Source organism: Atlantibacter subterraneus, assembly GCF_007570865.1.
Taxonomy (GTDB): Bacteria; Pseudomonadota; Gammaproteobacteria; order Enterobacterales; family Enterobacteriaceae; genus Atlantibacter; species Atlantibacter subterraneus.
In genome coordinates, this window is record NZ_VLPS01000012.1 from 1 (window position 1) to 57250 (window position 57250).

Sequence of the window (57250 nt, forward strand, 5' to 3'; positions counted from 1 at the left end):
ACCGGGGCAATAAACCGGTGGTTGTGGAAAAATTCGGTGGAGCGGTAGTTCAGTCGGTTAGAATACCTGCCTGTCACGCAGGGGGTCGCGGGTTCGAGTCCCGTCCGTTCCGCCACTTATTAAAAAAATTAAGCCTGCTAACTTAGCAGGCTTAGTGATAACAAAATATAGGGGCGTAGCTCAGTTGGTAGAGCACCGGTCTCCAAAACCGGGTGTCGCGAGTTCGAGTCTCTCCGCCCCTGCCAGTAATAATCCTTAGCTTCGGCTAAGGATTTTTTTTTGCTTGTTTTCCTTCCTTTAAGACCTTCAAGTTAACCTTTCGTCTAATCAGATAATGATTGGCGCTTTCAGCAATTCTTTAATCCATTGTTGTTTATCGCTATTCTGCAACCAGATGGCATACAGCGGGCGAGAAAGCATGGTGGAATCTGCTACCGTAAAAAGATCTTTTTTATCCGCAGCCCAGGCCGTAGGCAACCAGGTGCAACCATTGAGTTGCGGCAGCATTTTGCGAGTAATTTCAGCAGAACTGGTTGTCAAAAAAGGAATATCATCCTGAGTAATCAGCCCTGCCTCATGCTGCTGAAAATCAGGTCCCCACTCCAGCCGCAGATAGCTTAATTCAGCACGCTTTTTATCGGGCACAGAAGCAAAAAGGGCCAGCGAGAAATGTCCAAGCAGCTGGCTGGAAAACTCATCCATTTTCGGTGCTTCTGTGGTGATGAGCAGATCCAACTGACGTTCATGCAGCTGCTTAACCAGCGACTGGCGCTGTGCGATTCGAGCCTCAAACTGTAGATTACTGTAAGTGCCATATAAGCGCGTCAGCCAGTCTGTCAGCATACATTCCCATAATGACGCGCTGGCACCAATCGATAACTCGTTATGCCGTGTCGTGTGCGCTACCTCTTTCTTTGCCGCCTGCCAGGTACTCATCAAGTTCTCGGCATAGGGCAGTAATTTTTCCCCCGCAGTGGTCAGCCGAATGTTGTTGCGATGGCGGGTAAAAAGATTCACGCCCAGCTGATTCTCTAACTGACGGATACGAAAGCTAACTGCTGATTGCGTCAGGTAAAGCGCTTCTGCAGCGCGGCCAAAATGGCGAGTTCTGCTGACTTCAAGGAAGGTTTTAAGCAAGTCAGTATCCACATCTCTCTCCGCAAAATTTTTTGTCGTTATGATTTAAATGTTTTGTTTGACGCTCTGTCAAGCGTAACTAATACTCCGCGCCATAAATAGCTCGGCCAAGAGAATTAGGAGCGTGTAGGATGGCGGAAAGCTTTACGACGACTAATCGATTTTTCGACAATAAATATTATCCGCGCGGGTTCTCTCGCCATGGTGATTTCACGATCAAAGAAGCGCAGTTGCTGGAGCGTTGTGGTTATGCGTTCAATGAACTGGATTTAGGTAAACGCGAACCCGCGACTGACGAAGAGAAGCAATTCGTCGCCGTTTGCCGTGGTGAGCGCGAGCCTGCAACAGAAGCTGAGCGTGTGTGGAGTAAGTACATGACGCGTATCAAGCGCCCAAAACGTTTCCATACCCTGTCAGGCGGCAAGCCGCAGATGGAAGGCGTGGAAGACTACACTGAGAGCGATGATTAAAAAACAGGGGCGATAAGCCCCTTTTTTACGCCAGCATCTTTTGCAGATGCACCAGCATTCTGTCGATAGCGCGGTAGGATAACGCTTCAAGGATATGTTCGCGCAGGATATCCTGCGATTCAGACATATCGGCGATTGTCCTGGCAACCCGTAGCAGCCTGAACCAGGCGCGTGTCGAAAGACCCAGCGTATGTAAGATATTCTCCATCCAAACGGCATCTTCCGTGCATAGTTCGCAATGGGCATTGATGTCATGGTTATCCAGCTGCGCATTCAGCTTGCCCTGGCGTTGATATTGTCGCTCCTGAACGCGTCGTACCCGGGCTCGTACCACGGAACTGCTTTCTGATGACAAGTTTCGTTGGCTCAACATACCCGCCGGTGGCAGCGGGATCTCCAGCGAAATATCGAACCGGTCAAGAAAGGGTCCGGAGAGCCTTCCCAGATAGCGTAAGGTTTGTTCTGGCGTACAGCGATTATGGTTGCCCTGGTAATGCCCCGTTGGGCTGGGGTTCATGGCGGCGATAAGCTGAAAACGAGCCGGATAGCTGACTTTAGCGCGTGTCCGTGAAATATGAATCATACCGGACTCAATCGGCTCTCTCAGCGCGTCCAGCACGCGCCGTTCAAATTCGGGCAACTCGTCAAGAAACAGCACGCCGTTATGGGCCAGTGAAATTTCACCAGGCAAGGGGATCGCGCCGCCACCCACCATGGCCGTTAACGATGCACTGTGATGAGGAGCCCGGAAAGGGCGCTGACGCCACTGTTGGTGGATCGTCAACGGGTTGACCAGGCTATGGATAGCTGCGCTTTCCAGCGCCTCCCGATCGCTTAATATCGGCAGTAAGCCATTAAGCCGGCTAGCCAGCATGGTTTTACCTGTACCGGGAGGGCCGATAAACAGTAAGTTATGCCCGCCAGCAGCAGTGATCTCTAATGCGCGTTTACCCTGCTGCTGGCCGACGACTTCACTTAGATCGTCTGTTATCAATGGCGCAGCGGCTGCAGATAAATGAGGAGGTTCCAGTTCAGTCTTGCCCTCCAGAAAAGCACATACCTGTTGTAAATGTTGAGCAAGCAAGCAGCCTTCTTCCTGAATCAGCCCGACTTCCTCAGCGTTATCCTGCGAGACAATAATCTTTCTGCCAGTGCTTAACGCTTCCATTGCCGCACAGATCGCGCCGGGAACGCCCCTCAGCGCGCCTGTAAGCGCGAGTTCACCAACAAACTCGTAACAGGCCAGGTTTTGGGCATTAAGCTGCTCAGACGCCGCCAGTAGCGCAATAGCGATAGGTAAGTCATATCGTCCTCCTTGCTTGGGCAGATCCGCCGGGGCGAGGTTAATCGTGATTTTACGTGCCGGAAAGGTGTAACCACTATTGATTAAGGCGCTACGGACGCGATCTCTGGCTTCTTTCACGGTAGTTTCCGGAAGCCCAACAATGGTGAGCCCGGGTAAACCCTGGCTGATATGCACTTCAACCGTCACCAGCGGGGCGGTGACGCCTAATGCTGCGCGTGTATAGATGACCGACAATGACATAATTCCTCCAGTGAAGAGATTTTGTCAGCCAGTACGCGACAGCCAAAATGAGGATTGTTGAATTTACGACCATCATTCCAGGCTTTATATGTGGTTTTCATATTTGACACAGCAACTGGAATCAATATCGCAAACTCAAAAATGGATCAAAAGCTGTGAGATTCGCTTCATTCCTGAAAAAAATTCATTTGGAATTTTAATCAGAAAAAACAGTAGCTTCTTAACGATTTCATCCGAAAGCAAAAAATCAATCTGTAAAAATTTGTTGTATGTTGAACCCGCTCTATGGTAACTCTTTAGGTATTCCTTCGATTACGATGTAAGAAATATCCAAAATGACAGCCCTTCTACGAGTGATTAGCCTAGTCGTGATTAGCGTGGTGGTGATTATTATCCCACCGTGCGGGGCTGCACTTGGAGAAAGAAAGGCTTAAAAATCAAGCCTGAATCAACGAGAACCCCCGCACCGAAAGGTCCGGGGGTTTTTTATTAGCTAACGAATGGTGATGAGGGGTCAATGATGTGTTCTAGCATAAAATCCTGTTTGCCTCATTCTGAGACGGAAGAATAACTATGAATGGTGCTCAGTGGGTGGTACATGCTTTGCGGGCTCAGGGAGTGGATACGGTTTTCGGCTACCCCGGTGGCGCGATAATGCCCGTGTACGATGCGTTATATGACGGAGGCGTCGAGCATTTACTGTGCCGCCACGAGCAGGGTGCCGCCATGGCCGCTATCGGTTATGCGCGTTCAACCGGTAAAACAGGCGTTTGTATCGCCACCTCTGGCCCTGGTGCCACCAACTTAATCACCGGTTTAGCGGATGCGTTACTGGATTCTGTACCCGTTGTGGCCATCACCGGGCAGGTCGCTTCCCCGCTGATTGGCACCGACGCGTTTCAGGAGGTGGATGTGCTGGGTCTTTCACTGGCATGCACCAAGCACAGCTTCCTTGTTGAATCTTTAGAAGAGTTACCTCACGTCATCGCCGAAGCCTTTGAAATCGCCAGGTCAGGCCGTCCGGGCCCGGTTCTGGTTGATATTCCTAAAGACATCCAAATTGCCAGCGGCGATCTTGAACCCTGCCTGGCCGCGGTTGAAGACACTTTCGAATTGCCTCATGCCGAGCTGGAACAGGCGCGCACCATGTTGAACCAGGCGAAAAAGCCGATGGTCTACGTGGGCGGCGGGGTAGGGATGGCGCAGGCTGTTCCCGCATTACGCGAATTTTTAGCCGTTACCGCGATGCCCGCCACCGTCACGCTGAAAGGCCTTGGCGCGGTGCCTGCCGATTATCCGGGCTATGTAGGGATGTTGGGTATGCACGGCACCAAAGCAGCCAATCTGGCAGTGCAGGCGTGTGACCTGCTGATCGCCGTGGGTGCCCGTTTTGATGACCGCGTGACCGGCAAACTGAACACCTTTGCGCCGCACGCTAAGGTCATCCATATGGATATCGACCCGGCGGAGATGAACAAACTGCGTCAGGCGCACGTCGCTTTACAGGGCTCGCTGAACCACTTACTGCCTGCTTTGCAAAAGCCGTTAGCCATTGATGCCTGGCGTGAAGAAGTCAGCGTACTGTGTGCGGAACATGCCTGGCGTTATGACCATCCCGGCGAGGCCATCTACGCGCCGCTGCTGTTAAAACAGCTCTCCGAGCGTAAACCACACGACAGCGTGGTCACCACCGACGTCGGCCAGCACCAGATGTGGGCCGCGCAGCATATGTCCTTTAGCCGCCCGGAAAACTTCATCACTTCAAGCGGTTTGGGTACGATGGGATTTGGCTTGCCAGCCGCGGTCGGCGCGCAGGTGGCGCGTCCTGACGATATGGTGATCTGCGTATCCGGTGACGGATCGTTCATGATGAACGTCCAGGAATTGGGCACGGTGAAGCGAAAGCAGCTGCCGTTGAAAATCGTGTTACTGGATAACCAGCGCTTAGGCATGGTTCGCCAGTGGCAGCAGTTATTCTTCGCCGAGCGTTACAGTGAAACCACCCTGACCGATAACCCCGATTTTTTAATGTTGGCCCGCGCCTTCGGCATCCCTGGCCAGCACATCACCCGCAAAGATCAGGTAGAGGCCGCGCTCAACGAAATGTTGACCAGCGAAGGGCCGTATCTGCTTCACGTCTCAATCGATGAACTGGAAAACGTCTGGCCGCTGGTACCGCCGGGTGCCAGTAACTCACAAATGCTGGAGAAATTATCATGATGCAACATCAACTGGCGGTACAGGCGCGTTTTCGTCCAGAGACGCTGGAGCGTGTGATCCGCGTGGTTCGCCATCGCGGTTTTGAAATCTGCTCAATGAACATGGCGACGGCAAGCAACGCCGAAAATATAAATATTGAATTGACCGTTGCCAGCCTTCGCCCTGTCGAATTACTGTTTAGTCAGCTTAGTAAGCTGGTCGATGTCGCTTATGTCGAGATCCAGCAAGAAACACATCACTCATTATCACAACAAATTCGCGCATAAGCGCAAAGGAAGAAAAATGACGACGAAGAAAGCTGATTATATCTGGTTCAACGGTGAGATGGTTCCGTGGGGCGAGGCGAAGGTTCACGTGATGTCTCATGCGTTGCACTACGGTACGTCAGTCTTTGAAGGCATCCGTTGCTACGACTCCCATAAAGGCCCGGTGGTTTTTCGTCATCGCGAGCACATGCAGCGTCTGCGTGACTCGGCAAAAATCTATCGCTTTCCGGTCACGCAGAGCGTGGACGAGCTGATGGAAGCGTGCCGCCAGGTGATCCGCAAAAACAATCTGGTGAGCGCTTACATTCGTCCGCTGGTGTTTGTTGGCGATGTCGGTATGGGTGTAAACCCGCCCCCGGGCTACACCACCGACGTGATTATCGCCGCGTTCCCGTGGGGCGCGTATCTGGGCGCTGAAGCCCTGGAGCAGGGTATCGACGCGATGGTCTCTTCCTGGAACCGCGTTGCGCCGAACACCATCCCGACCGCCGCGAAAGCGGGCGGCAACTATCTTTCCTCACTGCTGGTTGGCAGCGAAGCGCGCCGCCACGGTTATCAGGAAGGTATCGCGCTGGATGTGAATGGTTATATCTCCGAAGGCGCAGGCGAAAACCTGTTTGAAGTGAAAGACGGCATTCTGTTTACTCCGCCGTTCACTTCTTCTGCACTGCCGGGCATCACCCGTGATGCGATCATCAAGCTGGCGCAAGATCTGGGTATCGAAGTGCGCGAGCAGGTGCTATCCCGCGAATCGCTATACCTGGCCGACGAAGTCTTCATGTCCGGCACCGCCGCTGAAATCACGCCGGTACGCAGCGTGGACGGCATCCAGGTCGGCGAAGGCCGCTGCGGCCCGGTGACCAAACGTATTCAGCAAGCATTCTTTGGCCTCTTCACCGGTGAAACCGAGGATAAATGGGGCTGGTTGGATCAGGTAAATTCATAATTAAAAATGGGACGGCTCGCACCGTCCCATTTAACAGATACAGATGGGAGTAACTAAAGCATGCCTAAGTACCGTTCCGCCACCACCACCCATGGCCGCAATATGGCAGGTGCCCGCGCATTATGGCGCGCCACCGGCATGACCGACGCTGACTTCGGTAAGCCGATTATCGCGGTGGTGAACTCTTTTACCCAGTTTGTGCCGGGCCACGTACACCTGCGCGATTTGGGCAAACTGGTTGCCGAGCAAATCGAAGCCGCAGGCGGCGTAGCAAAAGAGTTTAATACCATTGCCGTGGATGATGGCATCGCCATGGGCCACGGCGGCATGCTTTATTCACTGCCGTCCCGCGAACTCATTGCCGACTCGGTGGAGTACATGGTGAATGCCCACTGCGCCGATGCGATGGTGTGCATTTCCAACTGCGATAAAATCACCCCAGGGATGCTGATGGCCTCGCTGCGCCTGAATATCCCGGTGATCTTCGTCTCCGGCGGGCCGATGGAAGCGGGCAAAACCAAGCTCTCCGACAAAATCATCAAGCTGGACCTGGTCGACGCCATGATCCAGGGCGCAGACCCGAAAGTCAGCAACGAACAGAGCGAGCAGGTTGAACGCTCGGCGTGCCCGACCTGCGGCTCCTGTTCCGGGATGTTCACCGCTAACTCCATGAACTGCCTGACCGAGGCGCTGGGCCTGTCGCAACCGGGCAACGGCTCGCTGCTGGCGACCCACTCCGATCGCAAAGCGCTGTTCCTGAGCGCCGGTACACGCATCGTTGAATTAACCAAACGCTATTACGAGCAGGACGATGCCCGCGCGCTGCCGCGCAACATCGCCAACAAAGCCGCGTTTGAAAACGCCATGACGCTGGATATCGCCATGGGCGGCTCCACCAACACGGTACTGCACCTGCTGGCGGCGGCGCAGGAAGCCGAAATAGATTTCACCATGAGCGATATCGATAAGCTGTCGCGCAAAGTGCCGCAGCTGTGTAAGGTCGCGCCGAGCACCCAGAAATACCATATGGAAGACGTGCACCGTGCGGGTGGCGTACTGGGGATCCTGGGCGAGCTCGACCGCGCTGGCCTGTTGAATCGCGACGTATTTAACGTGCTGGGGCTGACCCTGCCGGAAACCCTCGAGCGCTACGACATCATGCTGACTAAAGACGATGCGGTGAAAAGCATGTTCTCCGCTGGTCCGGCAGGCATCCGCACTACTCAGGCGTTTTCTCAGTCCTGCCGTTGGGATTCACTGGATACTGACCGTCAGGACGGCTGTATCCGATCGCTGGAGCATGCCTACAGCCAGGACGGCGGTCTGGCGGTGCTGTACGGTAACTTTGCTGAAAACGGCTGCATCGTGAAAACCGCAGGCGTGGACGACAGCATCCTCAAATTCACCGGCCCGGCAAAAGTCTACGAAAGCCAGGACGACGCGGTAGAAGCCATTCTCGGCGGCAAAGTGGTGGCGGGCGACGTGGTGGTTATCCGCTATGAAGGGCCGAAAGGCGGGCCGGGTATGCAGGAGATGCTCTATCCGACCACCTTCCTGAAATCCATGGGCCTCGGCAAAGCTTGTGCGCTGATCACCGATGGGCGTTTCTCTGGCGGGACGTCCGGCCTGTCTATCGGCCACGTTTCCCCGGAAGCGGCCAGCGGCGGCGCGATCGGCCTGATTGAAGACGGCGATTTGATTGCCATCGACATCCCGAACCGCGATATCCAACTGCAGGTCAGCGACCGCGATCTGGCTGCCCGCCGTGAAGCTCAGGAAGCGCGTGGCGAGCAGGCCTGGACGCCGCGTAACCGCGAGCGTCAGGTTTCCTTCGCCCTGCGTGCCTACGCAAGCCTGGCCACCAGCGCGGATAAAGGCGCGGTGCGCGATAAATCAAAACTCGGGGGTTAATCATGGCCGACGTCCAACCCCTACCAGCCGCCCCCTGCGGGGCGGAGTATCTACGCGCGGTGCTGCGTTCGCCGGTTTATGAAGTGGCGCAGGTTACCCCGCTGCAAAAGATGGAAAAACTGTCATCCCGGCTGGGCAACGTGATTCTGGTGAAGCGGGAAGACCGCCAGCCGGTTCACAGCTTTAAGCTGCGCGGCGCGTACGCCATGATGGCGAATCTTACCGATGAGCAAAAATCTCGCGGTGTGGTGACGGCATCTGCCGGCAACCATGCCCAGGGCGTCGCGCTCTCCTCGTCACGGCTTGGTCTGAAATCGCTGATTGTGATGCCGGTGAGCACGGCAGATATCAAAGTGGACGCGGTGCGCGGTTTCGGCGGCGAAGTGCTGCTGCACGGCGCGAATTTCGACGAAGCCAAAGCCAAAGCGATTGAGCTGTCTACCCAGCAGGGCTTCACCTATGTGCCGCCGTTCGACCATCCGGCAGTGATTGCCGGGCAGGGCACGCTGGCGCTGGAGCTACTTCAGCAGGACGCGCATATTGACCGGGTATTTGTTCCGGTGGGCGGCGGCGGCCTGGCGGCGGGCGTGGCGGTATTGATCAAACAGCTGATGCCGCAGATCAAAGTGATCGCCGTAGAAGCGGAAGATTCTGCCTGCCTGAAAGCAGCGCTGGATGCCGGGAAGCCGGTCGATTTGCCGCGCGTTGGGCTGTTCGCCGAAGGCGTGGCGGTTAAACGCATCGGCGACGAAACCTTTCGGGTCTGCCAGGAGTATCTGGATGACATCGTGACGGTAGACAGCGACGCGATCTGCGCGGCGATGAAAGACCTGTTTGAGGACGTGCGCGCCGTGGCGGAGCCGTCTGGCGCGCTGGCGCTGGCGGGCATGAAAAAGTATATCCAACAGCACAATATCCACGGCGAGCGTCTGGCGCATGTGCTGTCTGGCGCAAACGTCAATTTCCACGGGCTGCGCTATGTTTCCGAACGCTGTGAACTGGGCGAACAGCGCGAAGCGCTGCTGGCGGTCACTATCCCGGAGGAGAAAGGCAGCTTCCTGAAATTCTGCCAGCTGCTGGGTGGCCGTTCGGTGACGGAATTTAACTACCGTTTCGCGGATGCCAGAGACGCCTGTATCTTCGTGGGCGTGCGGCTGAGCCGTGGAATGGAAGAGCGCAAAGAGATCCTCACTATGCTGGCCGACGGCGGCTACGCCGTCGTGGATCTGTCTGACGATGAAATGGCGAAACTGCACGTGCGCTACATGGTCGGCGGGCGGCCATCGCGCGCGCTCCACGAGCGGCTGTACAGTTTCGAATTTCCGGAATCGCCGGGCGCGCTGCTGAAGTTTTTACAAACCCTCGGCACCCACTGGAATATTTCTTTGTTCCACTACCGCAGCCACGGCACCGACTATGGCCGCGTGTTGGCCGCGTTTGAGCTGGGCGATCATGAGCCGGATTTCGAAACCCGGCTCAATGAACTGGGCTATGACTGCCACGATGAGTCAAACAACCCGGCGTTCCGCTTCTTCCTGGCGGGTTAGTGGTTCGGGAGTAACGTCCAGAACGCATCAATAAGCGGCTCATGAAGCCGCTTTTTTTGTGCGCATACGCCAAGCTCAAACGGCGTTTTCTCATCGCTGCGCTCTAAAATCATCACGCGGTTACGCACCGGTTCCGGGCTGTTTTCCAGCACCACTTCCGGCAGCAGCGCCACGCCGCAGCCGAGCGCCACCATCGACACCATCGCTTCATGCCCGCCGACGGTGGCGTATATCGACGGATTGCTGATTTTCTGGCGGCGGAACCAGAGTTCGATACGGCGACGCACCGGCCCCTGATCGGCCATGATAAACGGCACCGTTGACCAGTCAGGGTCATCTACCGACACCTGGTTGCGCACCGGGCAGGGCAGCGCCGGGGCGATCAGCACTACCGCCAGGTTTTCCAGCATCGAGAACGCCACCGCGCCGGGCAGGGTTTCCGGTTTGCCGGCAATCGCCAAATCCGCTTCGCCAGTGACCACTTTTTCCATCGCGTCGGCGGCATCGCCGGTGGTGAGCTTAATTTCTACCGACGGATGTTCGGCGCGAAAGCGGTCAAGGATCGGCGGCAGATGGCTATACGCGGCGGTGACCGAACAGAAAATATGCAGCTCGCCGGAGAGCGACGGCCCCTGCTGATCGATAGTGTGGCGCAGTTGTTGGTACTGTAGCAGCGTTTGCTGGGCGAAGACGCGCAGCGATTCTCCGGCTTCGGTTAACGTCACCGTGCGGTTATCACGCACAAACAGCGCCTGGCCGAGATCCTCTTCCAGCCGCTGGATCTGCCGGGATAGCGTGGAGGGGCTGACGTGCATCGCCCGCGCGCTGCGGCCAAAATGGCGGCTTTCCGCCAGATGCAGAAAGGTTTTCAAATCGCGTAAATCCACAGGCGGCGCTCCCGGTTTGACGTTGCAGAAATTGCAATGTGACGTTGTGAATATATCAATTTCCGCAATAAATTTCCTGTCATATAGTAAGTTCATTCTCGCAAAAGCGAACCGAACAATAAGCACCACAACATCACGAGGTTTCATCATGGCTAACTATTTCAACACACTGAACCTGCGCCAGCAGCTGGCGCAACTGGGTAAATGTCGCTTTATGGGCCGCGACGAATTTGCCGATGGCGCAAGCTATCTTCAGGGTAAAAAAGTGGTCATCGTCGGTTGTGGCGCACAGGGTCTCAACCAGGGCCTGAACATGCGTGACTCCGGTCTGAATATCTCCTACGCCCTGCGTAAAGAAGCTATCGCGGAAAAACGTGCGTCCTGGCGTAAGGCCACCGAAAACGGTTTTGCGGTAGGCACTTATGAAGAGCTGATCCCGCAGGCGGACCTGGTGGTTAACCTGACGCCGGACAAACAGCACTCCGACGTAGTGCGTTCCGTTCAGCCGCTGATGAAAGACGGCGCGGCGCTGGGCTACTCTCACGGTTTCAACATCGTTGAAGTGGGCGAGCAGATCCGTAAAGACATCACCGTAGTGATGGTTGCGCCGAAGTGCCCTGGCACCGAAGTGCGTGAAGAGTACAAACGTGGTTTCGGCGTACCGACTCTGATCGCCGTTCACCCGGAAAACGATCCGAAAGGCGAAGGCATGGCGATTGCTAAAGCCTGGGCTGCGGCCACTGGCGGTCACCGTGCGGGCGTGCTGGAATCCTCCTTCGTAGCGGAAGTGAAATCTGACCTGATGGGCGAGCAGACTATTCTGTGCGGTATGCTGCAGGCCGGCTCTCTGCTGTGCTTTGACAAGCTGGTGGAAGAGGGTACCGATCCGGCATACGCAGAAAAACTGATCCAGTTCGGCTGGGAAACCATCACCGAAGCACTGAAGCAGGGCGGTATCACCCTGATGATGGATCGCCTGTCTAACCCGGCGAAACTGCGCGCTTATGCCCTGTCTGAACAGCTGAAAGAAATTATGGCACCGCTGTTCCAGAAACACATGGACGACATTATCTCTGGCGAGTTCTCCTCCGGCATGATGGCGGACTGGGCCAACGACGATAAGAATCTGCTGACCTGGCGTGAAGAGACCGGCAAAACCGCCTTCGAAACCGCGCCGCAGTATGAAGGCAAAATCAGCGAGCAGGAGTACTTCGATAAAGGCGTACTGATGATTGCAATGGTGAAAGCGGGCGTTGAGCTGGCATTCGAAACCATGGTGGATTCCGGCATCATTGAAGAATCTGCATACTATGAATCACTGCACGAGCTGCCGCTGATCGCCAACACCATCGCCCGTAAGCGTCTGTATGAAATGAACGTGGTAATCTCCGATACCGCCGAGTACGGTAACTACCTGTTCTCTTACGCCTGCGTGCCGTTGCTGAAAGAATTTATGACCACGCTGCAGCCGGGTGACCTGGGCAAAGCGGTGGAAGGCAGCGCGGTAGATAACGCGCAGCTGCGTGACGTGAACGACGCGATCCGCAGCCATGCGATTGAAGCGGTAGGCCAGAAACTGCGCGGGTATATGACGGATATGAAACGCATCGCCGTTGCCGGCTAATTTCCAAAGCAACAAAAAAGCCCGGTGAAATTTTCACCGGGCTTTTTTGTTAGTTACGGTACAGCACTTTAATGATGTGGTAACCGAACTGAGTGTGCAGCGGGCCGGTCGGCTCCAGCACCGGGCAGGAGAACACCACTTTATCGAACGCCGGTACCATCTGGCCCTGGCGGAATTCGCCTAAATGGCCGCCTTTTTTGCCTGACGGGCAAATGGAGTGCTTCTTCGCCAGCTTTTCAAAATCGCCGCCGTTTTTAATCTGCTCCAGCAGATCCAGAGCCAGTTTTTCTTCTTTAACCAGAATGTGCAGTGCTGCCGCTGTTTTAGCCATGTGGGTGCCTTAAGTCATAGGGATTACGGCGGCTATAGTAGCGATCCTTAATGGCGATACAACACCTTAATGATGTGATAGCCGAATTTTGTTTTCACCGGCCCGAACGGTTTTAACAGCGGGCAGCTGAACACCGCCTGGTCAAAGGGAGCGACCATCGCACCTTTGCTGAACTCACCCAGATTGCCGCCGTTGCGCCCGGAAGGACAGCTGGAGTAGCGTTTCGCCAGGGTATCGAAGCTGACGCCGCGCTCGAGTTTTTGCATAATCTCCAGCGCCAGTTTTTCCGTCCTGACGAGGATATGCAGGGCCGCTGCGGTTCTTGCCATAATTAATCTCCGGGAAGTCATTCGCTTGTCTTCACTTTACCATTCCCTGACCGGATTGCCGTTAATTCCTCGTTCCGCTTTTGCTACAATCCCTCCCCCGTTCGAAGATTGAGCAACCATCATGCGTTTAAACCCCGGTCAACAACACGCTGTCGAATTCGTCACCGGCCCCTGCCTGGTGCTGGCGGGCGCTGGCTCCGGAAAGACACGCGTGATCACCAATAAGATCGCCCACCTGATCCGCGGCTGCGGTTATCAGGCCAAACATATCGCGGCAGTGACCTTTACCAATAAAGCGGCGCGCGAAATGAAAGAGCGCGTGGCGCAAACCCTGGGGCGCAAAGAGGCGCGCGGCCTGATGATCTCCACTTTCCATACCCTGGGCCTGGAGATCATTAAACGCGAATACAAAGCCCTGGGCATGAAGGCCAACTTCTCGCTGTTCGACGATACCGACCAGCTGGCGCTGATCAAGGAACTGACCGACGGGCTGGTGGAGAACGATAAAGCGCTGTACCAGCAGTTGCTGTCCACCATTTCGAACTGGAAAAATGACCTGCTTAACCCGGCCCAGGCGGCGGCGCAGGCCAAAGGCGAACGCGACCGCATTTTTGCCCATTGCTATAGCCTGTATGACGCCCATCTCAAAGCCTGTAACGTGCTCGACTTTGACGATCTGATCCTGCTGCCGACGTTACTTTTACAGCGTAATGAAGAGGTGCGCGAACGCTGGCAGAACCGCATCCGCTATTTGCTGGTGGATGAGTATCAGGATACCAACACCAGCCAGTATGAAATGGTGAAGCTGCTGGTGGGCGCGCGAGCGCGGTTTACCGTGGTAGGCGATGACGATCAGTCCATCTACTCCTGGCGCGGCGCGCGTCCGCAGAACCTGGTGCTGCTCAGCAAAGATTTCCCGGCATTGCAGGTAATCAAACTTGAGCAAAACTACCGCTCATCCGGGCGCATCCTGAAAGCGGCGAATATCCTGATCGCCAATAACCCGCACGTGTTTGAGAAAAAGCTGTTTTCTGAACTGGGTTATGGCACCGAATTAAAAGTGCTGTCGGCCAATCATGAAGAGCATGAAGCGGAGCGGGTGGCGGGGGAGCTTATCGCTCATCACTTTATCAATAAAACCCAGTACAAGGATTATGCGATTCTTTACCGCGGCAACCACCAGTCGCGGGTGTTTGAAAAACTGTTGATGCAAAACCGCATTCCGTACCGCATCTCTGGCGGCACCTCGTTCTTCTCACGCCCGGAAATTAAAGATTTGCTGGCTTATTTGCGGGTGCTCACTAACCCGGACGACGACAGCGCGTTTATGCGTATTGTGAATACGCCGCGCCGGGAAATCGGCCCTGCCACGCTGCAAAAACTGGGCGAATGGGCCAATCAGCGCAATAAGAGTCTGTTCACCGCCAGTTTCGATATGGGGTTGAGCCAGACGCTGACCGGGCGCGGTTATGAATCCTTAACTCGCTTCACCCACTGGCTGGGCGAGGTGGCTCGCCTGGCGGAGCGCGAGCCGGTAGCGGCGGTGCGCGATCTGATCCACGGGATTGATTACGAATCCTGGCTATACGAAACCTCGCCCAGCCAGAAAGCCGCCGAAATGCGCATGAAGAACGTTAACCAGCTGTTTAGCTGGATGACGGAAATGCTGGAGGGCTCGGAGCTTGAGGAGCCGATGACGCTGACTCAGGTGGTTACCCGTTTCACCCTGCGCGACATGATGGAACGTGGCGAAAGCGAAGAGGATCTCGATCAGGTCCAGCTGATGACTCTGCACGCCTCCAAAGGTCTGGAATTCCCGTATGTCTTTTTAGTGGGCATGGAAGAGGGACTGTTGCCGCATCAGAGCAGTATTGATGAAGACAACGTCGATGAGGAGCGCCGTCTTGCTTATGTCGGCATCACCCGCGCCCAGAAAGAGCTGACGTTTACCCTGTGCAAAGAGCGCCGCCAGTACGGGGAGCTAGTGCGCCCGGAACCGAGCCGTTTTCTGCTGGAGCTACCGCAGGACGACGTGCTGTGGGAGCAGGAGCGCAAAGTGGTTTCCCCTCAGGAGCGGATGCAGAAAGGGCAAGGTCATCTGGCGAATCTGAAAGCGATGATGGCGAAAGCGCGCGGAGAGAAAAACGCGTAAGCGCCCGGGAAAGGGCGCTGACGATTAATTGATTTCTAACGGCCAGTGCACGTAACTCTGCCAGAGCTGTTCCTGCTCCAGCGATTCGGCGGCAAGCGGATGGCTGGCTAACCAGTTTTCCGGCAGGGTCAGGGTGAGCGTATCGCCCTGGGCGGCCAGATCCACTGTGGGTAATGTATCGTCGCGGCGACGGCTGGCGAACATAATCGACAGCCGCAGCAGACGGCACAGCTGCTCGGCCACGCGCGGCGGCACGGCGTTTTGCTGGTGCAACGACGACAGATCCACCGGGCTGGTTTGATTTAACAGTAGCGTGGACAGCAGCTTTTTCTGCGCCGGCGTGAAGCCGGGCAAATCAAGGTTGCTTACCAGCCACGCGGCGTGCAGCGGTGCCTGTTTAAAATCAACGCTCAGGCCAATTTCATGCAGCTGCGCGGCGGCATGCAGCATCGCTTTACTGAGATCGTCCAGTTGCCAGGCATCCGACGTCTGGGCGATAAACTTTTCAGCCAGATGAGATACGCGCTGTGCCTGTTCGGTATCCACCAGAAACCGACGCTGAATATTACGCAGCGTGCGGCTGCGAATATCCTGATCCACCGACAGATGCAGCATGCCGTAGACCAGCCCTTCGCGCAGCGCACCGCCTGCCAGCGTCATGCACTCAATATTCAGCTCTTTAAAGATGGCGATCAGAATGGCGAGGCCGCTGGGAAATACCAGCGCGCGCTCAAGCGTCAACCCTTCGATTTCCAGTTCTTCCAGACGCCCACAGTGGATGGCGCGCTGTTTCAGCTGTTCGAGCTTGGCAAGCGTAATGCGCTCATCCATGCCCTGCGCCATCATGATTTCCTGTAATGCCTGAACGGTGCCGGATGCCCCGACGCAGGTTTGCCAGCCGTGTTTGCGCAACTCGCCGATAACCGGCTGTAACACTGCTCTCGCAGCCTGCTGGGCGGCCTCGAAATTTTCTTTAGTCAGGCTGCGGTCGGTGAAAAAACGCTCAAGCCAGGTGACGCAACCCATCGACAGGCTGAACAGCGATGTCGCCTGCGCGCCGGTACCGGTGACCAGTTCGGTGCTGGCACCGCCAATATCTACCACCAGCCGACGATCCGCGCCGCCCGTGGTGTGCGCCACGCCCTGATAAATCAGCCGCGCTTCTTCTTCGCCGCTGATCACCTGGACCGGGCAGCCTAAAATTTGCTGCGCTTTCTCGATGAATTCGGCGGAGTTAATCGCAAGACGCAGCGTGGCGGTGGCAACGGCGCGGACCTGAATAGAGGGAATATCCTGTAAACGTTCGGCGAACAGCCGCAGGCATTGCCAGCCGCGTTCCATGGCATCATGCGAAAGGGTGTTGTCACTGCTTAAGCCCGCCGCGAGGCGGACTTTGCGTTTGATGCGCGTGAGGGTCTGGATACTGCCCGCCACCTCACGCACTACCAGCATATGAAAACTATTCGAACCGAGATCTATAGCTGCATACAGCGAGGCGGCGGAGGGCATCTGACTTAACCTGTGCGGCGACGGTTTCGGGGTGCGCCACCGGTGCGACGCGGGCCATTGCCGGAGCGAACACGGGTCAGGCGTTTCGGCGGCGGCAGCTGGTTCAACAGCGCATCAGGATTATATTTACTCACCGGAATCGAATGGCTGATGTAGCTTTCGATGGCCGGAAGGTTCAACGCATACTCTTCACAGGCCAGGCTGATGGAGTGCCCGCTGGCGCCTGCGCGTCCGGTGCGGCCAATACGGTGAACGTAATCTTCACAGTCGTCCGGCAGATCGTAGTTGAACACATGGGTTACCGCAGGAATGTGTAAGCCACGCGCCGCAACGTCGGTCGCTACCAGAATATCCAGGTCGCCACGGGTGAATTCTTCAAGAATACGCAGGCGTTTTTTCTGCGCCACGTCGCCGGTTAATAACCCGACGCGATGACCGTCAGCGGCCAGATGACCCCAAATATCTTCACAGCGATGTTTGGTATTGGCGAAAATAATCGCGCGATCTGGCCACTCTTCTTCAATAAGGGTCTGCAGCAGACGCATCTTTTCTTCGTTGGACGGATAGAAAAGTTCTTCTTTTATGCGGTGGCCGGTTTTCTGTTCCGGTTCGACTTCCACATATTCCGCGTTGTTCATCTGCTCGAAAGCCAGTTCACGCACGCGATAAGACAGGGTGGCAGAAAACAGCATATTCAGACGCTGGGTCACCGGCGGCATGCGACGGAACAACCAACGAATGTCCTTAATAAAGCCGAGATCGTACATGCGATCCGCTTCATCAAGCACCACAACCTGGATTGCGCCCAGATTAATGTGGTTTTGCTTGGCGTAGTCGATTAAACGACCGGTAGTGCCGATCAGAATATCAACGCCGCTTTCCAGCACTTTAAGTTGTTTATCGTAACCGTCGCCGCCGTAGGCCAGACCGATTTTCAGGCCAGTGGATTGCGCAAGCGGTTCTGCATCAGAGTGAATCTGGACGGCGAGTTCACGCGTCGGCGCCATAATAATCGCGCGCGGCTGATTCACCTGGCGGTTTTCGATCGCCGGGTTAGAAAGGAGGTAATGAAACGTTGACGTTAAAAACGCCATCGTTTTGCCGGTACCGGTTTGCGCCTGTCCTGCAACATCACGTCCCGCCAGCGTCAGGGGAAGTGCGAGTGCCTGAATCGGAGTGCAATTATGAAACCCTTTCTTTTCAAGGGCTTCAATCACCGCAGGGTGCAGGGCGAAGTCGGCAAACTTCTGTTCTGTTAAATGTGTTTTGCTCATAGTGTGGTAGAATATCAGCTAACTATTGCTTTACGAAAGCGTATCCGGTGAAATAAAGTCAACCTAATGTTGGTTAATGCTACACCAACACGCCAGGCCTAATCTTGTGGAGTAAAACATGAGCGATAAAATTATTCACCTGACCGATGACAGTTTTGACACGGATGTACTTAAAGCGGACGGGTTGATTCTTGTTGATTTCTGGGCAGAGTGGTGCGGCCCTTGTAAAATGATTGCGCCGATTCTGGATGAAATCGCTGATGAATATCAGGGCAAATTGACTATTGCCAAGCTGAACATTGACCAAAACCCGGGCACCGCGCCGAAATACGGTATTCGCGGCATCCCTACGCTGCTGCTGTTCAAAAATGGCGAAGTGGCGGCGACCAAAGTGGGTGCGTTGTCTAAAGGTCAGCTGAAAGAGTTTCTGGACGCTAACCTGGCGTAATCGCCTCTTAGCCGGCGCGTGCAGGGTCCGAAAAACTTCGGACCGCTGGACGCCCGGCGATAGTCGTGCTAAGTTGTTTATCAACTGCTGTTTGAACTTGCCTTATAGTTTAAATCTTGTAATACCCAATACTTCCCGGTGCTAAAAGACAGACTGCCTTTAAGCCCGCGTGAAGTAATTATTATCCGGGCTCATCATTCATTCCGTCTCGTCGTTTCAGTTCTGCGTTCTTTCCTGCAACCAGGCCACGAACAGACATGAGATGAAGGCCGTTAACAGGCATGGATGTTCCTGCCATACCATTCACAACATTAAGTTCGAGATTTACCCCGAGTTTAAGAACCCACCATTATGAATCTTACCGAATTAAAGAATACGCCGGTTTCTGAGCTGATTACTCTCGGCGAAAATATGGGGCTGGAAAACCTGGCCCGTATGCGCAAACAGGACATTATTTTTGCCATCCTGAAGCAACACGCGAAGAGTGGCGAAGATATCTTTGGCGACGGTGTGCTGGAGATATTGCAGGACGGATTTGGTTTCCTCCGTTCCGCAGACAGCTCCTACCTTGCCGGTCCCGATGACATCTACGTTTCTCCCAGCCAAATCCGCCGTTTCAACCTCCGCACAGGGGATACCATCTCCGGTAAGATTCGTCCGCCGAAAGAAGGCGAGCGTTACTTTGCGCTGCTGAAAGTTAACGAAGTCAACTACGACAAACCAGAAAACGCCCGTAACAAAATCCTGTTCGAAAACCTTACCCCGCTGCACGCGAACTCCCGTTTGCGTATGGAGCGCGGCAACGGCTCAACTGAGGATTTAACCGCGCGCGTACTGGATCTGGCATCGCCGATTGGCCGCGGCCAGCGTGGTCTGATTGTGGCACCGCCGAAAGCCGGTAAAACCATGCTGCTGCAGAACATTGCCCAGAGCATCGCTTACAACCATCCTGACTGTGTGCTGATGGTGTTGCTGATCGACGAACGTCCGGAAGAAGTAACCGAGATGCAGCGTCTGGTGAAAGGTGAAGTGGTTGCGTCAACCTTCGACGAACCGGCTTCCCGTCACGTTCAGGTTGCCGAAATGGTGATCGAGAAGGCCAAGCGCCTGGTTGAGCATAAGAAAGACGTGATCATTCTGCTCGACTCCATTACCCGTCTGGCGCGCGCCTACAACACCGTGGTACCGGCTTCCGGTAAAGTATTGACCGGTGGTGTGGACGCCAACGCCTTGCATCGTCCGAAGCGTTTCTTCGGTGCTGCACGTAACGTGGAAGAGGGCGGTAGCCTGACCATCATCGCGACTGCGCTGATTGATACCGGCTCCAAAATGGACGAAGTTATCTACGAAGAGTTTAAAGGTACAGGCAACATGGAACTGCACCTGTCTCGTAAGATTGCGGAAAAACGCGTGTTCCCGGCGATTGATTACAACCGCTCCGGTACCCGTAAAGAAGAGCTGCTCACCACGCAAGAAGAGCTGCAGAAAATGTGGATCCTGCGTAAGATTATTCACCCGATGGGCGAAATCGACGCGATGGAATTCCTCATTAACAAGCTGGCCATGACGAAAACTAACGATGATTTCTTCGACATGATGAAGCGCTCGTAAGTTGTAAAAACTCGGGGAACGCCACGCTTTGTCGTGGCGTTTTTCATTATAGTTTCTGGGATACGGAATTTTCCTCTTGATGCAGGGTTTTTTACCTGCCAAGGTCGCGTGACTTCTGTGAGTTGGCTATCTTTATCTTGCTGAATAATAAATAGTCCCTTTCAAGGATGACGCATAACCGCCCTTCTGAAGCAATGACTTCGCGGTTATACTTCCAACGGACTTATCTTTTGCAGAGAGCGCACACTGTGAATTTAATTACCTCGGGTGCCGAGCTAATCGGTATCTTTTTATTCACAACCATTTTTCTTTTTTTCGCCCGCAAGGCGGCTAAAAAAATTGGATTGGTGGATAAGCCCAATTTCCGCAAGCGTCACCAGGGACTCATCCCCTTAGTGGGCGGGATCTCCGTCTTTGCAGGCATCTGCTTTACTTTTGCAATCGCTGACTACTATATCCCCCACGCTGCGCTGTATCTGTCGTGCGCCGGCGTTCTGGTGCTGGTGGGCGCGCTGGACGATCGTTTCGATATCAGCGTAAAAATTCGTGCGTTGATTCAGGCTATTATCGCTGTTGTCATGATGTGGTTCGGCGGGCTGTATATGAGCAGCCTGGGCTATATCTTTGGCTCCTGGGAAATGGTGCTCGGTCCGTTCGGCTATTTCCTGACGCTTTTTGCGGTCTGGGCCGCCATAAACGCCTTCAATATGGTTGATGGCATCGATGGCCTGCTCGGCGGGCTTTCCTGCGTGTCGTTTGCCGCGATGGGACTGATTTTATGGTTCGATGGGCAACTTAGCCTTGCGATGTGGTGTTTCGCCATGATCGCCGCCATTCTCCCTTATATTCTGTTAAATCTGGGCGTGTTGGGTCGCCGTTATAAAGTTTTCATGGGCGATGCAGGCAGTACGCTCATTGGCTTCACCGTCATCTGGATCCTGCTGGAAACCACCCAGGGCGTGACCCATCCGATTAGCCCGGTCACTGCTCTATGGATTATCGCCATCCCGTTAATGGATATGGTCGCGATCATGTATCGCCGTTTACGCCGCGGCATGAGCCCTTTCTCGCCCGACCGCCAGCACATTCATCATTTGATCATGCGCGCTGGTTTTACTTCCCGACAGGCTTTTGTGCTGATTACGCTTGCTGCTGCACTGCTGGCGGGCATTGGCGTCGCTTCTGAATATGCGCATTTTATTCCTGAGTGGGTAATGTTGGCACTGTTTTTGCTGGCATTTTTCCTCTACGGGTACTGCATTAAACGAGCGTGGAAAGTCGCGCGTCTGATTAAGCGCATCAAGCGTCGCATGCGTAGAAATAATGACAATAACCCGACATTAACCAAATGAAGCTGGGGAAGTGATGAAAGAGCAATTGCCAGGCACGCAACAGGGGATGGTTGAAAATGAACTGGACGTGCGCGGCCTGTTCCGCACGTTCTGGGCGGGAAAAATCTGGATCGTTGGGTTTGCCGCGCTGTTTATCATTGGCGCGCTGGTGTACACCATATTCGCTCGCCAGGAGTGGAGCGCGACGGCAATCACCGATCGGCCCACTGTGAACATGTTGGGGAGCTATTACTCCCAGCAACAGTTTCTGCGTAACCTGGATGCGAAAGTGAATCCCAACGGGGTCGAGCAGCCTTCGGTGATGGATGATGCGTATAAAGAATTCATCATGCAGCTCGCTGCCTGGGATACCCGCCGTGATTTCTGGCTGCAGACTGATTATTACCAGCAGCGTAAAGCCGGAAACAGCAAAGTCGATGCGGCGTTGTTGGATGAACTGATCGGCAATATTCAATTCACACCAGGCGATTTCACCCGCAATCTGAATGACAGCGTTAAGCTGATCGCCGAAACCGCGCCGGATGCCAATAACCTGCTGCGTCAATACGTGGCGTTTGCCAGCGAACGTGCCGCCAGCCATTTAAATGACGAACTGAAAGGTGCCTGGGCTGCGCGTACCATCCAGATGAAGGCACAGGTTAAGCGTCAGGAAGCCGTAGCCAAAGCGATCTATAACCGCAAAGTGCAAAGCGTGCAGGAAGCGTTAAAAATCGCTCAGCAGCACAATATTTCTACCAGCGAAACCCAGGTGCCTGCAGAGGAACTACCGGATTCTGAGTTGTTTATGCTGGGCCGTCCAAAACTGCAGGCACGCCTTGAAAATCTCCAGGCGGTCGGGCCTTCCTTTGATATCAGCTACGATCAAAACAGGGCGATGCTCACGACGCTTAATGTCGGCCCCTCGCTCGATCCCCGTTTTCAAACCTATCGGTATCTGAGAACGCCTGAAGAACCGGTGAAGCGCGACAGTCCGCGCAGAGCATTCCTGATGATTATGTGGGGCGCAGTAGGTGCGCTCATTGGCGCAGGCGTTGCCCTGGCCCGTCGTCGTCCGGCATAAGCATTTTGTAATGCGCGCAGAGTGCTGCGCGCGGATTTAATGGAAGAGAAGCGTTGTGAAAGTATTAACCGTTTTTGGCACGCGTCCGGAAGCCATCAAGATGGCGCCTCTGGTACATGCGCTGGCAAAAGACCCGTATTTCGATGCCAGGGTCTGTGTAACCGCACAGCACCGGGAGATGCTGGATCAGGTACTGCATTTGTTTTCAATTGTACCGGATTACGATCTCAACATTATGAAACCGGGGCAGGGATTAACGGAGATAACCTGTCGGATACTGGAGGGATTGAAGCCGGTTCTCGAAGATTTTGAACCCGATGTGATGCTAGTCCATGGGGATACCACCACCACCGTGGCGACCAGCCTGGCGGCGTTTTACCAGCGTATTCCTGTTGGGCACGTAGAAGCGGGATTACGTACCGGGGATCTCTGGTCACCCTGGCCTGAAGAGGCGAATCGCACGTTAACGGGCCATCTGGCGTCGTATCACTTCGCGCCAACTGAAAACTCGCGTGCCAATCTGCTGCGCGAAAATGTGGCGGATAAACGTATTTTCGTCACCGGCAACACGGTGATCGATGCCCTGATTTCGGTGCGAGACTCTATTCTTGCGGATGAGCCGCGCCAGCGCGAACTGGCATCCCGCTATCCCTTTTTGCGTGACGATAAGAAATTGATCCTGGTGACGGGCCATCGCCGTGAAAGTTTCGGCCAGGGATTTGAGCACATCTGCGAGGCGTTAGTGGAGATCGCCCGTCAGAATCAGGATGTACAGATTGTTTACCCGGTGCATCTGAATCCCAATGTTAGCGAGCCGGTGAACCGTATTCTTGGACAGGTAGATAACGTGACGCTGATCGAACCGCAGGATTATTTGCCGTTTGTCTGGTTAATGGATCGTGCCTGGCTAATCCTGACGGATTCAGGCGGCATTCAGGAAGAAGCCCCCTCGCTGGGTAAACCCGTCTTAGTGATGCGAGAAACCACTGAACGTCCGGAAGCCATTAAAGCAGGCACGGTACGTCTGGTTGGTACGGACAGCACGCGTATCGTTGCGGAAGTGTCTCGCCTTCTGCATGACGAGAGGGAGTACCAAATTATGAGCAAGGCCCATAATCCCTATGGCGATGGAAAAGCCTGCGCTCGCATTTTGCATGCATTAAAAAATAATCGGATAACACTATGAGTTTTTCAACTATTTCAGTAATTGGGCTGGGATACATTGGTTTGCCAACCGCCGCTGCCTTTGCATCGCGTCAGAAGCACGTTGTGGGGGTCGACATTAACTCCCGTGCGGTTGATACCATCAACCGGGGTGAAATTCATATTGTTGAACCGGAATTAGGCAGCGTGGTGAAAGCGGCGGTTGAGGGCGGCTTTTTACGCGCCACCACTCAGCCCGAGGAAGCAGATGCATTTCTGATTGCCGTGCCGACGCCGTTTAAAGGCGAGCACGAGCCAGACATGAAATATGTGCAGGCTGCGGCGGAATCTATCGCCCCCGTGCTGCGTAAAGGCAACCTGGTGATCCTGGAGTCAACCTCGCCCGTTGGCGCGACCGAGCAAATGGCGCAGTGGCTGGCGGCATTACGCCCGGATCTCAGCTTTCCTCAACAAGCTGGCGATGACGCGGATATCAACATCGCTTATTGCCCGGAACGCGTCCTGCCCGGCCAGGTTATGGTGGAATTGATTAAGAACGACCGCGTGGTCGGCGGGATGACGGCAGTATGCTCCGCGCGCGCCAGCGAACTGTATTACATCTTCCTGGAAGGGGAGTGTGTGGTGACGAACGCCCGCACCGCTGAAATGTGCAAACTGACCGAAAACAGCTTCCGCGATGTGAATATCGCCTTCGCCAACGAGCTGTCGCTGATTTGCGCCGATCAGGAGATTAACGTCTGGGAACTGATCCTCCTGGCGAACCGCCATCCGCGCGTCAATATTTTGCAGCCCGGCCCTGGCGTTGGCGGGCACTGCATTGCGGTCGATCCGTGGTTTATTGTGGCGCAGAACCCGCAGCAGGCACGCCTTATCCGCACTGCCCGCGAAGTCAATGATTACAAACCCCTTTGGGTGCTTGAGCGTGTTAAAGCGACCGTGGCCGATTGCCTGACTGCCAGCGGCAAGCGCGCCAGTGAGCTAAAAATCGCCTGCTTTGGACTGGCGTTTAAACCCAATATTGATGATTTGCGCGAAAGCCCGGCCATGGAGATTGCCCATCAAATCGCCCAGTGGAACAGTGGCGAAACGCTGGTGGTCGAACCCAATATCCACCAGTTGCCGGAAAGCCTTGCGCCGCACTGTAAGCTGGTCGCCATCGACGAGGCGCTGGCGCAGGCCGACGTGTTGGTGATGCTGGTCGATCATGCGCCGTTTAAAGCAATTGAAGCCGGTCACGTTCAGCAAACGTGGATCGTCGATACCAAAGGGGTATGGCGATGAAACGCATTCTGGTTACCGGCGGCGCGGGATTTATTGGCTCCGCCGTCGTCAGGCATATCATTAATGAAACCGCCGATAGCGTGGTTGTCGTGGATAAACTGACCTATGCCGGCAACCTTGCTTCCCTTGCGCCGGTTGCCGATAACCCGCGTTTTGCGTTTGAAAAAGTCGATATCGTCGACAGAGCTGAACTTGATCGGGTATTCACCACCTGGCGGCCAGATATCGTTATGCATCTGGCGGCGGAAAGCCACGTCGATCGCTCTATCGATGGGCCAGCAGCCTTTATCGAAACGAATATTATAGGAACGTATACGCTGCTTGAGGCCGCTCGCGCATGGTGGAGTTCACTGGATGCATCAGGCAAAGCGCGCTTTCGTTTCCATCATATTTCGACAGATGAGGTGTATGGCGACCTTCACAGCAGCGAAGACTTTTTTACCGAGACGACGGCCTATGCGCCCAGTAGTCCTTATTCAGCGTCGAAGGCGGGTAGCGATCATCTGGTCCGTGCCTGGCATCGAACTTATGGCTTGCCCACTCTGGTGACGAATTGCTCAAATAATTATGGCCCCTATCATTTCCCGGAAAAACTCATCCCGCTGATGATACTGAATGGGTTGGCAGGTAAGCCGTTGCCGGTTTATGGCGACGGGCAGCAAATCCGTGATTGGTTATATGTAGAAGACCATGCTCGTGCGCTCTACCAGGTAGCAACCCAGGGGGCGATTGGCGAAACATGGAATATCGGCGGCCATAACGAACGTAAAAATATCGATGTTGTCACCACGATTTGCGATCTGCTTGAAGAACTGGTTCCTCAAAAGCCGCAAGGTGTCGTGCAATATCAGGATCTCATTACCTGGGTGGCAGACCGCCCAGGCCACGATCTGCGTTATGCCATTGATGCCAGTAAAATCGAGCGTGAACTGGGCTGGCGTCCGCAGGAATCGTTTGAAAGCGGTATTCGTAAAACGGTGCTCTGGTATTTGCAAAATCGATCCTGGTGGCAACAAGTACTGGACGGAAGTTATCAGGGCGAGCGTCTGGGTCTTCAGAGCTAACTATCAGGAGAGACGATATGAAGGGGATCATTCTGGCGGGTGGTTCAGGGACACGTCTGCATCCCATCACGCGTGGCGTGTCGAAGCAGCTTCTGCCCATCTATGACAAGCCAATGATTTACTATCCGCTCTCCGTGCTGATGCTGGCGGGGATTCGTGAGATTTTATTGATCACAACGCCAGAGGATTTAAGCAGTTACCAGCGACTGCTGGGGGACGGTTCTGATTTTGGCATCAGCCTTCACTATGCTGAGCAGCCCAGTCCCGACGGGCTCGCTCAGGCGTTTATTATTGGTGAGAAATTTCTCGACGGACAGCCTTCCTGCCTGGTATTAGGCGACAATATTTTTTTCGGGCAGGGGTTCAGCCCTAAACTACGGCAGGTCTCGGCCCGTAATGGCGGAGCAACGGTGTTTGGTTATCAGGTTATGGATCCTGAGCGCTTCGGCGTAGTCGAGTTTGATGACAACTTCCGGGCGCTCTCCATTGAAGAAAAGCCAAAAAACCCGAAATCTAACTGGGCAGTTACCGGTCTCTATTTTTATGATGAAAAAGTGGTCGAGTACGCGAAAAAGGTTAAACCTTCTGAGCGTGGGGAACTGGAAATAACCTCTATTAACCAGATGTATCTTGAGCAAGGCTCGCTCTCTGTCGAGCTGTTAGGCCGTGGGTTTGCCTGGCTGGATACGGGAACTCATGACAGCCTGATCGAGGCCAGTACCTTCGTGCAAACCGTCGAAAAGCGTCAGGGGTTTAAGATTGCCTGCCTGGAAGAGATCGCCTGGCGCAATGGCTGGCTGGATGATGATGGTGTTAAGCGCGCCGCAGAACGTCTGACAAAAACGGGCTATGGCCGTTATTTACTGGAGTTGCTTCGTGCCCGTCCGCGCCAGTATTAATCCCCTGGAATGGGAAAGCCGGTTCTTTGGTATCAATACCGCAATCCTGCGCCTGGGCGATGACGCGTCGGTGCTGGATGCTACGCAGTTAACCGCCTGGTCTCGTTTGCAGGCGAAAGTGCCCGCGCAGCGCACAGACTGGCTGGACGCTCTGCAGCAGTTGCAGTTTCAGCTGGTAGAAGGTGAAGCCGATTTTGTGCTGGATGTTGGCGTCGGCAATACCGATCCCGGCCTGCTGCCTGCGGGGGTAGACGATATTCCTGCTCTGCGCACTATGGCAGCCACGCTGTTTGCCAGGAGCCGTTTTCGCGCCCCCTGGTACGCGCCTGACGCCAGCGGGCGTTTTTACGCTCAGTGGGTGGAGAATGCCGTCAATGGCAGTTTCGATCATACCTGCCTGATATTGCGCGAGGATGACGGCGCTATCCGTGGGTTTGTCACGCTGCGTCAGCTTAACGCCAGCGAGACGCGTATCGGCTTGCTGGGCGGTTATGGCGCAGGGCGCATCCTGATGGACGCCGCGCGCCACTGGTGTGAAATTCGTCAATCAAACGTGTTGCGTGTGGCGACCCAAATGGGCAATCGCGCCGCCATTCGTCGTTATATTCAAAGCGGTGCTACCCTGGAAAGCGCCGCGTACTGGCTATACAGGTGAACAGATGATCCCATTTAATGCTCCGCCCGTGGTTGGAACGGAAATTGACTACATGCAGTCTGCGATGGGCAGTGGCAAATTGTGTGGTGATGGCGGCTTTACCCGTCGTTGCCAGCAGTGGTTTGAGCAACGCTTCGGCAGCGCCAAGGTATTGCTTACGCCGTCCTGCACCGCATCGCTGGAAATGGCGGCACTGCTGTTGGATATTCAGCCCGGCGATGAAGTGATCATGCCGAGCTATACCTTCGTTTCTACCGCCAACGCTTTTGTACTGCGTGGCGCGAATATCGTCTTTGTCGATTTGCGTCCCGACACCATGAACATCGACGAAACGCTGATTGAAGCGGCGATAACCGATAAAACTCGCGCGATCGTGCCGGTGCATTACGCGGGCGTCGCCTGTGAAATGGACGTCATTATGGCAATCGCGAAAAAGCATAACCTGTTTGTGGTGGAAGACGCGGCGCAGGGCGTGATGTCCACCTATAAAGGCCGGGCGTTAGGCACCATTGGCCATATCGGCTGCTTTAGTTTCCATGAAACCAAGAACTACACCGCAGGCGGCGAAGGCGGCGCGACGCTGATTAACGATCCGAAGCTGATTGAGCGTGCGGAAATCATTCGCGAGAAAGGCACCAACCGCAGCCAGTTCTTCCGGGGCCAGGTCGATAAATACACCTGGCGGGATATTGGCTCGAGCTATTTGATGTCAGATCTCCAGGCTGCCTATTTGTGGGCGCAGCTGGAGGCGGCGGATCGCATCAACCAGCAGCGCCTGGCGCTGTGGCAAACCTATTATGACGCCCTTGAGCCGCTGGCGCGCACAGGGCGTATTGAGTTGCCTTCTGTTCCTGACACGTGTGGCCATAACGCGCATATGTTTTATATCAAACTGCGGGATATTGACGATCGCAGCAATCTCATCGCCTGGCTGAAAGAGGCGGAGATTCTGGCAGTGTTCCATTACATCCCCCTACACAGCTGCCCGGCAGGCGAGAAATTTGGCGAATTCTTTGGTGAAGACCGCTACACCACCCGCGAAAGCGAACGCCTGCTGCGGTTGCCGCTGTTCTACAATCTTGCACCTTTCAACCAGCGTACGGTTATCAATTCGCTGTTAAGTTACTTCGCCTGATATGTCTCTTGCAAAAGCCTCAGTGTGGACGGCAGCGTCCACACTTATCAAGATTGCCGCCGGTTTGCTGGTCATCAAACTGCTGGCAGTGGCATTCGGCCCTGAAGGGGTCGGACAGGCAGGAAACTTTCGTCAGCTCATCACTGTGTTAGGCGTTCTGGCGGGGGCCGGGATTTTTAACGGCGTGACTAAGCTGGTCGCCCAGCATCATGACGATCCTGAACAGCTAAGGCAGGTTACCGGCACGTCGTCGGCGATGGTGTTGGGGTTCTCCACGCTGTTAGCGATCATTTTTTTGCTGGCTGCACAGCCCATCAGCATTGGCCTGTTTGGGCACGACCGTTACCAGAATGTGGTGCGGCTGGTGGCTTTTATCCAGATGGGTATCGCCTGGGCTAACCTGACGCTGGCGATCCTGAAAGGCTTTCGCGATGCGCGCGGCAATGCGTTGTCGCTAATTATCGGCAGCATCATTGGCGTTGCCGCCTGGTATCTGTGTTATCGACTCGGCGGCTACGAAGGCGCATTGCTGGGGCTGGCGCTGGTGCCTGCGCTGGTGGTGTTCCCGGCGTTGTGGATGCTTAAACGGCGTGAGCACGTGCCCCTGGGCTACCTGAAGCCGCGCTGGGACAGCCCTCTCGCCAGGCAACTGTCAAAGTTTACCCTGATGGCATTAATCACGTCGGTTACGCTGCCCGTAGCGTATGTGATGATGCGAAACCTGATGGCGGCCCAGTACAGCTGGGATGAAGTCGGTATCTGGCAAGGGGTGAGCACTATCTCCGATGCCTACCTGCAATTTATTACCGCCACGTTCAGCGTCTGGCTGCTGCCTACGCTGTCGCGCTTAACCGCCAAACAGGACATCACCCGTGAGGTGTTGCGTTCGCTAAAGTTTGTGCTTCCGGCGGTTGCTGCGGCGAGCTTAACGGTCTGGCTGTTACGCGATGTTGCTATCTGGCTGTTGTTCTCGGCGAAGTTTACTGCGATGCGCGATCTGTTCGCATGGCAACTGGTCGGCGATGTGCTGAAAGTGGGCGCTTACGTGTTTGGTTATCTGGTGATCGCCAAAGCGTCGCTGCGCTTTTATATCCTGGCTGAACTCAGCCAGTTTGCGCTGCTGATCGGGTTCTCCCGTTGGCTGATTCCCGCTCATGGCGCGCTGGGCGCGGCGCAGGCTTACATGGCCACTTATATCGTCTATTTCACCCTATGTTGCGGCGTATTTTTACTCTGGCGCAGAAAAGCATGAACCCGTTAATCCATATTCTGGGGTCGGATATTCCCCACCATAACCACACCGTACTGGGTTATTTTAATGACGAACTCGCATCGCTGGGGGCGATTGCCCAACGCTTTATGGTGGTCTCACAGGATGCATCGTTGCAAAGCCAGTATCCCGCGTTGAACATTGAGCGTTATCCCACAAAAAAGGCGCTCAGCGCTGCGGTTATCGCATTAGCGCGTAACGATCGCGCGCAGCGTTTTTTCTTCCACGGACAGTTTAATGCGCCGCTGTGGATAGCGTTGTTGACCGGCGGGCTAAAATCCTCACAGGTGAGCTGGCATATCTGGGGGGCCGATCTGTATGAAGCGTCGCGCAGTCTCAAGTTTCGCCTGTTTTATTTTCTGCGCCGGCTGGCGCACAAGCGCGTTGGGCACGTGTTTGCCACGCGCGGCGATCTTAATTATTTTCATCAGCGTAACCCCGCGGTGCCGGGCTCGTTGCTCTATTTCCCGACCCGCATGGACCCGGCGTTGAACGCCCTGGAAAAAGCGCCAGCGACGGGTAAATTGACCATCCTGGTGGGAAACTCCGGCGACAGAAGTAATGAACATATTGCGGCACTGAAGGCGGTTCACCGGCAGTTTGGCGACAGCGTAGAAGTGATTGTGCCGATGGGCTATCCGGCGAATAACCAGGCCTACATCGCAGAAGTCGAGCAGGCCGGGGGAGCGCTATTCAGCGCTGATAATCTGCATATTTTGCGCGATAAAATGGCATTTGACGATTACCTCGCCATGCTGCGACGTTGCGATCTGGGCTATTTTATCTTTGCTCGTCAGCAGGGCATCGGCACGCTGTGCCTGCTGATTCAGGCGGGTATTCCCTGCGTGCTGAGCCGCCAGAACCCGTTCTGGCAGGATATGACGGAACAGCATCTGCCGGTGCTGTTTACCGACGATATACTTAATGACACGGTTATTCGCGAAGCGCAGCGCCAGCTTGCCCTGGTAGACAAATCAACTATCGATTTCTTCCGGCCTGGTTATATCACCGGCTGGCATCAGGCGTTACGCGTGGCGGCGGGAGAGGCATCATGAGCTTGTTGCAATTTAGCGGGCTGTTTATTGTCTGGCTGCTGGCGACGCTGTTTATCACCACCACCACCTGGTTTGAATTTCGCCGGGTGCGGTTCAATTTCAATATTTTCTTCTCGCTGCTGTTTCTGCTGACTTTTTTCTTCGGCTTCCCGTTTACCGCCTTGCTGGTGTTTCGTTTTGACGTCGCCGTGGTGCCTGCGGAAGTGCTGCTTCAGGCGCAACTCGCCGCCGCCTGTTTCTATGGGATTTATTATGTGACCTATAAAACCCGGCTGCGGCCACGCGGCAGTGAGCCAGCGCGACAGCTGTTCTCAGTGAATCGCGTTGAGGCCCAACTGACGTGGATATTGCTAATGGCGGTGGCGCTGGTCAGCGTGGGCATCTTCTTTATGCATAACGGCTTTTTGCTGTTTCGGCTGCACTCCTACAGCCAGATATTTTCCAGCGAAGTATCCGGCGTGGCACTGAAGCGCTTCTTCTACTTCTTTATACCGGCGATGCTGGTGATCTATTTTCTGCGCCAGAGCGTCCAGGCGTGGCTGTTTTTCCTGGTGGTCACCGTGGGGTTCGGCTTGCTGACCTATGCCATCGTCGGCGGGACGCGCGCCAATATCATTATCGCCTTCGCGATTTTTTTGTTTATCGGCATTATTCGTGGCTGGATTTCTCTGTGGATGCTGGCAGCGGCCGGAGCGATGGGCATCGTCGGGATGTTCTGGCTGGCCCTGAAACGCTATGGGCTGGATGTGCGCGGCGATGAAGCTTTTTACACGTTCCTCTATCTGACCCGCGATACTTTCTCGCCGTGGGAGAATCTGGCGCTGCTGCTACAGAATTACGGCAATATCGAATTTCAGGGACTGGCACCCATCGCGCGCGATTTTTACGTATTTATTCCCACCTGGCTGTGGCCAGACCGGCCAGGCATCGTACTTAACTCAGCGAACTACTTTACCTGGGAAGTATTGAACAACCACTCCGGACTGGCGATTTCGCCAACGCTGATCGGCTCGCTGGTGGTGATGGGCGGCGTGTGGTTTATTCCGCTGGGGGCGGTGGTGGTCGGGCTGATTATTAAGTGGTTTGACTGGCTTTACCAGCAAGGTATTAACGGAACCAATCGCTACAAGTCCGCGATTTTGCAGAGTTTCTGCTTTGGGGCCATCTTTAATATGATCGTGTTGGCTCGTGAAGGCCTCGATTCGTTTGTTTCACGCGTGGTGTTTTTTATGGTGATTTTCGGTGCCTGTTTGCTGATCGCCAAATTGCTGTACTGGATGTTGGAAAGTGCCGGGTTGATTCGTGGCAGGGTCCGTTCACTATCAGGGCGTTTTCCGCCCGGTCACAATCTCGGATAAGGAAGCAGATGACTGACGACAATAGCGCGCCGCGTTATAACCTACGTGGGCAGAATTTGCTCGGCTGGCGTGATAAGCAACATGCTCTCAACTATCTCTTTGCGGAGGGTCGGTTGAAGCAGGGAACACTGGTTGCCATCAACGCCGAAAAAATGCTCACGCTCAACGACGATGCGGAGATCAGAGCGCTGATCGACGCGGCGGAATATAAATACGCGGATGGCATCAGCGTTGTGCGTTCAATACGCAAGAAATATCCGCAGGCGCAAATCTCCCGCGTTGCAGGTGCAGATCTCTGGGAAGCCTTAATGGCTCGCGCCGGTCAGGTGGGTACGCCGGTGTTTCTGATCGGCGGAAAAGCGCAGGTGCTGAGCGAAACGGTTAGCCAATTGCGGCAGCGTTGGCAGGTCAACGTGGTCGGCGAGCAGGATGGCTATTTCCCACCGGAAGCGCGCCAGGCGCTGTTTGAGCGGATCCGTGATAGTGGTGCACAGATCGTGACGGTTGCGATGGGCTCTCCACGCCAGGAAATTTTTATGCGCGACTGCCGTAAGATCTATCCGGATGCCCTGTATATGGGGGTCGGCGGCACGTATGACGTCTTCACCGGCCATGTAAAACGTGCGCCGAAAGCGTGGCAGCGCCTGGGGCTGGAGTGGCTGTACCGTCTGCTCTCCCAGCCCAGCCGTATCACCCGTCAGCTCCGTTTACTGCGCTATCTCGCCTGGCATTACACCGGCAAGCTATAACCTCTTCACGGCGGAACGTGCTTCCGCCGTATCGTTACCCCCGCTTTTTTTTCTATTTCTCAACATTTTTTTAATCTGCCGTTTGCCATTTTGGAAAATTTAGGAAACCATGCGCGGGTTTTTGCGCCTGATATTCACGTCAGTGATGTTTGGCGACGATTACCCCTATGACATGACCCATAACAATAACCGGCACATCCGGAGCAACAACATCACAACACAGAGGATTTATGGCAGAAAATAAACCTGAGCTTCAGCGTGGGCTGGAGTCTCGACATATCGAACTCATCGCCCTCGGGGGCACGATTGGCGTTGGGCTATTTATGGGCGCGGCGAGTACCCTGAAATGGGCGGGTCCGTCGGTCCTGCTGGCATACATTATTGCTGGCCTGTTTGTCTTTTTTATCATGCGCTCTATGGGCGAAATGCTGTTTCTGGAGCCGGTGACCGGTTCATTCGCCGTCTACGCGCACCGCTACATGAGCCCGTTCTTTGGCTATCTGACGGCCTGGTCGTACTGGTTTATGTGGATGGCGGTGGGGATATCGGAAATCACCGCTATCGGCGTTTACGTCCAGTTCTGGTTCCCGGAAATGGCCCAGTGGATCCCGGCGTTAATCGCAGTGGGCCTGGTGGCGCTGGCGAATATGGCGGCAGTACGGCTGTACGGTGAAATCGAATTCTGGTTCGCCATGATAAAAGTCACCACCATTATCGTGATGATCGTGATTGGCCTGGGCGTGATTTTCTTTGGTTTTGGCAACGGCGGCCAGGCGGTCGGCTTCTCGAACCTGACGGAGCACGGCGGATTCTTTGCGGGCGGCTGGAAGGGCTTCTTAACCGCGCTGTGTATTGTGGTGGCGTCATATCAGGGCGTGGAGCTGATCGGCATTACCGCCGGTGAAGCGAAAAACCCGCAGGTCACACTGCGTAGCGCCGTCAGCAAGGTGCTGTGGCGTATTTTGATTTTCTACGTGGGCGCGATTTTCGTTATCGTCACGCTGTTCCCGTGGGATCAAATTGGCAGCAACGGCAGCCCCTTCGTCCTGACCTTCGCCAAAATCGGCATTACCGCCGCAGCGGGCATTATCAATTTTGTGGTGCTAACGGCGGCGCTCTCGGGCTGCAACAGCGGCATGTATAGCTGCGGACGTATGCTATATGCCCTGGCCAGTAACCGCCAGCTGCCGTCGGCGGTAGGTAAAGTCTCGAAAAACGGCGTTCCGGTGGCTGGCGTGGCGATTTCTATCGTAATCCTGCTGATTGGCTCCTGCCTGAACTACATCATCCCTAATCCGCAGCGCGTGTTTGTTTACGTGTATAGCGCCAGCGTATTACCGGGCATGGTGCCGTGGTTTGTGATCCTGATTAGCCAGCTGCGCTTTCGCCAGGTGCATCGTCAGGCGCTGGTCAGCCATCCGTTCCGCTCGATGCTTTTCCCGTGGGCGAACTATTTGACGATGGCGTTCCTGATTTGCGTGCTTATCGGTATGGGATTCAACGAAGATACCCGCATGTCCCTGATTGTCGGGGCGCTATTCCTGGCGCTGGTATCCGCCGCATACACGCTATTTGGCTTCAATCGGCACAATTCACTGCCTAAAGTGGAGAGATAAGCGACAAAGTGCGCAAAGCATAACCAAACGCGCATTTTCTTAAAAAAAGCACTAGACAGCAGGGCGCGAAGTCCGTAGTATCCCCCTCCGCAACGGCGCTACGCGCCCGTAGCTCAGCTGGATAGAGCGCTGCCCTCCGGAGGCAGAGGTCTCAGGTTCGAATCCTGTCGGGCGCGCCATTTAAATGAGGCGCTTGAGCGGTGAAGTAGAACAAAGCGCGTAAAGATTTGCAGTGGTGGCTATAGCTCAGTTGGTAGAGCCCTGGATTGTGATTCCAGTTGTCGTGGGTTCGAGTCCCATTAGCCACCCCATTATTTAGTGGCGATGCGAAGGTGGCGGAATTGGTAGACGCGCTAGCTTCAGGTGTTAGTGTCTTAACGGACGTGAGGGTTCAAGTCCCTCTCTTCGCACCACAACTGAATTGAACTAAAAATTCAAAAAAGCAGTAATTCGGCGAGTAGCGCAGCTTGGTAGCGCAACTGGTTTGGGACCAGTGGGTCGGAGGTTCGAATCCTCTCTCGCCGACCAATTTAGAACCCCGCTTCGGCGGGGTTTTTTCTTTTGTGGCTTCCTCCACGCGTTTTTCCTCCCTTTTATTACCCGTTTCCCGGACTGTCGCAGAATAGCAACGATGCTTGCTGCGGTTGTCGCTAAAATGAGACATCTAATTTCCTGAATTTTAAATAAAAGATTATATGACCTCAGGGTTGTCTCTTGTTGACGACAGGTAAACCTCCTTTTGATCACATTCTTACTGCGGGTTTAGCCGATTCAAAGCGCTAACTCGCTGAATAGTCAGGCCTCTTTTAGGACCATTTTCCTGTGCGTACCTGGCACAGTTTGTGCAATAATATCCATGTAGATGCTCATTCCATCTCTTATGTTCGCCGCAGGCTTCATAAACCCAGGAATGATGCAGAGCCGTTTAACGGTGCTTATCGTCCACCGAGAGATGTCGCTAACGCCTCATCAAACACCATGGACATAACGTTGAGTGAAGCACCTCTTTGTTGTCACAGACCTCTTTAACACCTGCCAACTGGCAGGTGTTTTTTTATCTGCGTTTAAAAGCGATGCTGTAGAGAAATCGCCTTCCCGTTTGAGAAGGCGATAGAGGAGGGTTACTGCAGAGGATTGTTTTGCAACGTCAGCAACAGACCTTCGCGGCGCATCTGCGCGGCCTCTTCCGGCTGATGCAACCTGTCCAGCACATCGGCGAGCCAGGCGTAGTCAAAGGCGTCGGGGCGCTGTTTTAACGCCGCACGAAACGCGATGCTTGCTTCCTGCCACTCGCCATGCTTCATCAGCAACTGGCCCAGGGTACTCCACAATAACGGGCGATCGCCTTGCGTTTTAATCTGCTGGCGTAGCGCTTTTTCAAGCTGTTCCGGATTACCGGTTTTCAGGCGCGGCATCAGCATCACCAGGCGCTCATCATACTGGCGCTTCAGACCATCCAGAATGATGGTCTGAGCGGTATCGTGATCGTCGCATTCGATAAGATGCTCCGCCATCGCCACCTGAAGCGTAGGCTGCTGGCGCGTCTTGCGGCTTTGGTTTTGCCACCAGGCTTTCAGACCGTCGCTGCCCTGATCGGCGCGTGCCTGATCCATCAGGCCAATCCACGCCTGCTGCTGTAGCGCATCGCGATGGGCATCGTCCGCCACCTGCGCTTTCTGCATCGACGGCAGGATATCCAGCAGCGAGCTCCACGCACCGGTACGCACATAGGCTTGTTCCGCCAGGCGCAGCACTTCCGGATGACGAGGGGTCACTTCCAGCAGCTTATCAACGCCGTGACGCGCCGCGTGGTTTTCATTACGCGCCAGCTGCAACCGTACCCGGGTGATCTCCACCGGGATTTGATCGCCGTCGGCCAGTTCCGCCGCGCGCTCCAGATGCTGATTGGCGCGAATTTCGTCGCCGCGCTGCTGGGCCGCTTCCGCCGCCAGCAAATAGTTCACTACCGGCTGTTCGGCATGATCGGCGTTTTTCGACATCAGCTTTTCAACCTGCTGATAGTCGCCTTCCGCCAGTTTCAACAACGCCTGGCTGGTTTGCTTGCGGGCACGATTGCGTTTGCGGCCCAGGAACCAGCCGCGGGTGCGTGCGCCAGTGCGGAACAGACGACGCAGGATCCACTCGATCGCAAACAGCACTACCAGCGCCAGGATCAAGATGATCGCTAACCCGGTGACGCTGGTTTCGATGTTCCAGTTGTCGGTCTGGATCAATACGTAGCCCTGGTGACCGGCGATCATCGGCCCCAAGACGATCCCTGCCATCAGCAGCAGGAAAAGCAACAGTACTTTTACCATTACTGTTCTCCCTGTGCCGGTTCAGATGCCGCAGGCGCTTCGGCAGGTGCCGGTGCGGCCTCCGCTGGGGCGGCGGCGACAGGCTGCGCCAGCAGGTTACGTACCCGGGTCTGCATCAGTTTTTCCAGAATCGGCTGGCTTTGCAGCGTTTCCGGCACATCCATGGTGATGTTTTGCTGGCTTAACGCGTCCAGCGTCTCAAGGAAGCCTTTGGTGGTGGCGTCGTCGGTGTCGTAATAGGCGCGTACCCAGGTCGATACGTTATCCAGCGACTGTTTGTAAGTTTCATTCTGATGGCGCGGCACCGCCTGCGCAGCGACTAACAGCCGCGAACGGATGTTCTCGCGCAGGTAGATATCCTGATTGGGTGCCAGCAGCGGAACAGCGGTGTCGTCGCGGCGGCGGATAGTAATGAAGCTGTCCATAAAGTTATGCCAGCTCTTCACCAGGTTTTGACGCCATTCGGTCACGGTGCTGGAAAGCTCAGTGCCGTCGCTATCCATCGGCGCGGAATCATTGTCGTTATCCGCCAGGCGTAGATTATCAACCTGATTAGCCAGCTGATTCAGCTTCAGGATGATGCCGTCATAATCCACCTGCGATACGGCAGACAGGGTGGCGATATCATCGGTAATAGCCCGACGGGCGGTAATCAGGCTCGGATCGTTCATATCGGCAAGGCTGGCGTCGGCGCTTTTCAGCAGCGCGGCGGCGGTAGTGACATCCTGATCGCTCCACAGCTTGCGGCCAGCCAGTTTCACCAGAAAGTCCGACTGCGCCAGCAGCCAGGTCTTGGCGTCGGTCCCGGAGATAGTGGCGACTTTCTGCTGGACTTCATCCAACTGGCGGGTCAGGTTTTCCTGCTCGCGCTTCGCTGCATCCAGCGCGCCCGCCTGCTGTTTAATGGTGTTTTCCAGATCGGATTTCTGGGTTTGCTGCTGCTGTTGCAGCGCCGTCAGCTGGCCTTCCAGCGCTTCAAGCGTGGCCGCCTGGTTAGCGGACTGATGTTTGCCCCAGCTATACAGCCCCACACCAGCGGCCAGCGCAATAGCGATTGCCACCGCGCTTAGCGCCAGTGCGGTATTGATTTTGCGGTCTTTTTTCTCGGGTTGTTGAGGTGGGGAGGTGATTTCCACCGTATCCCTGTTTTCTTCAGGCACAGTTGAGGCGTTTTGTTGTTCCGTCATTATGGCTTCCCATTATGAGAGTTATTGCAACACGCGCAGCAGCGCATCGTTGTCAGCATTATCGGCGACGGTAATGTCCAGCCAGCCCAGTTCCCGGGCGAGGGTCGCCAAACGTTCGCTGACGACAATCAGTCGGCAGCGAAGTAACCAGTTTGTTTGATACCAGGGCGGGATCAGCGTAAACAGCCGCTTGAGCATTTCTCCGCTGGTTACCACCAGCGTATCCACGCCGCGCTGTTGCCAGCGGTGCGCTTCCTCCGTCCCATCATAGTATTTGTCATTGCGTTGATAACATTCACAAAACGTCACGCTGACGCCGCGTTTTGCCAGCGTTTCGCCAATCAGCTCGCGTCCGCCGTTGCCGCGTAACAGCACAGCGCGCTTGCCCGCAACGTTTTGTAATTCTGGTAATTGTAGCAACACTTCGCTGATTTCCCGGTCACGGGGATAATTAACCGTGAGGCCGCTGGCGGTATGCAGCGCAAGCGCCGTGGTTCGTCCAATGGCAAAAGCCTGAACCCGCGGCCAGGCGAGAGAGTGCTGACGCAGCGTGGCCGCCGCATGCGATACGGCGTGTTGGGAAAGGGCGAACAGGAGATCGTCAGGCGACAGGGACGCCAGCAGATCCGGCAGAGCCGACAGCTCGCGTCCGGGAGAAAACTCGATCAGCGGTAAACTCCAGGCGACCTTTCCCTGCGCGCGCAAGCGGCTTACCAGCTCTTCTCCCGCGGGAGAGGGACGGGTCACCAGGATATTCATGCCGGTGCGTCTCCGTTATAGACTTCCGCCAGAATGGCGCGCGCGCCGTTTTCCAGCAGTTCTTCCGCCAGCGAGACGCCCATTTTTTCCGCGTCCTGCGCCGGGCCACGGCGTTCGCCGCGGATCACCTGGGATCCATCCGGCGCGCCGACCAGCGCCCGCAGCCAGATTTCACCGTTATTAATCTCGGCATAGCTGCCGATCGGCACCTGACAGCCGCCTTCGAGACGGGTATTCATGGCGCGTTCGGCGCTGACGCGGATCGCGGTTTCATCATGGTTCAACGGTGCCAGCAAAGCGCGGGTGCGCTCATCATCCAGACGGCACTCAATACCGACCGCGCCCTGGCCCACGGCGGGGAGAGAAACATCGGCAGGCATCGCGTAACCGATGCGTGCTTCAAGATCCAGGCGCTTTAGCCCGGCAACGGCGAGAATGATGGCGTCGTAATCGCCGTTATCGAGCTTGCTCAGACGAGTGCCGACGTTGCCGCGCAGAGAGCGGATTTCTAAATCAGGACGGCGCGCGGCAATTTGGCACTGGCGGCGCAGGCTGGAGGTACCAACGACGCTGCCTGCTGGCATATCGTCGAGGCTGGCGAAACGGTTAGAGACAAACGCATCGCGCGGATCTTCGCGCTCGCAAATCGTTACCAGACCCAGACCTTCCGGGAACTCTACCGGCACGTCTTTCATAGAATGCACAGCGATATCCGCACGGCCTTCAAGCAGCGCCAGCTCCAACTCTTTGACGAACAATCCCTTGCCGCCCACTTTCGCCAGCGGGGTATCAAGGATGATGTCGCCTTTGGTCACCATCGGCACCAGTTCCACCGTTAATCCTGGATGAAAAGCCTCCAGACGGTTTTTGACATAATGTGCTTGCCAGAGTGCGAGCGGGCTTTGGCGGGTGGCAATTCTTAGTACATTGTCTAACATGCTTGTTACCGTTAATTCGTCCATTTACCATCCTAACATTGTAACCAGAACAGTGTCAGTTTTAACGGGTTTTAGCAGGAAAGAGGGATATGCGTCTTGTTCTAAGACTCCGAAGCGGGCTTTCAATGCTACAATGGATATGTAGCGCAACTTCCTTTACGGTCAACCCGCAAGGTGTTAAATTGATCACGTTTTAAGCCGAATGTCAGCCTGTATGGGTAAAACGATAAAGGCGACAAACGCGGCAGTTTTCCGAAATAGTGCAATCATCAGGCGATATGTCTTGTACCTCTATATTGAGACCCTAAAACAGAGACTGGATGCCATCAATCAATTGCGCGTGGATCGCGCACTTGCTGCCATGGGGCCTGCTTTCCAACAGGTCTACAGTCTGCTGCCGACATTGCTACACTATCACCACCCGCTGATGCCGGGTTACCTTGATGGTAACGTTCCCCGTGGCATCTGCCTTTACACGCCTGATGAAACCCAACGCCACTACCTGAACGAGCTTGAGCTGAAGCGCGGCCTGATCCCACGTGAAACGCCTCAGGGTGAATTGCCGATCACCGGTCTTTACACCATGGGCAGCACGTCGTCCGTCGGACAGAGCTGTTCATCCGATCTCGATATCTGGGTTTGCCACCAGTCCTGGCTCGATAACGATGAGCGCCAGCTGCTGCAACGTAAATGCAGCCTGCTGGAAAGCTGGGCCGCGTCGCTGGGCGTCGAGGTCAGCTTCTTCCTGATCGACGAAAACCGTTTCCGCCATAACGAAAGCGGCAGTCTGGGCGGCGAAGACTGCGGCTCGACTCAGCACATTCTGTTACTGGATGAGTTCTATCGCACCGCCGTACGTCTGGCCGGGAAACGCATCCTGTGGAATATGGTGCCGTGCGAAGAAGAAGAGCATTACGACGATTACGTGATGACGCTCTACGCCCAGGGCGTGCTGACGCCTAACGAATGGCTCGACCTCGGCGGCCTGAGTTCGTTATCGGCGGAAGAGTATTTTGGCGCCAGCCTGTGGCAGCTGTATAAAAGCATCGACTCCCCGTACAAAGCAGTATTGAAAACCCTGCTGCTTGAAGCGTACTCCTGGGAATACCCGAATCCGCGCCTGCTGGCGAAGGACATCAAACAGCGTCTGCACGACGGTGAAATCGTCTCGTTCGGTCTCGACTCTTATTGCATGATGCTGGAGCGTGTGACGGAATATCTGGAGCAGATTGAAGACACTGCCCGTCTGGACCTGGTGCGCCGCTGCTTCTATCTCAAAGTGTGCGAGAAACTCTCGCGCGAACGCGCCTGCGTGGGCTGGCGTCGTGAAGTTATCAGCCAGATGGTGAAAAGCTGGGGCTGGGACGACGCGCGTTTAACCATGCTGGATAACCGCGCCAACTGGAAAATTGACCAGGTGCGTGAAGCGCATAACGAACTGCTCGACGCTATGATGCAGAGCTACCGCAATCTGATCCGCTTTGCGCGCCGCAACAACCTGAGCGTTTCGGCAAGCCCGCAGGATATTGGCGTGCTGACCCGCAAACTGTATGCGGCTTTCGAAGCGCTGCCGGGTAAAGTCACCCTGGTGAACCCGCAAATTTCGCCGGATCTCTCCGAGCCGACGCTGACCTTTATTCATGTTCCGCAGGGCCGCGCCAACCGCAGCGGCTGGTATCTCTACAACCGCGCGCCGAACATGGAATCGATCATCAGCCATCAACCGCTGGAATATAACCGTTATCTTAATAAGCTGGTGGCCTGGGCCTGGTTTAACGGCCTGCTGACCTCGCGCACCCGCCTGTTTATTAAGGGCAACGGTATTTGTGACCTGGCAAAACTGCAGGAGATGGTGGCGGATGTTTCCAGCCATTTCCCACTGCGTTTGCCTGCGCCAACGCCGAAAGCGCTCTACAGCCCGTGCGAAATCCGCCATCTGGCGATTATCGTCAACCTCGAATACGACCCGACGGCCGCCTTCCGCAATCAGGTGGTGCATTTCGATTTCAGAAAGCTGGATGTGCTGAGCTTCGGCGAAGAGCAAAAATGCCTGATTGGCAGTATCGACCTGCTGTACCGCAACTCCTGGAACGAAGTGCGTACGCTGCATTTCAACGGCGAGCAGGCGATGATCGAGGCGCTGAAAACCATTCTCGGCAAAATGCACCAGGATGCCGCGCCGCCGGACAGCGTTGAAGTGTTCTGCTACAGCCAGCACCTGCGCGGCCTGATCCGCACCCGGGTGCAGCAGTTAGTGTCTGAATGCATTGAGTTTCGCTTATCCAGCACCCGTCTCGAACCGGGCCGCTTTAAAGCGTTGCGCGTAGCCGGGCAGACCTGGGGTCTGTTCTTTGAGCGCGTAAACGTGTCGGTGCAGAAACTGGAGAACGCCATCGAATTCTACGGTGCGATCTCCCATAATAAGCTGCACGGCCTGTCGGTACAGGTTGAAACCAATCAGGTGAAATTGCCTTCCGTGGTGGATGGTTACGCCAGCGAGGGGATTATTCAGTTCTTCTTTGAGAACACTAAAGACGACAGCGGCTTTAACATCTACATTCTCGACGAGAGCAACCGTGCCGAGGTTTACCACCACTGCGAAGGCAGTATTGAAGAGCTGGTGCGCGACGTCAGCCGCTTCTATTCGTCATCACACGACCGCTTCACCTACGGCTCCAGCTTTATTAACTTCAACCTGCCGCAGTTCTACCAGATTGTGAATATTGATGGCCGCAATCAGGTGATCCCGTACCGCAGCCAGGCGATAACTAACGTTGCGCCGCCCCGTCAGGACGACGCCACGCCGTTATTGCAGCAGTATCAGTCGTAATCAGCGAAAGTTGACGGCTTCGCCCGCCTGGTGAGTGCAGGCATTTTCCAGCAGCGTCCAGAATTTCTCGCCGGTACGATCGCACACCCACTCATCGTCACGTAAATCGAAATGGTAGCCGCCCTGTTTGGTCGCCAGCCACACCTGATGCAGCGGCTCCTGACGGTTGATGATGATTTTGCTGCCGTTTTCAAAGCTTAAGGTCAGCACGCCGCCGTTGATTTCACAGTCGATATCGGTTTCACCGTCATAATCGTCGATACGTTCTTCGATGGTCTGCCACAGGCCATCGGCAAGGCGATGAAATTCACTGTCGTTCATGTCTGCTTCCTGTTGTGAGTTATGGCGGAAGTATAAAAGCTCTGGATCTGAATAGAAACCTTACCGCCGTGGGCGTTTTACCGCGAACAGGAGATTGGCGGCGGCAAACTCTTGCTTTTGCGGCTTCTCCTGCGATGATAGAAAGCAAAGCATTAACTACAGGCATTCATAATGAAGAAAATTCTTTGCTCACTGGCCGTGGTGCTGGCGTTTGCAAGCCTTACGGGATGCGGCCTGAAAGGGCCTCTTTACTTTCCGCCTGCGGATAAAAAAGCCCCACCGCCGACGCGTCCGGTGCAGGATAATACCCAATCCACCAACCCTGACCGTAACGATCGCGGCCAGAACGATCAGCCTACTCAGGTGATTTACTGATCGCTAACGATTTGTCACCGCGCTTACGGAGTGAAAAATGCAGTTTTCCAAAATGCATGGCCTGGGTAATGACTTTATGGTCGTCGACGCGGTCACACAGAACGTCTTCTTTTCGCCAGAATTAATCCGCCGTCTGGCGGATCGCCATCTTGGGGTTGGCTTTGATCAGCTGCTGGTGGTAGAGCCGCCTTACGATCCCGATCTCGATTTTCATTACCGTATCTTTAATGCCGACGGCAGCGAGGTTTCCCAGTGCGGAAACGGCGCGCGCTGCTTCGCGCGTTTTGTGCGCCTGAAAGGGCTGACCAACAAACGCGATATCCGGGTCAGCACCGCCAACGGGCGCATGGTTCTGACGGTCAACGAAGATGATTTAGTGCGAGTGAACATGGGCGAGCCGAATTTTGAGCCGTCCCAGGTGCCGTTTCGCGCCAACAAGGCGGAAAAGACCTATATCATGCGCGCCGCCGAGCAAACCATAATGTGCGGCGTGGTTTCCATGGGGAACCCGCACTGCGTGTTGCAGGTCGACAGCGTTGATACCGCCGCCGTAGAAACGCTTGGCCCGGTTCTGGAAAATCATGAGCGTTTTCCTGAGCGGGCGAATATCGGCTTTATGCAGGTGGTGACGACAAATCACATCCGGCTGCGCGTTTTTGAACGCGGCGCGGGTGAAACCCAGGCCTGCGGCAGCGGTGCGTGTGCTGCGGTGGCGGTGGGGATCACCCAGGGGTTACTGGCCGAGCAGGTGCGGGTCGAGTTGCCCGGCGGCCTGCTGGATATCGCCTGGAAAGGGCCAGGGCATCCGCTGTATATGACGGGCCCAGCCGCTCATGTTTACGATGGATTTATACATTTATGAATAATATCGGGGAACCGCAAGCGCTCCTTGCCGAGATGGACGACAGCGCAGTCTGCGAATATCTGCTGCGCAACCCTGACTTCTTTATCCGTAACGCCGCGCTTGCCGAGCAAATGCGGGTGCCGCATCCGGTACGTGGAACGGTATCGCTGGTGGAATGGCATATGGCGCGCGCCAGAAACCATATCAACCAGCTTGAAGAAAATATGTCGCTGCTGATGGAGCAGGCCAGCGCCAACGAAGGGCTGTTTTACCGGCTGTTAAAACTACAGGGGCGGCTGGCGTCTGCGCCCAGTTTGCAGGAGATGCTCAATCGTCTGCACCGTTGGGCCAGAGAAATGGGGCTGGCAGGCGCGTCTGTACGCCTGTTCGCCGACAGCTGGCGCATCGGCGCGCCGTCGGACTTCACCCATCTGGCGCTGTCGCGCCAGGCGTTTGAGCCGCTGCGTATTCAGCGCCTGGGTCACGAAAATCACTATCTCGGCCCGTTGAACGGGCCGGAACTGCTGGTGGTGTTGCCGGAAGCTAAAGCGATTGGTTCGGTGGCAATGTCGTTAATGGGCGGTGATGAAGCCCTGGGCGTGGTGCTGTTCACCAGCCGTGATCCGCAACACTATCAACCTGGCCAGGGCACTCAACTGCTCCATGAGCTGTCTCTGATGTTGCCGGAACTGCTGGAGCGTTGGGTTGAACGCGTATGACGCCGTCACCGTTACAGGACCCTGCCGATCGTTTTCTGCGTTACCTGAAAGTTGAGCGGCAGCTTAGCCCGCTGACCATTTTGAACTATGGTCGCCAGCTGGCTGCGATTATCGCGCTGCTGGACGCCATGAAACTCACCCAGTGGCGGCAATGCGATGCCGCCATCGTTCGCAGCATTGTGGTGCGCAGCCGTCGCGACGGTTTACAGGCCACTAGCCTGGCGCTGCGCCTCTCGGCGTTACGCAGTTTCTTTAACTGGCTGGTGGGGCAGGGTGAACTGAATGCTAATCCGGCCAAAGGCATTTCCGCGCCGAAACCGCCGCGCCATCTGCCCAAAAATATTGAAGTCGATGACGTTAACCAACTGCTGGATATCGATCTTAACGATCCGCTTGCGGTACGCGATCGCGCCATGCTGGAAGTGATGTACGGCGCAGGCCTGCGTTTATCGGAGCTGGTGAACCTGGACTGCCGCCACCTGGATTTATCCACTGGCGAAGTCTGGGTGTTGGGTAAAGGCAGCAAAGAGCGACGCCTGCCGGTTGGCAAAAGCGCGCTGGCGTGGACGGAACACTGGCTTGATTTGCGCGGGCTGTTTGGCCCCGAAGATGACGCGCTTTTTCTGGCGAAAACCGGCAAGCGTATCTCGGCGCGCAACGTCCAGAAACGCTTCGCCGAGTGGGGTATCAAACAGGGGCTGAACAGCCATGTCCATCCCCATAAACTGCGCCACTCGTTTGCTACCCACATGCTGGAATCGAGCGGCGATCTGCGCGGCGTACAGGAGTTGTTAGGGCATGCTAACCTCTCCACTACGCAAATCTATACCCATCTTGATTTCCAGCATCTGGCTTCGGTTTATGATGCCGCGCACCCACGCGCCAAACGAGGGAAGACGTAATGCATTTTTATCGCCCGCTGGGCACGATTTCCGCGCTCACCTTTGATCTGGACGACACGCTGTATGACAACGTGCCGGTCATCACCCGCACTGAACAGAAAGCGTTTGAATTTGTGCGTAATTTCCATCCATCGCTGAACGCGCTGGAGGCCGATGAGTTTCACCGCGTTCGCCAGGCGCTGCGCCATGCCGAGCCGGATATTTATCATGACGTCACCGAATGGCGTCGCCGTGCGGTAGAGCGCGCCATGCTCGACGCGGGGTTAAGCGAACAAGAAGCGCGCAAGGGCGCGGATGCCGCGATGGAGAATTTCGCCTCCTGGCGCAGCCGTATCGACGTGCCGCAGGAAACGCACGACACCCTGAAAGCGCTGGCAAAAAAGTGGCCGCTGGTGGCGATCACCAACGGCAATGCCGATCCGCAGCTGTTTGGTTTAGGTGACTATTTCCAGTTTGTGCTGCGCGCTGGTCCGCATGGCCGCTCGAAACCGTTTAGCGACATGTACCACCTGGCGGCGGAAAAACTCAATATCAGCCCAGGCGTGATCCTGCACGTGGGCGATGACCTCACCACCGATGTGGCGGGCGCTATCCGCAGCGGGGTGCAGGCATGCTGGATTAATCTGCGCGATGCCAGCCTGATGCGCGCCACCGACAGCCGCTTATTACCCCACCTGGAAATTTCACGGTTGGCATCCTTGACGGCACTGTTATAATTTCATCCACTCTGTATAAATTCACAGGGGTGCGTGCGCCCCCTCTTTCCCGGCGGTACCAATGGACGTTTCTTACCTGCTTGATGGCCTCAATGATAAACAGCGCGACGCCGTCGCAGCGCCGCGCACCAATATGCTGGTGCTGGCGGGCGCGGGCAGCGGTAAGACGCGTGTGCTGGTTCACCGTATCGCCTGGCTGATGATGGTGGAAAACTCGTCGCCGTATTCGATCATGGCGGTGACCTTTACCAACAAAGCGGCGGCAGAAATGCGCCACCGTATCGGCCAGATTATGGGCTCCAGCCAGGGCGGCATGTGGGTGGGGACCTTCCACGGTCTGGCGCACCGTCTGCTGCGCGCGCACCATATGGATGCTGGCTTGCCGCAGGACTTCCAGATCCTCGACAGCGAAGACCAGCTGCGCCTGCTGAAGCGTCTGATCAAGGCGATGAACCTGGACGAGAAGCAGTGGCCACCGCGTCAGGCAATGTGGTTTATCAACGGCAAAAAAGACGAAGGGCTGCGTCCGCACCATATTCAGAGCTACGGCAACCCGGTTGAGCAGACCTGGCAGAAAGTGTATCAGGCCTATCAGGAAGCGTGCGATCGCGCGGGGCTGGTGGACTTCGCCGAGCTGCTGCTACGCGCCCACGAACTGTGGCTCAACAAGCCGCATATCCTCAATCACTACCGCGAACGCTTCACCAATATTCTGGTGGACGAGTTCCAGGACACCAACAGTATTCAGTACGCCTGGATCCGCATTCTGGCGGGCGACACCGGTAAAGTGATGATCGTGGGTGATGATGACCAGTCGATCTACGGCTGGCGTGGAGCGCAGGTCGAGAATATCCAGCGCTTCCTGAACGATTTCCCCGGCGCGGAAACCATCCGTCTTGAGCAAAACTATCGCTCCACTAACAATATCCTTAACGCTGCCAACGCCTTGATTTCCAACAATGCCGGGCGTCTCGGCAAGAATCTCTGGACCGACGGCAGCGACGGCGAGCCCATTTCTCTGTACTGCGCGTTTAACGAGCTGGATGAAGCGCGTTTTGTGGTGAATCGCATTAAAACCTGGCAAGAAAGCGGCGGTGCGCTGGAAAAATGCGCCATCCTCTATCGCAGTAACGCCCAGTCGCGCGTGCTGGAAGAGGCGCTGTTGCAGGCCAGCATGCCGTACCGTATTTACGGCGGGATGCGATTCTTCGAACGCCAGGAAATTAAAGACGCGCTCTCTTATTTACGGCTGATCGCTAACCGCAACGATGACGCGGCGTTTGAACGCGTGGTGAATACCCCGACGCGCGGCATCGGCGATCGCACCCTGGACGTGGTGCGCCAGACCTCGCGCGAGCATCAGCTTACGCTGTGGCAGGCCAGCCGCCAGCTGTTGCAGGAAAAAGCGTTGGCCGGTCGTGCCGCCAGCGCCTTGCAGCGCTTCCATGAACTGATCGACGCGCTGGCGCATGAAACTGCCGACATGCCGCTCCACGTGCAAACCGACCGGGTGATCAAAGACTCCGGCCTGTGGATGATGTACGAGCAGGAGAAGGGCGAGAAAGGCCAGACCCGTATCGAAAACCTAGAGGAACTGGTGACGGCGACGCGCCAGTTCAGCTACAACGAAGAAGACGAAGATCTTATGCCGCTGCAGGCGTTTTTGTCCCATGCGGCGCTGGAAGCGGGCGAAGGGCAGGCGGATACCTGGCAGGATGCGGTACAGCTGATGACCCTGCACTCCGCCAAAGGGCTGGAGTTCCCGCAGGTGTTTATCGTCGGCATGGAAGAGGGGATGTTCCCGAGCCAGATGTCGCTGGATGAAGGCGGGCGTCTGGAAGAAGAACGCCGTCTCGCTTACGTCGGCGTGACCCGCGCGATGCAGAAACTGACCATTACCTACGCCGAGTCGCGTCGTCTGTACGGTAAAGAGACCTATCACCGCCCGTCGCGGTTTATCGGCGAGCTACCGGAAGCCTGTATTGAAGAGGTGCGTTTGCGCGCCAGCATCAGCCGTCCGGTGAGCCATCAGCGTATGGGTACGCCGATTGCGGAAAATGATTCCGGGTTCAAGCTGGGCCAGCGGGTGCGCCATGCCAAATTCGGCGAAGGCACCATCGTCAACCTTGAAGGCAGCGGCGAGCACAGCCGCTTGCAGATTGCGTTTCAGGGGCAGGGCATCAAGTGGCTGGTAGCCGCGTATGCGAAGCTGGAAACCGTGTAACTTATAGATAAATCGCCCGATTTTTGATTCTTTACTAACCTTAAAGCATAACGGGCGTTTATTATCCGTGGGCGCGCCGTTGCGTGTTGACGCTTAATTTTTGCTGGCGTAACATGCGCCCACGATTATGCTAAGAGGACATTCGCCTTGGACACACCCAGTAGATGCTGGCTCACCGTCCTGTTCAACAGGAACAACTCCTAAGGCTATCCTCTTATGCTGATAGCCTTAGCGGTTGTCAGCGACTGCATTTTTTCCCGTCGCGCTGAGTCAGGCTGTTTAATGGTCTGAAACCCCTTTTGTTTCTGTGTGCCAACCGAACTGTCCAGGATTTTTTGTATTGGGAGTCCCGGTCATGCTGAGCGCATTTCAACTGGAAAACAATCGTCTGTCTCGTCTGGAACTCGACGAGGCGCAAACCTTAACAAACTCAGTGTGGGTGGATTTGGTCGAACCGGATGACGACGAGCGTCTCCGGGTGCAATCTGAGCTGGGGCAAAGCCTGGCGACACGTCCTGAACTGGAAGACATCGAAGCATCCGCGCGTTTTTTCGAAGACGAAGACGGCCTGCATATTCACTCCTTTTTCTTCTTTGAAGATGCCGAAGATCACGCCGGTAACTCCACCGTGGCGTTCACCATCCGCGATGGACGTTTGTTTACTCTGCGTGAGCGCGAACTGCCCGCGTTCCGGCTTTACCGTATGCGCGCCCGCGCGCAGTCCATGACCGACGGTAACGCTTACGAGCTGCTGCTCGACCTGTTCGAAACCAAAATTGAACAGTTGGCGGATGAGATCGAGAACATCTACAGCGACCTGGAAAAGCTCAGCCGCGTGATTATGGAAGGGCATCAGGGCGATGAATATGATGAAGCGCTGTCAACGCTGGCAGAACTCGAAGACGTGGGCTGGAAAGTGCGCCTGTGCCTGATGGATACCCAGCGCGCGCTGAATTTTCTGGTGCGTAAAACCCGCCTGCCGGGCGGACAGCTTGAACAGGCGCGCGAGATCCTGCGCGATATCGAATCCCTGCTGCCGCATAACGAATCGCTGTTTCAGAAGGTGAACTTTTTGATGCAGGCGGCGATGGGTTTCATCAATATTGAGCAGAACCGGATCATCAAAATCTTCTCGGTGGTATCCGTGGTGTTCCTGCCGCCGACGCTGGTGGCTTCAAGCTACGGGATGAACTTTGAATTTATGCCGGAACTGCACTGGAGCTTCGGTTACCCTGCAGCCATCATCGCCATGATGCTCGCAGGTCTTGCGCCGTATCTTTATTTTAAACGCCGCAACTGGTTGTAATTTTTGTGCCGGGTTAAGGTTTGTTTAATCCGGCTTACTCTTTCATAAGCGCGCTGCGCAGTAACGGCGAGTGCTTTTCCAGAGTTTTACTCAGGAAGGTACTCATGGTAAATCCTTTCTAATTTATTTTCGGGCGTTAATTCGTATTCATTTTCCCAAGGATAAACAGAAAATCGGGCATTACGATAAGGATATTCGTCAACAATTAACAAAGGGTATTTTACAATGCAATTATTATCATTTTTGATTGTAGGGAAGCATAAAAGATCTTCATGGGGACTGTTATTATAGTTAGTAAATCCGTTTCCGATGTCCCAAATATAATAATTATGCTGCTCTCCATCCAACAATGGGTATTTATTCTTGATTTGTTTTTGATGTGCCAGATACCAGTCAATTTTATCTCTGTCGGTCCATGGCATATGGTCAACCACTAGATCCACCGACCAACCAGCATCCGAATAAATATATAAAATATCAACGGGGCGCAACGTCCATAGATTATAAAGCCCACTGGCTATAAATAAAAATGCTGCCGTTTTTAATGTTTTATTTTTCATAAATAGTTATCAATTCGTTCAACTGAATTAAAGTTGGTAAGAAAAGGTTTAAATGCAAAATCTCTGTGATGTTGTAAGAAAAACCATATCCGGAAAAAACGAAATTCTCTGTAAAGTTCATTTTTAATATCGCTAACATCCAGACCAAAATGATCCTGAGCTTCGAAATGTACCGTTGCGCTCCACCCCAAAGAATATTTTTGCAGGTTTAAAAGTATTATTTTTTGGGCTGAAATATCATGCACGCTGATACCAAGACCATTAGCCCTATCTTGGGGGTTATTGAACTTATATAGCCTTGAACGAAGCAGCATTATTTCTATTTGATGTAACAATGCAGGAATGTACATCTTTGTATGTGTTTTGGCAAACTCGCGCTGAATGCAATCTTTGATGATTAGTAGGGGACTTCTAAGACTTAATTTACTCATCCTCATATGAAAAGCCGAATTCAGTTTCTGACTATAAAATGCGCTGCCGTTTCCATATCTGAAATGGTCAATGAGTTCACCAATCAACGACTTATACTCCCCCCAAAAAGAAAATTCATGTGAAAGCTCTATCATTTCATTGAATAAAATATCAACGCATTCGTCATGAGATATTTTTCTGCCGGGTGTAGAAACACCAAACATGCCATCTACATAGCTTGGGTGGGGAAAGTCGTAACGAATAAAGCGCCAGGGATCAACCTTCGCAGAAATATCATTAAGGCCGAGTGCGAGAAGATCATGTTCTCCCATATCCCCATAACGCATGTCATCGGCAGAATTGTCATCGAAGCGGGAAACCGTTTCGAAGAGGGTACAGGGAAGATTCATTGATAAGTATAAACTGTTATGCATTTCTATTTACCTTATGAATAACAAGCATTTATTTTGATAAATTCAAAAACACTAAGGTAAATGGATAGCAGAAAAAGCGCCATGACTCACAATTTCTATTATGTTCTAAGCAATGTTTATTAACGGCCGGAATAAAAGGGAGCACGGAATATGTCGATCTTATTCGACACAGTTTGAAGAGATTTAATGCGAAAGCGGAGAACTGTTGCCAGACAGCTCTCCAGTCAGGAAATAAAAATAACGAGTGATTAACGCGGAATGCGACGAAGGGTATACACCGCATCCATCACAATAATCGCCAGTGCGACCCAGATAAACGCGAAGGTGACCATTTTATCTTTGCCCGGGATTTCATCGTAAAATACCACCGCCAATACAAACATCAGCGTTGGCCCGATGTACTGGAAGAAACCCAGCGTGGAGAGGCGTAAACGTGTGGCGGCGGTAAAGCACAGCAGCAGCCCATAAAGAATCTCTCTTTCAGAAGGTGAACTTTTTGATGCAGGCAGCGATGGGTTTTATCAATATTGAGCAGAACCGGATCATCAAAATCTTCTCGGTGGTATCCGTGGTGTTCCTGCCGCCGACGCTGGTGGCCTCAAGCTACGGGATGAACTTTGAATTTATGCCGGAACTGCACTGGAGCTTCGGCTACCCTGCGGCCATCATCGCCATGATGCTCGCAGGTCTTGCGCCGTATCTTTATTTTAAACGCAGAAATTGGCTGTAACAGTAAGACCAGCAGGTGGTTCAGCAGTTCTGAACCACCTGTATAGTTTACAAGCTCCAGGTCTGGAAACCCTTTACCTCTTTTTCATAAAACCATTTGTTAGTTCGCTGTGCAACGTATATGGAAACAACAAAGCCAAGGAAATTATAACCAACAATTGCGGCAATGATTTGCACGGCAAAAGCAAGAAAAAAAACTAAGATAGCCTTTTTCCATAAACCTAAAATAAACAAGTAAATAAAAGAAAAGAAAAAGGCGTAGAAGTTCATTCCGATCGTAGCCTTTTGTCTGAATGTTAATTCTTTAATGGCTTTTTTATATTCTGGTTTAACACTCCAGAACCCAGGAAAACCATACCGCTCATAAAAAGAGAATCGATATTTCCATTTTTCACTCAGAGACCCATCTTCTATATAATTACTGCTCATACAAACTCCATTTGATCATTCATCAGGTTGCTCAGTAGGGGCTATTACTAATACTAAAAAGTTACTAAAGTAATAACCAAGTAAAGTTTTTGTACCATATCCCTGGCAATCTAGCCCTTCAATAACCATTAATACAACAGCGGAGAGGTAAACCAGGAGGGTGATGACGACATAACTTTTTATATATCGAAATCCACTGTCTCTGAGTCGTTGGCAACTCACATTGATAATTAGATAATGCAACAGAAAGGTCATGAATATGACCCAGAATCCATTGTCAAACCTTGCTGAATAAAATATAAAAAGTCCGATAACAGAATTGATAAGGAGAAATAAGAAAAAGTATCGTCTCCTGGAGACTATTTTCGTAGATGAAGGGATAAATATAGACACAGTTTATCATTCCATGATTCTGGTTTAATTCCACAAAGCAAAGCATGGCGAAGCACCATGCTTTTTTCAAGTCATGGCGCTTATTTTAAGAAAAAATCAGGATGGTTATTTTTTAATTCTGCGCTGCGTATACACCGCATCCATCACAAAAATCGCCAGTGCGACCCAGATAAACGCGAAGGTGACCATTTTATCTTTGCCCGGGATTTCATCGTAAAACACCACCGCCAGCATAAACATCAGCGTCGGCCCGATGTACTGGAAGAAACCCAGCGTGGAGAGGCGCAAACGTGTGGCGGCAGCGGTAAAGCACAGCAGCGGAATCGTTGTGACAATGCCTGCCGCCATCAGCTCGAGATTCAGCGTCAGCGAGTTCGCGCCCATATGGCTGGTTGGGCTGTCGGCAATGCCAAACAGGTAAATCGCGGCGACAGGCAGCAGCCACAGCGTTTCGACCAGCATGCCGGTTTGCGCGTCCACCATAATTTTCTTACGCAGCAGCCCGTAAAGCGCGAAGCTGAACGCCAGCGCCAGCGCGATGATCGGCAGGGAACCAAAGGTCCAGAGCTGCACCAGCACGCCGCAGGCGGCCAGGCCGACGGCAATCCACTGCATACGGCGAAAACGTTCGCCGAGGAAAATCATCCCCAGCAGGATATTCACCAGCGGGTTGATAAAGTAACCCAGGCTGGCTTCCAGCAGATGATGATTATTCACCGCCCAAATAAATAGCAGCCAGTTACCGCCGATCAGCACGGCGCTTAACGCCAGTGCGAGCACTTTCTTCGGCGTCTCAAACAGGCGCTTCAGGCCGCTCCACTGGCGGCTAACAGAAATCAGCGCCACCATAAAGAAGAATGACCAGATGACGCGGTGAGTCAGGATTTCATCGGCGGGAACGAAGTCGATCAGCTTGAAATACGCCGGGGCTATCCCCCAAATAAAATAAGCGGCAAGGGCGAAAAGAACCCCTTGCCGCGTCTGTTTTGCATCCATTAGTCACGCCCGTTATCAAAAAGTGAATGCATTTTAACAGCTAATACTATTTAACCAACCATATAGGTTGCTGTTGCGCTGGCGATATACACTTGCTCTTCGTTATGCAATTCCACTCGCGCTACGGCGACTTTATTACCGGCGCGCAGCAGGCTGCTGGTGGCGGTAAAGCGGGTGCCTCGGCCTGGGCGTAAATAATCGACGCGTAAATCAATAGTTCCCATGCGCGATAAACGCTGGCGCAGCTCTTCTTCGGTAATGGTTTCATGTCGGGCCAGAGTGCTGCCTACACACACCAGACCGGCCGCGACATCCAGCGCAGACGCGATAACGCCGCCGTGCAGAATGCTTTGCGCCCAGTTTCCGACCATCATCGGCTGGTTATTAAAGCAAAGCTCCGCATAGTCTTTTTCATAGCGCATCAGCTCCAGGCCCAGCGTGCGGTTGAACGGCATGTGATAAACAAAAATCTCGCCGACCAGTTGGAGCGCGGCTTCGTTAGTCAAAATCGTAGGGGACATCGGTTCCTTCCTCATCAGGACCTGTTGTTAAATTGTTGTTGATTTTATGCTTATTTTTTGTTGTTTTCCAGATTCAGAAACCAGGACTAAGCAGTCGATAAATAAAAAGGTAGAATGTAATCCGGATAATAATTCAGCGGTTTTTTGATTTGTTCAGGAGAACAGGCCACATGGGCAAATTTCTGGGTTGGGTTGGGGGCGTATTTTTATTGCCGGGGGCGGCGTTGGCGCAGGAAGCCGTTGTTCAGGAAGTGCACGATACGCCCGCGGTTCGCGGCAGCATTATCGCGAATATGCTTCAGGAGCACGATAATCCGTTTACGCTTTACCCCTATGAGTCAAATTACCTGATCTACACGGTCACGGACGATCTGAATAAAGAAGCCATCGAAACCTATAATTGGTCCGATAATGCTCGCAAAGATGAAGTAAAGTTTCAGTTAAGTCTGGCGTTTCCACTATGGCGCGGTATCCTCGGCCCTAACTCGGTGTTGGGCGGCTCCTATACCCAGCGCTCATGGTGGCAGCTTTCCAACAGCGGCGAGTCTTCACCGTTCCGTGAAACCAACTATGAGCCGCAGGCATTTTTAGGCTTCGCCACCGATTATCATTTTGCCGGCTGGACGCTGCGCGACGTTGAGTTTGGTTACAATCACCAGTCCAACGGTCGTTCAGACCCGACTTCACGTAGCTGGAACCGAATCTATACTCGCCTGATGGCGCAAAACAACAACTGGCTGGTGGAAGTGAAGCCCTGGTACGTGATGGGTAACACCGATGACAACCCGGATATCACCAAATATATGGGTTATTACCAGCTGAAAATTGGTTATCAGTTGGGCGATGCGATCCTGAGTGCGAAAGGACAGTACAACTGGAATACCGGCTACGGTGGCGCAGAACTTGGCTTCAGTTATCCGGTAACGAGGCACGTTCGCCTTTATACTCAGCTGTACAGCGGTTATGGCGAGTCGCTTATCGACTACAACTTTAACCAGACCCGCTTCGGCGTGGGCGTAATGCTTAACGATCTGTTCTAAGGGCATTGCAGTTTCCCCCGCAGGCGCTGAAAATAGCGCCTGTTTTATTTTAAGTGATGGAGTGAGCGTGGCGCAGGCAGAAGTAATGAATCAGGAGTCGCTGGCGAAACAGGTTTTGCAGGAAACCTTTGGCTACCAGCAGTTCCGCCCTGGCCAGGAAACCATCATAAATACCGTGCTGGACGGGCGCGATTGCCTGGTGGTGATGCCGACCGGCGGCGGTAAATCGCTGTGCTACCAGATCCCGGCGCTGGTGAAAAATGGCCTGACGGTGGTGGTTTCACCGCTGATTTCGTTGATGAAAGATCAGGTTGACCAACTGCTGGCTAACGGCGTGGCGGCGGCCTGTCTCAACTCCACGCAAACCCGCGAAGAGCAGCAGGCCGTGATGGCGGGCTGCCGCACCGGGCAAATCCGTTTGCTGTATATCGCGCCTGAACGCCTGATGCTCGACAATTTCCTCGATCAGCTTACCTTCTGGAATCCGGTGATGCTGGCGGTGGATGAGGCGCACTGTATTTCTCAGTGGGGGCACGATTTCCGCCGCGAGTATGCCTTATTAGGCCAGTTGCGCGATCGCTTCCCCAATGTGCCGTTTATGGCGCTGACTGCGACGGCGGATGAAGCTACGCGCCGCGATATCGTGCATCTGCTTGGCCTGCACGATCCCCTGATCCAAATCAGCAGCTTTGACCGGCCCAATATCCGCTACATGCTGATGGAGAAGTTCAAGCCGCTCGATCAGCTGATGCGCTATGTGCAGGACCAGCGCGGCAAATCGGGCATCATCTACTGCAACAGCCGGGTGAAGGTAGAAGATACCGCCGCGCGTCTGCAAAGCCGGGGCGTCAGCGCGGCGGCCTATCACGCCGGGCTGGAAAACAACGTCCGTGCCGAGGTGCAGGAAAAATTCCAGCGCGACGATTTACAAATCGTGGTGGCGACCGTGGCTTTCGGGATGGGCATCAACAAGCCAAACGTGCGTTTCGTGGTGCACTTCGACATTCCCCGCAATATCGAATCCTATTATCAGGAAACAGGCCGCGCCGGGCGTGACGGGCTGCCCGCCGAAGCGATGCTGTTCTACGATCCGGCGGATATGGCCTGGCTGCGCCGCTGCCTTGAAGAAAAACCCGCAGGACAGCTTCAGGATATCGAGCGTCATAAACTCAACGCCATGGGCGCGTTTGCCGAGGCGCAAACCTGTCGGCGTCTGGTACTGCTGAATTATTTTGGCGAAGGGCGTCAGGAGCCGTGCGGCAACTGCGATATCTGCCTCGATCCGCCGAAGCAGTACGATGGTTTGCTGGATGCGCGTAAGGCGCTTTCGACGATTGGACGAGTTAACCAGCGTTTCGGGATGGGCTATGTAGTTGAAGTGCTGCGCGGGGCCAATAACCAGCGTATTCGCGAGATGGGTCATGACAAATTG

The 57250-nt window shown here is 54.4% G+C and carries 52 protein-coding genes, 6 tRNA genes and 2 pseudogenes (1 of these 60 cut by a window edge); 42 read left to right on the forward strand and 18 right to left on the reverse strand.

The window, feature by feature from the left end:
• The first annotated feature begins 38 nt into the window (after positions 1 to 38).
• Positions 39 to 115, forward strand: a tRNA-Asp gene (locus tag FND52_RS20860).
• Between the two features lie 54 nt (positions 116 to 169).
• Positions 170 to 245: transfer RNA gene (locus tag FND52_RS20865), tRNA-Trp, on the forward strand.
• Positions 246 to 327: 82 nt separating this feature from the next.
• Here FND52_RS20865 and hdfR read toward each other — a convergent pair.
• The gene (hdfR, locus tag FND52_RS20870; protein ID WP_144133084.1) at positions 328 to 1149 is read right to left on the reverse strand and encodes an HTH-type transcriptional regulator HdfR; all 822 of its coding nucleotides are present in this window, start codon (positions 1147 to 1149) and stop codon (positions 328 to 330) included.
• A 119-nt stretch (positions 1150 to 1268) separates the two neighbouring features.
• On the opposite strand from hdfR, the gene FND52_RS20875 reads away from it, so the two are divergent.
• Complete coding sequence (locus FND52_RS20875; RefSeq protein ID WP_125295425.1) at positions 1269 to 1607, forward strand: MaoP family protein; 339 nt, start codon at positions 1269 to 1271, stop codon at positions 1605 to 1607.
• A gap of 25 nt (positions 1608 to 1632) precedes the next feature.
• Here FND52_RS20875 and FND52_RS20880 read toward each other — a convergent pair whose 3' ends face one another.
• Positions 1633 to 3153, reverse strand: a complete 1521-nt coding sequence (locus FND52_RS20880) for a YifB family Mg chelatase-like AAA ATPase (RefSeq protein ID WP_144133086.1) — start codon at positions 3151 to 3153, stop codon at positions 1633 to 1635.
• 335 nt (positions 3154 to 3488) lie between these two features.
• Between FND52_RS20880 and ilvL the strand changes: the two genes are divergently transcribed.
• The 6 genes from ilvL (at position 3489) to ilvA (ending at position 10043) form a co-directional block, all read left to right on the forward strand.
• Positions 3489 to 3587: an ilv operon leader peptide gene (gene ilvL, locus FND52_RS20885; RefSeq protein ID WP_071530467.1), complete on the forward strand. Its 99-nt coding sequence runs from the start codon at positions 3489 to 3491 to the stop codon at positions 3585 to 3587.
• Between the two features lie 139 nt (positions 3588 to 3726).
• Positions 3727 to 5373: an acetolactate synthase 2 catalytic subunit gene (gene ilvG, locus FND52_RS20890; RefSeq protein ID WP_125295427.1), complete on the forward strand. Its 1647-nt coding sequence runs from the start codon at positions 3727 to 3729 to the stop codon at positions 5371 to 5373.
• Positions 5370 to 5639, forward strand: a complete 270-nt coding sequence (gene ilvM, locus FND52_RS20895; RefSeq protein WP_125295428.1) for an acetolactate synthase 2 small subunit — start codon at positions 5370 to 5372, stop codon at positions 5637 to 5639. Before ilvG ends, ilvM begins: the two co-directional genes overlap by 4 nt.
• A 16-nt stretch (positions 5640 to 5655) precedes the next feature.
• The gene (locus FND52_RS20900; RefSeq protein ID WP_125295429.1) at positions 5656 to 6585 is read left to right on the forward strand and encodes a branched-chain amino acid transaminase; all 930 of its coding nucleotides are present in this window, start codon (positions 5656 to 5658) and stop codon (positions 6583 to 6585) included.
• A 60-nt stretch (positions 6586 to 6645) separates the two neighbouring features.
• Positions 6646 to 8496, forward strand: coding sequence for a dihydroxy-acid dehydratase (ilvD, locus tag FND52_RS20905; RefSeq protein WP_144133088.1), 1851 nt, complete (start codon positions 6646 to 6648; stop codon positions 8494 to 8496).
• Between the two features lie 2 nt (positions 8497 to 8498).
• Positions 8499 to 10043 carry a threonine ammonia-lyase, biosynthetic gene (ilvA, locus tag FND52_RS20910; protein ID WP_125295431.1) on the forward strand — a complete coding sequence of 515 codons (1545 nt, stop codon included), beginning with the start codon at positions 8499 to 8501 and terminating at the stop codon, positions 10041 to 10043.
• Here ilvA and ilvY read toward each other — a convergent pair.
• Positions 10040 to 10930 carry an HTH-type transcriptional activator IlvY gene (gene ilvY / locus FND52_RS20915; protein WP_125295432.1) on the reverse strand — a complete coding sequence of 297 codons (891 nt, stop codon included), beginning with the start codon at positions 10928 to 10930 and terminating at the stop codon, positions 10040 to 10042. The two genes, ilvA and ilvY, sit on opposite strands and share 4 nt — an antisense overlap.
• A gap of 148 nt (positions 10931 to 11078) precedes the next feature.
• Here ilvY and ilvC point away from each other — a divergent pair, with 148 nt between their 5' ends.
• Positions 11079 to 12554, forward strand: coding sequence for a ketol-acid reductoisomerase (ilvC, locus tag FND52_RS20920; protein WP_144133090.1), 1476 nt, complete (start codon positions 11079 to 11081; stop codon positions 12552 to 12554).
• A 49-nt stretch (positions 12555 to 12603) separates the two neighbouring features.
• Here ilvC and ppiC (FND52_RS20925) read toward each other — a convergent pair whose 3' ends face one another.
• Together ppiC (FND52_RS20925) and ppiC (FND52_RS20930) are read right to left on the reverse strand one after the other, a co-directional pair.
• Positions 12604 to 12885: a peptidylprolyl isomerase PpiC gene (ppiC, locus tag FND52_RS20925; protein ID WP_001140255.1), complete on the reverse strand. Its 282-nt coding sequence runs from the start codon at positions 12883 to 12885 to the stop codon at positions 12604 to 12606.
• Between the two features lie 47 nt (positions 12886 to 12932).
• A complete protein-coding gene (gene ppiC, locus FND52_RS20930; protein ID WP_144133092.1) occupies positions 12933 to 13214 on the reverse strand; it encodes a peptidylprolyl isomerase PpiC in 282 nt (93 codons plus the stop codon).
• Positions 13215 to 13335: 121 nt separating this feature from the next.
• Here ppiC (FND52_RS20930) and rep point away from each other — a divergent pair, with 121 nt between their 5' ends.
• Entirely contained in the window at positions 13336 to 15366 is a 2031-nt protein-coding gene (gene rep / locus FND52_RS20935) for a DNA helicase Rep (RefSeq protein WP_144133094.1), read from the forward strand.
• Between the two features lie 24 nt (positions 15367 to 15390).
• Here the strand turns inward: rep and gppA are convergent, their stop codons facing one another.
• Both gppA and rhlB read right to left on the reverse strand, forming a co-directional pair.
• Entirely contained in the window at positions 15391 to 16875 is a 1485-nt protein-coding gene (gene gppA, locus FND52_RS20940) for a guanosine-5'-triphosphate,3'-diphosphate diphosphatase (protein WP_144133096.1), read from the reverse strand.
• Positions 16876 to 16880: 5 nt separating this feature from the next.
• Complete coding sequence (gene rhlB, locus FND52_RS20945) at positions 16881 to 18149, reverse strand: ATP-dependent RNA helicase RhlB (RefSeq protein WP_125295437.1); 1269 nt, start codon at positions 18147 to 18149, stop codon at positions 16881 to 16883.
• A 118-nt stretch (positions 18150 to 18267) separates the two neighbouring features.
• Here rhlB and trxA point away from each other — a divergent pair, with 118 nt between their 5' ends.
• From trxA to FND52_RS21040, 19 genes are all read left to right on the forward strand, one after another.
• Positions 18268 to 18597, forward strand: a complete 330-nt coding sequence (gene trxA, locus FND52_RS20950; RefSeq protein ID WP_002437994.1) for a thioredoxin TrxA — start codon at positions 18268 to 18270, stop codon at positions 18595 to 18597.
• Positions 18598 to 18948: 351 nt separating this feature from the next.
• Positions 18949 to 20208 carry a transcription termination factor Rho gene (gene rho, locus FND52_RS20955; protein ID WP_002437993.1) on the forward strand — a complete coding sequence of 420 codons (1260 nt, stop codon included), beginning with the start codon at positions 18949 to 18951 and terminating at the stop codon, positions 20206 to 20208.
• A 248-nt stretch (positions 20209 to 20456) separates the two neighbouring features.
• Positions 20457 to 21560 carry a UDP-N-acetylglucosamine--undecaprenyl-phosphate N-acetylglucosaminephosphotransferase gene (gene wecA, locus FND52_RS20960; RefSeq protein WP_125295438.1) on the forward strand — a complete coding sequence of 368 codons (1104 nt, stop codon included), beginning with the start codon at positions 20457 to 20459 and terminating at the stop codon, positions 21558 to 21560.
• 13 nt (positions 21561 to 21573) lie between these two features.
• Positions 21574 to 22620, forward strand: a complete 1047-nt coding sequence (gene wzzE / locus FND52_RS20965) for an ECA polysaccharide chain length modulation protein (protein ID WP_125295439.1) — start codon at positions 21574 to 21576, stop codon at positions 22618 to 22620.
• Positions 22621 to 22675: 55 nt separating this feature from the next.
• Complete coding sequence (wecB, locus tag FND52_RS20970; RefSeq protein WP_144133098.1) at positions 22676 to 23806, forward strand: non-hydrolyzing UDP-N-acetylglucosamine 2-epimerase; 1131 nt, start codon at positions 22676 to 22678, stop codon at positions 23804 to 23806.
• A complete protein-coding gene (gene wecC / locus FND52_RS20975; protein ID WP_144133100.1) occupies positions 23803 to 25065 on the forward strand; it encodes a UDP-N-acetyl-D-mannosamine dehydrogenase in 1263 nt (420 codons plus the stop codon). The genes wecB and wecC overlap by 4 nt, the downstream gene beginning before the upstream one ends.
• A complete protein-coding gene (gene rffG / locus FND52_RS20980) occupies positions 25062 to 26129 on the forward strand; it encodes a dTDP-glucose 4,6-dehydratase (RefSeq protein ID WP_144133102.1) in 1068 nt (355 codons plus the stop codon). The genes wecC and rffG overlap by 4 nt, the downstream gene beginning before the upstream one ends.
• Positions 26130 to 26146: 17 nt before the next feature.
• Positions 26147 to 27028, forward strand: a complete 882-nt coding sequence (gene rfbA / locus FND52_RS20985) for a glucose-1-phosphate thymidylyltransferase RfbA (protein ID WP_125295443.1) — start codon at positions 26147 to 26149, stop codon at positions 27026 to 27028.
• Complete coding sequence (gene rffC / locus FND52_RS20990; protein ID WP_144133104.1) at positions 27006 to 27683, forward strand: dTDP-4-amino-4,6-dideoxy-D-galactose acyltransferase; 678 nt, start codon at positions 27006 to 27008, stop codon at positions 27681 to 27683. The genes rfbA and rffC overlap by 23 nt, the downstream gene beginning before the upstream one ends.
• Positions 27684 to 27687: 4 nt before the next feature.
• Positions 27688 to 28818 carry a dTDP-4-amino-4,6-dideoxygalactose transaminase gene (gene rffA, locus FND52_RS20995; protein ID WP_125295445.1) on the forward strand — a complete coding sequence of 377 codons (1131 nt, stop codon included), beginning with the start codon at positions 27688 to 27690 and terminating at the stop codon, positions 28816 to 28818.
• A 1-nt stretch (position 28819) separates the two neighbouring features.
• Positions 28820 to 30070 carry a lipid III flippase WzxE gene (gene wzxE / locus FND52_RS21000; RefSeq protein ID WP_144133106.1) on the forward strand — a complete coding sequence of 417 codons (1251 nt, stop codon included), beginning with the start codon at positions 28820 to 28822 and terminating at the stop codon, positions 30068 to 30070.
• A complete protein-coding gene (locus FND52_RS21005) occupies positions 30067 to 31143 on the forward strand; it encodes a TDP-N-acetylfucosamine:lipid II N-acetylfucosaminyltransferase (protein WP_144133108.1) in 1077 nt (358 codons plus the stop codon). Before wzxE ends, FND52_RS21005 begins: the two co-directional genes overlap by 4 nt.
• Positions 31140 to 32501, forward strand: a complete 1362-nt coding sequence (wzyE, locus tag FND52_RS21010) for an ECA oligosaccharide polymerase (RefSeq protein WP_125295448.1) — start codon at positions 31140 to 31142, stop codon at positions 32499 to 32501. The genes FND52_RS21005 and wzyE overlap by 4 nt, the downstream gene beginning before the upstream one ends.
• An 8-nt stretch (positions 32502 to 32509) precedes the next feature.
• Entirely contained in the window at positions 32510 to 33250 is a 741-nt protein-coding gene (wecG, locus tag FND52_RS21015) for a lipopolysaccharide N-acetylmannosaminouronosyltransferase (protein WP_144133110.1), read from the forward strand.
• Between the two features lie 230 nt (positions 33251 to 33480).
• A complete protein-coding gene (gene thrP / locus FND52_RS21020) occupies positions 33481 to 34866 on the forward strand; it encodes a bifunctional threonine/serine APC transporter ThrP (RefSeq protein ID WP_125295450.1) in 1386 nt (461 codons plus the stop codon).
• 102 nt (positions 34867 to 34968) lie between these two features.
• Positions 34969 to 35045, forward strand: a tRNA-Arg gene (locus FND52_RS21025).
• Between the two features lie 56 nt (positions 35046 to 35101).
• Positions 35102 to 35177, forward strand: a tRNA-His gene (locus FND52_RS21030).
• Positions 35178 to 35192: 15 nt separating this feature from the next.
• A tRNA-Leu gene (locus FND52_RS21035) sits at positions 35193 to 35279 on the forward strand.
• Positions 35280 to 35317: 38 nt separating this feature from the next.
• Positions 35318 to 35394 (forward strand) — tRNA-Pro (locus FND52_RS21040).
• Between the two features lie 593 nt (positions 35395 to 35987).
• On the opposite strand, the gene hemY is transcribed toward FND52_RS21040, so the two are convergent.
• From hemY to hemC, 4 genes are read right to left on the reverse strand one after another with little or no spacing between them, the layout of a single operon-like run.
• Positions 35988 to 37184 carry a protoheme IX biogenesis protein HemY gene (gene hemY, locus FND52_RS21045; RefSeq protein ID WP_144133112.1) on the reverse strand — a complete coding sequence of 399 codons (1197 nt, stop codon included), beginning with the start codon at positions 37182 to 37184 and terminating at the stop codon, positions 35988 to 35990.
• Positions 37184 to 38371, reverse strand: coding sequence for a uroporphyrinogen-III C-methyltransferase (hemX, locus tag FND52_RS21050; RefSeq protein WP_144133114.1), 1188 nt, complete (start codon positions 38369 to 38371; stop codon positions 37184 to 37186). The genes hemY and hemX overlap by 1 nt, the downstream gene beginning before the upstream one ends.
• Positions 38372 to 38392: 21 nt before the next feature.
• A complete protein-coding gene (gene hemD, locus FND52_RS21055; RefSeq protein ID WP_144133116.1) occupies positions 38393 to 39130 on the reverse strand; it encodes a uroporphyrinogen-III synthase in 738 nt (245 codons plus the stop codon).
• Positions 39127 to 40068 (reverse strand): hydroxymethylbilane synthase, encoded by a 942-nt coding sequence (hemC, locus tag FND52_RS21060; protein ID WP_144133118.1) that lies wholly within the window; start codon positions 40066 to 40068, stop codon positions 39127 to 39129. Before hemC ends, hemD begins: the two co-directional genes overlap by 4 nt.
• A 283-nt stretch (positions 40069 to 40351) precedes the next feature.
• Here hemC and cyaA point away from each other — a divergent pair, with 283 nt between their 5' ends.
• On the forward strand, positions 40352 to 42898 hold the full coding sequence (gene cyaA, locus FND52_RS21065; protein WP_125295456.1) for a class I adenylate cyclase: 2547 nt from the start codon (positions 40352 to 40354) through the stop codon (positions 42896 to 42898).
• On the opposite strand, the gene cyaY is transcribed toward cyaA, so the two are convergent.
• Positions 42899 to 43219, reverse strand: a complete 321-nt coding sequence (gene cyaY / locus FND52_RS21070; protein ID WP_125295457.1) for an iron donor protein CyaY — start codon at positions 43217 to 43219, stop codon at positions 42899 to 42901.
• A 171-nt stretch (positions 43220 to 43390) separates the two neighbouring features.
• On the opposite strand from cyaY, the gene lptM reads away from it, so the two are divergent.
• The 8 genes from lptM to corA all read left to right on the forward strand — a co-directional run bounded on the left by lptM (position 43391) and on the right by corA (position 50305).
• Positions 43391 to 43594 (forward strand): LPS translocon maturation chaperone LptM, encoded by a 204-nt coding sequence (gene lptM, locus FND52_RS21075; RefSeq protein WP_125295458.1) that lies wholly within the window; start codon positions 43391 to 43393, stop codon positions 43592 to 43594.
• 37 nt (positions 43595 to 43631) lie between these two features.
• Positions 43632 to 44456 carry a diaminopimelate epimerase gene (gene dapF, locus FND52_RS21080; RefSeq protein ID WP_125295459.1) on the forward strand — a complete coding sequence of 275 codons (825 nt, stop codon included), beginning with the start codon at positions 43632 to 43634 and terminating at the stop codon, positions 44454 to 44456.
• Positions 44453 to 45157 (forward strand): DUF484 domain-containing protein, encoded by a 705-nt coding sequence (locus FND52_RS21085; protein ID WP_125295460.1) that lies wholly within the window; start codon positions 44453 to 44455, stop codon positions 45155 to 45157. The genes dapF and FND52_RS21085 overlap by 4 nt, the downstream gene beginning before the upstream one ends.
• Positions 45154 to 46059 carry a tyrosine recombinase XerC gene (xerC, locus tag FND52_RS21090; protein WP_144133120.1) on the forward strand — a complete coding sequence of 302 codons (906 nt, stop codon included), beginning with the start codon at positions 45154 to 45156 and terminating at the stop codon, positions 46057 to 46059. Before FND52_RS21085 ends, xerC begins: the two co-directional genes overlap by 4 nt.
• Positions 46059 to 46775, forward strand: coding sequence for a 5-amino-6-(5-phospho-D-ribitylamino)uracil phosphatase YigB (yigB, locus tag FND52_RS21095; RefSeq protein WP_144133122.1), 717 nt, complete (start codon positions 46059 to 46061; stop codon positions 46773 to 46775). Before xerC ends, yigB begins: the two co-directional genes overlap by 1 nt.
• A gap of 61 nt (positions 46776 to 46836) precedes the next feature.
• Positions 46837 to 48999, forward strand: coding sequence for a DNA helicase II (gene uvrD / locus FND52_RS21100; protein WP_125295463.1), 2163 nt, complete (start codon positions 46837 to 46839; stop codon positions 48997 to 48999).
• A 147-nt stretch (positions 49000 to 49146) separates the two neighbouring features.
• Positions 49147 to 49203, forward strand: a complete 57-nt coding sequence (gene ysgD / locus FND52_RS22140) for a YsgD/CorL family protein (RefSeq protein WP_350029113.1) — start codon at positions 49147 to 49149, stop codon at positions 49201 to 49203.
• A 151-nt stretch (positions 49204 to 49354) separates the two neighbouring features.
• Positions 49355 to 50305 carry a magnesium/cobalt transporter CorA gene (gene corA / locus FND52_RS21105; protein ID WP_125295464.1) on the forward strand — a complete coding sequence of 317 codons (951 nt, stop codon included), beginning with the start codon at positions 49355 to 49357 and terminating at the stop codon, positions 50303 to 50305.
• An 86-nt stretch (positions 50306 to 50391) separates the two neighbouring features.
• On the opposite strand, the gene FND52_RS21110 is transcribed toward corA, so the two are convergent.
• The 3 genes and pseudogenes from FND52_RS21110 to FND52_RS21120 form a co-directional block, all read right to left on the reverse strand.
• Positions 50392 to 50865 (reverse strand): DUF943 family protein, encoded by a 474-nt coding sequence (locus FND52_RS21110; RefSeq protein ID WP_144133124.1) that lies wholly within the window; start codon positions 50863 to 50865, stop codon positions 50392 to 50394.
• Complete coding sequence (locus FND52_RS21115; protein ID WP_144133126.1) at positions 50862 to 51710, reverse strand: YPO3983 family protein; 849 nt, start codon at positions 51708 to 51710, stop codon at positions 50862 to 50864. The genes FND52_RS21110 and FND52_RS21115 overlap by 4 nt, the downstream gene beginning before the upstream one ends.
• Positions 51711 to 51958: 248 nt before the next feature.
• Positions 51959 to 52168: pseudogene (locus tag FND52_RS21120) on the reverse strand (EamA family transporter RarD); the annotation flags it as partial.
• 5 nt (positions 52169 to 52173) lie between these two features.
• On the opposite strand from FND52_RS21120, the pseudogene FND52_RS21125 reads away from it, so the two are divergent.
• Positions 52174 to 52440 (forward strand): annotated as a pseudogene (locus tag FND52_RS21125) (CorA family divalent cation transporter); the annotation flags it as partial.
• A 47-nt stretch (positions 52441 to 52487) separates the two neighbouring features.
• Here FND52_RS21125 and FND52_RS21130 read toward each other — a convergent pair.
• The 3 genes from FND52_RS21130 to yigI form a co-directional block, all read right to left on the reverse strand.
• A complete protein-coding gene (locus FND52_RS21130) occupies positions 52488 to 52868 on the reverse strand; it encodes a DUF2628 domain-containing protein (protein WP_144133128.1) in 381 nt (126 codons plus the stop codon).
• A 498-nt stretch (positions 52869 to 53366) separates the two neighbouring features.
• Positions 53367 to 54257, reverse strand: coding sequence for an EamA family transporter RarD (gene rarD / locus FND52_RS21135; protein WP_144133130.1), 891 nt, complete (start codon positions 54255 to 54257; stop codon positions 53367 to 53369).
• Between the two features lie 50 nt (positions 54258 to 54307).
• Complete coding sequence (yigI, locus tag FND52_RS21140; protein WP_125295468.1) at positions 54308 to 54778, reverse strand: acyl-CoA thioesterase YigI; 471 nt, start codon at positions 54776 to 54778, stop codon at positions 54308 to 54310.
• Between the two features lie 170 nt (positions 54779 to 54948).
• Here yigI and pldA point away from each other — a divergent pair, with 170 nt between their 5' ends.
• Both pldA and recQ read left to right on the forward strand, forming a co-directional pair.
• Positions 54949 to 55818, forward strand: coding sequence for a phospholipase A (pldA, locus tag FND52_RS21145; RefSeq protein WP_144133132.1), 870 nt, complete (start codon positions 54949 to 54951; stop codon positions 55816 to 55818).
• A 67-nt stretch (positions 55819 to 55885) separates the two neighbouring features.
• Positions 55886 to 57250: the 5' portion of an ATP-dependent DNA helicase RecQ gene (recQ, locus tag FND52_RS21150; protein WP_144133134.1), read on the forward strand. It continues 465 nt past the right edge of the window; the window shows 1365 of its 1830 coding nt (coding positions 1-1365); the start codon lies at positions 55886 to 55888; its stop codon lies beyond the right edge, outside the window.

Bases quoted from the DNA above. Each gene is read 5' to 3' on its own strand.
- ilvL (WP_071530467.1), top strand. From the start codon at position 3,489: ATGACAGCCCTTCTACGAGTGATTAGCCTAGTCGTGATTAGCGTGGTG.
- wecC (WP_144133100.1), top strand. From the start codon at position 23,803: ATGAGTTTTTCAACTATTTCAGTAATTGGGCTGGGATACATTGGTTTG.
- gppA (WP_144133096.1), bottom strand. From the start codon at position 16,875: ATGCCCTCCGCCGCCTCGCTGTATGCAGCTATAGATCTCGGTTCGAAT.
- trxA (WP_002437994.1), top strand. From the start codon at position 18,268: ATGAGCGATAAAATTATTCACCTGACCGATGACAGTTTTGACACGGAT.
- rho (WP_002437993.1), top strand. From the start codon at position 18,949: ATGAATCTTACCGAATTAAAGAATACGCCGGTTTCTGAGCTGATTACT.
- hemX (WP_144133114.1), bottom strand. From the start codon at position 38,371: ATGACGGAACAACAAAACGCCTCAACTGTGCCTGAAGAAAACAGGGAT.
- rffG (WP_144133102.1), top strand. From the start codon at position 25,062: ATGAAACGCATTCTGGTTACCGGCGGCGCGGGATTTATTGGCTCCGCC.
- ilvC (WP_144133090.1), top strand. From the start codon at position 11,079: ATGGCTAACTATTTCAACACACTGAACCTGCGCCAGCAGCTGGCGCAA.
- ppiC (WP_144133092.1), bottom strand. From the start codon at position 13,214: ATGGCAAGAACCGCAGCGGCCCTGCATATCCTCGTCAGGACGGAAAAA.
- hemD (WP_144133116.1), bottom strand. From the start codon at position 39,130: ATGAATATCCTGGTGACCCGTCCCTCTCCCGCGGGAGAAGAGCTGGTA.
- FND52_RS20880 (WP_144133086.1), bottom strand. From the start codon at position 3,153: ATGTCATTGTCGGTCATCTATACACGCGCAGCATTAGGCGTCACCGCC.
- yigB (WP_144133122.1), top strand. From the start codon at position 46,059: ATGCATTTTTATCGCCCGCTGGGCACGATTTCCGCGCTCACCTTTGAT.
- xerC (WP_144133120.1), top strand. From the start codon at position 45,154: ATGACGCCGTCACCGTTACAGGACCCTGCCGATCGTTTTCTGCGTTAC.
- ppiC (WP_001140255.1), bottom strand. From the start codon at position 12,885: ATGGCTAAAACAGCGGCAGCACTGCACATTCTGGTTAAAGAAGAAAAA.
- dapF (WP_125295459.1), top strand. From the start codon at position 43,632: ATGCAGTTTTCCAAAATGCATGGCCTGGGTAATGACTTTATGGTCGTC.
- cyaY (WP_125295457.1), bottom strand. From the start codon at position 43,219: ATGAACGACAGTGAATTTCATCGCCTTGCCGATGGCCTGTGGCAGACC.
- FND52_RS21115 (WP_144133126.1), bottom strand. From the start codon at position 51,710: ATGCATAACAGTTTATACTTATCAATGAATCTTCCCTGTACCCTCTTC.
- FND52_RS20900 (WP_125295429.1), top strand. From the start codon at position 5,656: ATGACGACGAAGAAAGCTGATTATATCTGGTTCAACGGTGAGATGGTT.
- thrP (WP_125295450.1), top strand. From the start codon at position 33,481: ATGGCAGAAAATAAACCTGAGCTTCAGCGTGGGCTGGAGTCTCGACAT.
- wzyE (WP_125295448.1), top strand. From the start codon at position 31,140: ATGAGCTTGTTGCAATTTAGCGGGCTGTTTATTGTCTGGCTGCTGGCG.
- rarD (WP_144133130.1), bottom strand. From the start codon at position 54,257: ATGGATGCAAAACAGACGCGGCAAGGGGTTCTTTTCGCCCTTGCCGCT.
- FND52_RS21085 (WP_125295460.1), top strand. From the start codon at position 44,453: ATGAATAATATCGGGGAACCGCAAGCGCTCCTTGCCGAGATGGACGAC.
- rfbA (WP_125295443.1), top strand. From the start codon at position 26,147: ATGAAGGGGATCATTCTGGCGGGTGGTTCAGGGACACGTCTGCATCCC.
- FND52_RS21110 (WP_144133124.1), bottom strand. From the start codon at position 50,865: ATGAAAAATAAAACATTAAAAACGGCAGCATTTTTATTTATAGCCAGT.
- wzzE (WP_125295439.1), top strand. From the start codon at position 21,574: ATGAAAGAGCAATTGCCAGGCACGCAACAGGGGATGGTTGAAAATGAA.
- ilvD (WP_144133088.1), top strand. From the start codon at position 6,646: ATGCCTAAGTACCGTTCCGCCACCACCACCCATGGCCGCAATATGGCA.
- hemC (WP_144133118.1), bottom strand. From the start codon at position 40,068: ATGTTAGACAATGTACTAAGAATTGCCACCCGCCAAAGCCCGCTCGCA.
- hemY (WP_144133112.1), bottom strand. From the start codon at position 37,184: ATGGTAAAAGTACTGTTGCTTTTCCTGCTGCTGATGGCAGGGATCGTC.
- lptM (WP_125295458.1), top strand. From the start codon at position 43,391: ATGAAGAAAATTCTTTGCTCACTGGCCGTGGTGCTGGCGTTTGCAAGC.
- FND52_RS20875 (WP_125295425.1), top strand. From the start codon at position 1,269: ATGGCGGAAAGCTTTACGACGACTAATCGATTTTTCGACAATAAATAT.
- pldA (WP_144133132.1), top strand. From the start codon at position 54,949: ATGGGCAAATTTCTGGGTTGGGTTGGGGGCGTATTTTTATTGCCGGGG.
- wecG (WP_144133110.1), top strand. From the start codon at position 32,510: ATGACTGACGACAATAGCGCGCCGCGTTATAACCTACGTGGGCAGAAT.
- FND52_RS21005 (WP_144133108.1), top strand. From the start codon at position 30,067: ATGAACCCGTTAATCCATATTCTGGGGTCGGATATTCCCCACCATAAC.
- rhlB (WP_125295437.1), bottom strand. From the start codon at position 18,149: ATGAGCAAAACACATTTAACAGAACAGAAGTTTGCCGACTTCGCCCTG.
- rep (WP_144133094.1), top strand. From the start codon at position 13,336: ATGCGTTTAAACCCCGGTCAACAACACGCTGTCGAATTCGTCACCGGC.
- FND52_RS21130 (WP_144133128.1), bottom strand. From the start codon at position 52,868: ATGAGCAGTAATTATATAGAAGATGGGTCTCTGAGTGAAAAATGGAAA.
- yigI (WP_125295468.1), bottom strand. From the start codon at position 54,778: ATGTCCCCTACGATTTTGACTAACGAAGCCGCGCTCCAACTGGTCGGC.
- ilvG (WP_125295427.1), top strand. From the start codon at position 3,727: ATGAATGGTGCTCAGTGGGTGGTACATGCTTTGCGGGCTCAGGGAGTG.
- ilvA (WP_125295431.1), top strand. From the start codon at position 8,499: ATGGCCGACGTCCAACCCCTACCAGCCGCCCCCTGCGGGGCGGAGTAT.
- ilvM (WP_125295428.1), top strand. From the start codon at position 5,370: ATGATGCAACATCAACTGGCGGTACAGGCGCGTTTTCGTCCAGAGACG.
- wzxE (WP_144133106.1), top strand. From the start codon at position 28,820: ATGTCTCTTGCAAAAGCCTCAGTGTGGACGGCAGCGTCCACACTTATC.
- uvrD (WP_125295463.1), top strand. From the start codon at position 46,837: ATGGACGTTTCTTACCTGCTTGATGGCCTCAATGATAAACAGCGCGAC.
- corA (WP_125295464.1), top strand. From the start codon at position 49,355: ATGCTGAGCGCATTTCAACTGGAAAACAATCGTCTGTCTCGTCTGGAA.
- rffA (WP_125295445.1), top strand. From the start codon at position 27,688: ATGATCCCATTTAATGCTCCGCCCGTGGTTGGAACGGAAATTGACTAC.